This window comes from Actinomadura sp. KC216, from assembly GCF_004348535.1.
Taxonomy (GTDB): Bacteria; Actinomycetota; Actinomycetes; order Streptosporangiales; family Streptosporangiaceae; genus Spirillospora.
Genome location: NZ_SMJX01000038.1, coordinates 1 through 40,931, shown reverse-complemented (window position 1 = coordinate 40,931; position 40,931 = coordinate 1). Strand labels below are relative to the sequence as shown.

Sequence of the window (40,931 nt, the reverse complement as noted above, 5' to 3'; positions counted from 1 at the left end):
CCCGCCCCCATGCCCCGCGACCGCACATCGCCTTACGCAACGGGCTCTTTCGGCCGCTTGGACGGCCCTGAGAGCGCGCGCCGACCGTGACCACCGATTCCGGCCGACTCGGGTTTCCTGCGGGTTCAGACGACGGACAGGGGGAGGAGTTTCTTGCCGGTGGGGCCTATCTGGATCTCGGTGCCCATGGTGGGGCAGACGCCGCAGTCGTAGCAGGGGGTCCAGCGGCAGTCCTCGACCTCGGTCTCGTCCACGGCGTCCTGCCAGTCCTGCCAGAGCCATTCGCGGTCCAGGCCCGCGTCCAGGTGGTCCCAGGGGAGGACCTCTACCTCGTCGCGTTCGCGGACGGTGTACCAGGCCAGGTCCACGGGTTCCTCGGACAGTGCCTTCTCAGCGGCGGACGTCCAGCGGTCGTAGGAGAAGTGCTCGCTCCAGCCGTCGAAGCGGCCGCCGTCCTCCCACACCGCGCGAATGATCTTGCCGACGCGGCGGTCGCCACGGGAGAGGAGGCCCTCGATGATGGACGGCTGGCCGTCGTGGTAGCGCAGGCCGATGGCGCGGCCGTACTCCTTGTCGCCGCGCAGGGCGTCCTTGAGGGCGCGCAGGCGGCGATCGACGGTCTCGTGGTCGCACTGGGCGGCCCACTGGAACGGGGTGTGCGGCTTGGGCACGAAACCGCCGATGGAGACGGTGCAGCGGATGTCCTTGCGGCCGGTGGCCTCGCGTCCGGCCTGAATGACCCGCTTGGCCATGCCGGCGATGGCGAGGACGTCCTCGTCCTCCTCGGTGGGCAGGCCGCACATGAAGTAGAGCTTGACCTGGCGCCAGCCGTTCTCGTAGGCGGTGGTGACGGTGCGGATCAGGTCGTCCTCGGTGACCATCTTGTTGATCACCTTGCGCATGCGTTCGGAGCCGCCCTCCGGCGCGAACGTCAGGCCTGAGCGGCGGCCGCCGCGGGAGAACTCGTTGGCGAGGGTGATGTTGAACGCGTCCACGCGGGTGGACGGGAGGGACAGGGACGTGTTCGTGCCCTCGTAGCGGTCGGCGAGGCCCTTCGCGACGTCGCCGATCTCGCTGTGGTCGGCGCTGGACAGGCTGAGCAGCCCGACCTCCTGGAACCCCGATTCCTTGAGGCCCTGCTCGACCATGTTCCCGATCGTGGTGATCGAGCGTTCCCGGACCGGACGGGTGATCATCCCGGCCTGGCAGAACCGGCAGCCGCGGGTGCAGCCGCGGAAGATCTCCACGCTGAACCGCTCGTGGACGGTCTCGGCCAGAGGGACCAAGGGCTTCTTCGGGTAGGGCCACTGGTCGAGGTCCATGACGGTGTGCTTCTCGACCCGCCACGGCACGCCCGGACGGTTCGGCGCGACCCGCTGGATGCGGCCGTCGGGCAGGTAGGTGACGTCGTAGAAGCGCGGGACGTAGACGCCGCCGGACGCGGCGAGGCGCAGGAGGACCTCGTCCCGGCCGCCGGGCTCGCCTTCGGCCTTCCACTCGCGGATCACCTCGGTGATGGCGAGCGCGACCTCCTCGCCGTCGCCGAGGACGGCCGCGTCGATGAAGTCGGCGATCGGCTCCGGGTTGAACGCGGCGTGCCCGCCCGCGATCACGATGGGGTGGTCGGACGCGCGATCGGCGGCGTCGAGGGGGATTCCGGCGAGGTCCAGGGCGGTGAGGAGGTTCGTGTAGCCGAGTTCGGTGGAGAACGACACGCCGAGGACGTCGAACGCGGCGACGGGGCGGTGCGCGTCGACGGTGAACTGCGGGATGCCGTGCTCCCGCATGACGGCCTCCATGTCGGGCCACACCGAGTACGTCCGCTCCGCGAGGACGCCGTCGCGCTCGTTCAGGATCTCGTAAAGGATCTGGACGCCCTGGTTCGGCAGCCCGACCTCGTAGGCGTCCGGGTACATCAGCGCCCACCGGACCTCGGCCTCGTCCCAGTCCTTGATCTGGGAGTTCAGCTCGCCGCCTACGTACTGGATCGGCTTCTGCACGCCCGGGAGCAGCGGTTCCAGGCGCGGGAAGAGCGACTCGACCGGCATGACGGAATCCTCCGGGCAGGGGACGTGGAATGAACGTCCACTCTACCGGCGCGGGACTAATCGAACGGTCGGCGACGGACGTGCACGGCCTGCAGCAGGCCGAAGGCGATCATGTTGGCGAACGTCGCGGAACCGCCGTAGGACACGAACGGCAGCGGGAGGCCGGTGATCGGCATGATGCCGATCGACATGCCGACGTTCTGGAACGTCTGGAACCCCATCCAGCACACGACGCCGGTGGCGACGAGCGTCCCGAACAGGTCGGCGGCCTGGGTGGCGATGCGCAGGCCCCGCCACAGCACCACGCCGAGCAGCGCGATGATGATCGCGCCGCCGACGAAGCCGAGCTCCTCCCCCACGACCGTGAAGATGAAGTCGGTCTGCTGCTCGGGGACGAAGTGCCCGCCGGTCTGCTCGCCCTGGAACAGGCCCTTGCCGAGCAGGCCGCCCGACCCGACCGCGATCCGCGCCTGCTGCGCGTTGTACCCGGCGCCGCGCGGGTCGGCCTCGGGGTCGAGGAACGCGGTGAACCGGTCGATCTGGTAGTCCTGCAGCAGGCCGAAGAACCACACCGCGGCGGCGGCCGCCGCGCCGCCGCCGACCAGGCCGAACAGCCACCGCTTCTGCGCGCCGGAGATCGCCAGCATGCCGAGCACCACGGCGATGAACACCAGGGTGGTGCCGAGGTCGGGCTGCAGCATGATCAGCGCCGCGGGCACCCCGGCGAGGACGAGCGCGAGCAGCACGTCGCGGCGGCCCGGGCCGATCTCCCCGTCGCGCGGCTCGCCGAGGATCATCGCGAGCAGCACCACCAGGCCGACCTTCGCGAACTCCGACGGCTGCACCTGGAAGCCGCCGCCGAGCACGATCCACGAGTGCGAGCCGTTGATCGTCTCGCCGAGCGGGGTCAGCACGGCCACCAGCCCCACGCACGCCACCCCGTACAGGATCGGCACGTACGCGCGCAGCAGCCGGTAGTCGAGGACGGTGACGAGCCCGCCGAGCGCGAACCCGATGAACAGGTTCAGCACGTGCCGCTTGACGAAGCCCTCCGGATCCTTGCCCTGCTCGGTCAGCAGCGGGAACGTCGCGGAGCGGACGAGCAGCGCGCCGATGACCGACAGCGCCAGCACGGCCAGGAACAGCGGCCAGTCGAGCCGCCGCAGCCCGCCGAGCCGGCTGCGCAGCCCGCGCCGCGCCGCGTACGCCTCGACGCTCCCGGCGCCCGTCCCGGTGATCACGGCGCGGTCCCCTCGCCGCCGGGCAGCGCGGGCAGCTCGGACGGGAGCCTGCCGTCCTTGAGGAGCGGCGGGCGGTCCTTCGTCCCGTACATGGCCTCCCATATCTCCCGGACGGCCGGCGCCGCCGTGGACGCGCCCGTCCCGCCCTGGGAGACCATCGCCACCACCGCGAACCGCGGCTTCTTCATCGGGCCGATCGAGGCGAACCAGGAGGTGTCCTCCTTGCCGTACACCTCGGCGGTGCCGGTCTTGCCGCCCACCTCGACGGTCTTCATGTCGAACCCGCCGAACGCGCCCGCGGCCGTGCCCTGCTTGGGGACGTCGCCGAGCGCCTTCCGGATGTACTTGATCACCTTCTGGTCGACGGGCAGCCGCGGGGCCGGCGGCGCCTGGATCCGCTGGACGACGGTGCCGTCCGGCCGCATCACCGCGACCCCGAGCCGCGGCACGACCAGCCTCCCGCCGTTGGCGATGGCCGCGTACGCGCGGGCGAGCTGCAGCGGCGTCACCAGCACGTCGCCCTGCCCCACGGAGAAGTTCGCGGCGTCACCGGGACGCCACACGAACCCCTCGGTGCAGTTCTCCGTCGCGACCGCCTTCAGGTACGCGGCGCGCGCCGGGTCGGTCTTCGCGACCTGCGGGTAGCCCTCCTTGGCGCCCTTGCAGTTGGCGGCCTTGGTGGCCTCCCAGTACTCCTTCTTCCAGGCCCGGTCGGGGATGCGGCCCTCGCTCTCGCTCGGCAGGTCGATGCCGGTGCGCGAGCCGAACCCGTATTCGCGCGCCATCTTCACCATCGGGTCGGACGGGTTCTTCCTCGGCTTCATCCCGCCGTCGCGCTGCCACTCCTGGTACGCGAACCGGTAGAAAATCGTGTCGCAGGACACCACGAGGGCCCTGTGCAGGTTCATCGGGCCGTGGCCCTGGCCCTCGAAGTTCCGGAACGCGCGGTTGCCGACGTTGTAGGAGCCGGGGCACGGGTAGATGCCGTTGAGGTCGTTGCCGTCCTTCACCGCGGCGGCGACCGAGGAGACCTTGAAGGTGGAACCGGGCGCGAACTGCCCCTGCGTGACGCGGGAGATCAGCGGCTCGCCCTTCTTCTTGCCGAGCAGGGCCTCGTACTGCTCCTGGGAGATGCCGCCCGTCCAGATCGCCGGGTCGTAGGTCGGGTAGCTGGCCATCGCGACCATCCGGCCGGTCTGGACGTCCATCACGACCGCGGCGCCCGCGTCCGCCGGACGGCCCGCCTTGCGCGCGCCGTCGATCGCCTTCTTGAGCGCGTCCTCCGCGGCGCCCTGCACGCCCGCGTCGATACTGGTGACGAGGTGGTTGCCGGGGATGGGCGCCTGCTCCTCGGCGGTGCCGGTGACGCGTCCCTGGCTGTCGACGAGGACCTTGCGGAACCCGGTCTCGCCGCGCAGCACCGCGTCGTACTGCGCCTCCAGCCCGGCGCGCCCGACCAGGTCGACGCCGCTGTAGCCGGTGACCTTGAGGCCGGTGCGCTTGTCCATCTCCTCCTGCGTGATCGGCTGGAGGTAGCCGAGGACCTGCGCGGGCTTCGCGCCCTCCGGCTCCGGGTAGTGGCGGATGGCCTGGACCTGCGCGGTGACGCCGGGGAACTCCTCCTGCCGCTCCATGATCTGGAGCGCGCGTTTCGGATCGACGTGGTCTTCGACGGGGATCGGCTGGTACGGGGAGCCGGGCCAGCAGGGCCGCTTGATGCCTGGCCCGCACAGCCGGATCCGTTTGGTGATCTCGTCGTGGCTGATGCCGAGGACGGCGGCCAGCTTCTTCAGGATGCTCTCGCCGCCGTCCTTCTGCCGCGACAGCGTGGTCCGGTCGACGGACACGACCAGCGCGCTGGTGTTGCGGACGAGCGGACGGCCGCGGTCGTCCAGGATCATGCCGCGGACGGCGGGGACGACGATGTCGCGGGTGCGGTTCTGGGCGGCGATGCCCCTGTAGTGCTCGCCCTCCAGGACCTGCAGCGTCCACAGGCGCCCGACGAGGACGAGCAGCAGCGCGCCGACCAGTACGTACAGAACGACGAGGCGGAAGTGGGTGCGCGGGTTCACAGGCTCCCGCTCCGTCCCGACATGGCGCGGTAGCGCGCGGCGGGCACGGACAGGGTGTCGCTTCGGGGGCGTTCGCCGCGTTCGTAGCGGCGGGTGGCGCGCAGCACGGCCCACACGACGAACGGGCTCGCGATGACGTCGTACAGCACCTGCAGCGGCACCATGCTCGACACGGTCGCCCACTCGGCGCGCGGGTCGCCGAGGATCATGCCGGTGCCCGCGTACAGGACGGTCCCCGCGAGCGCGCCGGCGGCGACGGCGAAGAACGGCACGACCGACTGCCGGTCCATCTCGTCGGACGCGACGCCGCACAGGTAGCCGATGAGGCAGTACACGAGCGCGTACCGGCCGATGGTGTGGTCGGCGGGCGGGATGATGTCGGCGGCGAGGCCCGCGAGGAACCCGGTGACCATGCCCGTCATCGACCCGGCGACCAGCGCCAGCGCCACCACGGCCAGCAGCACCAGGTCGGGTTGGACGCCGCCGGGCAGCGGCAGCCGGTTCGCGACCGACACCTGCAAGATCAGCGTCACGGCGATCACGACGGCGGCCACCACCGAGCGGCCGGCCGGCGACGCCTCGGGCGGGTTCAGCACGTCAGTCCCCCCGGCTCGGATTCGTGGACGGGCTTCCCGAGCGGCTCGGCCGCGCGTCCGGGCGCCCGCTCCCGGACGGGCTCGCGGACGGGTTCGGGCTCGTGCTCGGCGTCGGGGTGGGCGGCGGTTTCGGCTTCGGCGGCAGCACCGCGTCCCGCGGGTCGGTCTTCGGCGGGGCGACCACGACGGCGACGACGTCCAGGCTGGTGAACTTCACGAACGGCCGGACGTAGGCGGTGCGGGTCAGGCCGCCGGAGGAGCGGTCGATCCGCTCGACCACGCCGATGGGGACGCCCGGGACGTAGGGCCGCTGGCCCTGCGAGCCGAGCGTGACGAGGCGCTGCCCGACCTGGACCGGCGCGGCGGAGTCGAGCAGCTGGAGGCGCAGCGGCGTGGTGCCGTGCCCGCCGAGGCCGCGGCGCCCGCGGCCCTGCACGATCCCGATCTCCTTGGAGCCTTCGAGCCGGGACCCGATCGACGAGGTCTGGTCGGTGGCGAGCAGCACGGTCGCCGTCGCGGGCCCGACGCGGGTGACGCGGCCGACGAGCCCGTCCGCGCTCATCACGGTCATGTCCCGCTTGATGCCGCTGCGGCTGCCCGCGTCGATGGTGACGGTGTCCTCGAAGCCCTGCCCGGCGGAGATGACCTGCGCGGCGAGGATCTCGTAGCCGCCCATGCCGGCGGTGCCGAGCAGCCGCTGCAGCTGGGCGGACTTGTCTTGGTCGAGGCGCATGGAGCGCAACTGCTCGCGGAGCTGCTGGTTCTGCCGTTCGAGCCGGTCGGCGCGGCGCCGCTCGCCCGGCGCGTCGGTGATCGCGTCGAGGGTGTTGCTCACCGGCCGGACCACCGACGCCGACACCCGCTCCACCGGCCCGAACACGGTCGCGCCGACACCGCGCAGCCCGCGCAGCGGGGACTCGGACCCGCCGCGGTAGTCAATGGTGATCATCGCGAGCGCCACGACGAGCAGCACGCCGAGCACGACGCGGGTACGCCGGGTGTCCTTCACCCCACCGACCTCCCGTTTCCCTAGTCCGCCGGGGGGTGTTTCAAGTGAATAATTTTCATCCTCGGTCCCCCACAAGTCATGCCACAGCGAACAGGCCGGATGAAAACCATTCAGTGTCGCGGCTCCGGCACCAGCACCTGCCGGAGTTCCTCGAAGTCCTCGACGCACTTGCCGGTGCCGAGCACCACCGAGTCGAGCGGGTTGTCCACCAGGTGGATGGGCATCCCGGTCTCCTCGCGGAGCCGCTCGTCGAGGTTCTTCAGCAGCGCGCCACCGCCGGTGAGCGCGATCCCGCGGTCCATGATGTCGCCGGACAGCTCGGGCGGGCACTTGTCGAGCGTGGTCTTCACCGCGTCCACCACGGCGTTGACCGGCTCCTCGATGGCCCGCCTGACCTCCTCGGCGGAGATCACGACGGTCTTCGGCAGCCCGCTGACGAGGTCGCGGCCGCGGATCTCGGCGTGCGGTTCCTCGTCGCCGCCGGGGTAGGCGGACCCGATCGCCATCTTGATCTCCTCGGCCGTACGTTCCCCGAGCATCAGGGAGTACTCCTTCTTGGAGAACGAGATGACGGCCTGGTCGAGCTCGTCGCCGCCGACACGGACGGACTGGCTGGTGACGATCCCGCCGAGCGAGATGATCGCGACCTCGGTGGTGCCGCCGCCGATGTCGACCACCATGTTCCCGGTCGGCTCGTAGACGGGCAGCCCGGCGCCGATCGCGGCGGCCATCGGCTCCTCGATGATGTACACGCGGCGGGCGCCGGCCTGGTAGCCGGCCTCCTTCACCGCGCGCTGCTCGACGCCGGTGATGCCGCTCGGCACCGCCACCACGATCCGCGGCTTGGCGAAATGCCGGCGTTTGTGCACCTTCTGGATGAAATAGCGCAGCATCCGCTCGGTGACGTCGAAGTCGGCGATGACGCCGTCCTTCAGCGGGCGGACCGCGACGATGTTGCCAGGCGTGCGGCCGATCATCCGCTTCGCCTCGATGCCCACCGCGACGATCTTCCCGGTGTTGGTGTTGATCGCCACCACGGACGGTTCGTTCAGGACGATGCCACGCCCGCGCACGTACACCAGAGTGTTGGCGGTACCAAGATCGACCGCCATGTCACGGCCGAGAAACGACAGCTTGTTACCCATGAAGAAAGGGAGCCCTTCAAGATTGACGGGCGTGTATAGCGGCGCGTCCATCGTAACGTGCACGGACGCCGCCGGGCAGTCACCCGGGCCCCGCAAGTCGATCAAAAACGCCCCTGTGAGCAGCCCTGCATTCACCAAAAGACGCGCGAACGACGAAGATCCGTCCGCGCGTCCCCTCATGCTCCGGGGTTGACCCGGACCCCGGCAGGTCGAACCTCAGCCGGGGTCACCGGGTCGTGCGGCCGTAGGCGCCCCGCGCCGGAGGTCGCACGACCCGACGACGCAGGCGACCGCAGCGACGCACGCACACGCCGCACAGGCACAACAGACCGCTACAGCGTCGTGAGGATCGCCTGCGTCGCGACGGGGGTTCCAGGGGGTCGCCCCCCTGGGCTAGCCGAGCTCGGGGAAGAAGAGCTTGATCTCGCGGTCGGCGGAGTACGTGGAGTCGGAGCCGTGGACGATGTTCTCGCCGATCTCCAGGGCGAAGTCGCCGCGGATGGTGCCGGGGGTGGCGCTGACCGGGTCGGTGGCGCCGGCGAGGGCGCGGAAGGCCTCGATGGCGCGCGGGCCCTCGACGACCATGGCGACGAGCGGGCCGCCGGTGATGAACTCGACGAGCTCGCCGAAGAACGGCTTGCTCGCGTGCTCCTCGTAGTGGGCCTCGGCGGTCTCCCGGGCGAGGGTGCGGAGTTCCAGCGCGACGAGCTTCAGGCCCTTGCGCTCGATCCGGGAGATGACCTCACCGATGACGCCGCGGCGGACGCCGTCGGGCTTGACGAGGACGAGAGTGCGCTCGGACACGGGTGGTTCTCCTTGGGAAACTTCGGAATATGCGGCCCGCGGATCTTACCGGGCTCCGGGGCCTGGGGCGGTCTTCCGGGACGGTCTCGCCGTCGCGGCGGCGAGGAGCACGGCGGCGGCCCCGGCGGCGATGAGCCAGATGTCGTAGCCGTCCTGCAGCGCGCGGATCCGTTCGGCCTCGGTGACCGGGCGCAGCCGTTCCAGCCGCGACGCCTGGAGGGACAGGACGAGGAGCTGCCCGGCCAGCACGGCGGGGAAGCAGAGGGACAGGCCGAACAGCGCGGCGCCGACGCCCGCGTCGCGCAGCGAGGCGGCGAGGGCCAGGCCGGCGCCGGTGCCGAGGAGGGCGAGCGGGACGAGCATCGTCCAGCGGTCGTCGAGGTGGGTGAGCAGGCCGAGCGGCAGCGCCGCGATCATCAGGGCGAGGCCGGCGCGGACCGCGTGCCGCGCGGGGGCGAGGGCGGAGGCGAGCGCCCCGGCCATCGCGGCGACGGCGGCGGCGGCGAACGGGAGCAGCGGCAGGGCGCCGCCCCGGTCGTGGGCGTCGGCGGCGGCGAGGCCGGCGAGCGGGCCCGCGACCGGGTAGCTCAGCAGGCCGGTGGCGATCATCACGGCGGCGCAGCCGAGCGGGCTGCCGGTGACGCCGTCGCGTCCGGCGGCGAGGGCGAGGCCGAGGAGGGCGGGCAGCGCGAAGGCCGCGACGATGAGCCGGGCGCCGGGCGACCAGCCGGCCGCCGCGACGACCGCGAGGAACGCGAAGCCCGCCGCCGGGACGAACGGCAGGAGGAGCTGGCCGCGTTCGGTGTGCCGGGACACGGGCAGCGTCGACGGGCCGCGCCCGCGCAGGAGCAGGTGGGCGAGCGCGGCGACGGCGGCGGCCCCGGCGGCCCACGGGAACGGGACGAGCGCGACACGCCAGTCCGGGACGGCCAGGCCGTCGGCGGGGACCGGGACGGCCATCAGCGCCAAGGGCATCGCAAGGAGAAGCGCGCCGACGAGTGTGCCCGCGAAGGCTGCGACCAAGGTTCGGCTCCGGCGTTCCCACACCAGAATGAGGCAGGCGGGCAGCATCATTCCCGCGCCCGCGCCCTGGACGGCGCGGACCGTTCCGACGAGGGGCACGGTGTGGGCGAACGTGACCGCGCCGAGCCCGGACAGCAGGACGGCGAGGCCCGCGGCGAGGACGGGCCACGCGGAGAACCGGCGCGCGGCCACGGCGGCGAGCGGCACCGCGACGACGAGCGCGGGCAGCGACAGGCCGGTGGCGCGCAGCAGCCCGCCGATCCCGTCGCCGCCGAGGTCGAGGGCGGCCGTGGCGGCGGGGACGACGTTCACGACGGCGTCCGGCACCGTGAGGACGGCGGCGGGGACGGCGGTGAGCGTCAGCAGCAGCGCGCCGGACGCGGCGAGCCGGCGGCGCGCGCGGCCCTCCGGGGGCGCGGCCGGCGGTGCCTGGACGGGGACGCCGGGTGCATGTCCGCGTGCGTGCAGGGACACGGCCTGCTCCTTCGCAGGGTCGTCATCCACCGCACGAGCATTTCCCAAATGAGAAAAATGTCGGATTCAGGGAAAGGGCTGGAATTGCACAGGATCGGCAGATGAATGAATGCGTTCCCTCGCGAATTTAGCGCGGCCGGGCGCGTTCCGCCTTGCGTCCCAGCCAAAAGGCCGTCGCCCAAAGCGCCCCGAACACGACGCCGAGGAAGAACATGGCCGGGACCATGAACCCGGTCGCGATGATCGCCACCTGCAGGACGCTGCCCGCCGCGAACGCCCACGGGAACCTCAGCAGGCCCGCCATCAGCAGGCACGCGACGGCCAGGCCGCCGCACACCGCGCCGGCGGTCGCGCCGTCGACGTCCAGGGTGGTCACCGCCACCGGGATCGCGAGCGCGATCACGATCGCCTCGCAGCCGAGGACGGTCGCGAACAGCCTCCGGGCCGGGTTCGCCGCGGCGCCCGCGCTCATACCGGTCACCGGCCTTCCCCGACGCGCAGCAGGATCCGGGCGTCGCCCGCGGTGACGACCGAGCCGGTGATCAGGACCCCGGCGCCGCGGTACTCGCCGGTTTCCTCGGCGAGGCCGATCGCCCGGTCGATCGCGTCGTCCAGGCGCTCCTCGACGTGGACGCGCTCCGGCCCGAACACGCTCTCGGCGAGCTCGGCGAGCTCCTCGGGCGGCATCGAGCGCGGGGAGGAGTTCCGCGTCACGACCAGCTCGGCCACGACGGGTTCGAGCTGGTCGAGGACGCCGGCGACGTCCTTGTCCGCGGCGATCGCGAGGACCCCGGCGAGCCGGGTGAAGCCGAACGACTCGGTGACCGTGGCGACGGTCGCGGCCATCCCGGGCGGGTTGTGCGCGGCGTCCAGCAGAACGGTCGGGCCGGTCCGCGCGACCTCCAGGCGCCCGGGCGAGGCCGACTTGGCGAAGCCGCTGCGCACGAGCGCCGGGTCGAGCTGCCCCTCGTTCCCGCCGAGGTAGTCCTCGCCGGGCGCGATGCGGGTCACGGCCTCAAGGTTGGGCTCACCCCTGGTCGGCGTGCCGCTGGCGAACGCCTCCACGGCGGCGAGGGCCGTCGCGGCGTTGCTCGCCTGATGGTCGCCGAACATGGGCAGGAAGACCTCGTCGTACACGCCGTGCAGGCCCTGGAGGCGCAGCTGCTGGCCGCCGACGGCGACGTCCCGGCTGAGCACGCCGTACTCGATGCCCTCGCGGGCCGCCGCGGCGCCGGTCTCCGCGACCCGCCGCAGCAGGACCTCGGCCGCCTCGACCGGCTGCTGCGAAAGCACCGCGACCGACCCCGGCTTGATGATCCCCGCCTTCTCGCCGGCGATCTCCTCCACGGTGTCGCCGAGGTAGCGGGTGTGGTCGAGCCCGATCGGGGTGATCACGGCGACGGCGCCGTCGGCCACGTTCGTCGCGTCCCAGATGCCGCCCATGCCGGTCTCGACCACGGCGACGTCGACGGGCGCGTCCGCGAACGCGGCGAACGCCATCGCGGTCAGGACCTCGAAGAACGACAGCCGCGCCTCGTGCTTGCCGTCGACCAGCTGCGCGAACGGGAGGACGTCCTCGTAGGCGGCGACGAACCGCTCCTCGCTGACCGGCTCGCCGTCGATCGCGATCCGCTCCCGCAGCGTGGTCAGCTCCGGGCTGGTGAACAGGCCCGTGCGCAGGCCGCGCTCGCGCAGCAGCGCCTCGATGAGCCGGGCGGTGCTGGTCTTGCCGTTCGTGCCCGCGATGTGGATCACCGGGTAGGAGCGGTGCGGCTCGCCCAGGACGTCGACCAGGTCGCGGACGCGGTCGAGGGTGGGGTCGATCTCCCACTCCACCCCGCGGGCCATGATCGCGCCGACCGCGCGCCGGTAGTCGGACGCCTCGGATACCTGGTTCACGATCTCAGAGCCTACTCCGCGGTCCAGAGGGTTCCGGACAACCCCACACTTGAACCATGGACGCGTTCTACCGGGAATGGGACCGGCGGGCACCCGGCGCGGCCCGCGACCTCGAGCGGGCCCGCGCGCTGGCGTCCGCCCTGGGGGTTCTCAGCCCGGGCGTGCCCGTCCTGACCGTCGTGGGTTCCAAGGGGAAGGGGACGGCGGCGACGTACGCGTCCGCCTTTCTGGCGGCCGCCGGTCTCCGGGTGTGCACGGTCACGAGCCCCGCTCTGCGCAGCGACCGCGAACGGATCAGGCTCGACGGGCGTGCGGTCTCTGAAGAGGAACTGGCTTATCTAGGGAGCGTTCTGGACGAGGCCAGCGCCGCTCTACCGGCGCCTTCGGGCGGCTATCTGTCGCCTTCTGGGTTGTTCACCATCGCGGGTGTCGTGCATGCGCGGCGGTCCGGGGCGGACGCGATCGTCCTGGAGGCGGGCATGGGCGGGCGGTCGGACGAGGTCTCCCTCTTCCCGCCCGCCGTCGTGGCGATCACACCGATCTTCCGGGAGCACGCGGGGGTGCTCGGGGACACCCCGGCGGAGATCGCGGAGGAGAAGCTCGGCGTGGCGGGGGCCGCGACGACCGTGCTGTCCGTCCCGCAGTCGGCCGAGGTCACCCGGGTGCTCGGAGGCGTGGAGCGGGTGGAGATCGGTGGCAGCGGGCTCGCGGCGGAGCTGCTGCCCGGCGGGCTGGTGCGCGGCAGCGCCGAGCTCGGCGCCGTCGCGGCCCGCCGGATGCCGGGCGTCGCCGAGCCGCCGGGCGGGCGGCTGCGCGACGTGCTGGCGTCGGTCGTCCTGCCCGGGCGGCTTTCCTGGCACGACGTACCGTCCTCCAGCCCCCACCCACCGCCATTCAACGGACGAGCTCCGCTCGACGGACCGAGGTCGGCGACGCGGCTGCTCGTCGACTCCGCCGTCGACGGCACGGGGATCGCCGCCGCCCTCGCCGCCGCGCGACGCGCCTGGGGCTCGATCGACCATGTCGCCGTCTGCCTCCCCGACCACAAGGACCTGGACGGCGCCGTCGCCGCGCTGGACGGGCTGCCGGTGACGTTCGTCCGGCTGCCGCACCCGCACCTGCGGTTCACCCGCCCGCTGCCGCCCGCCTGGGACATCACGGGCGCCGACGCCGTCACGCCCGCGTTCCTCGCCGCGCTCGGGCGCCGCGTGGTCGCCCTCGGGACCGTCTACTTCACCGGGCTCGTCCTGGACGCGGTCGGCGCAGAGACCGAACGGCTCTTCGTCACCGCGGCCTCTCGACGTCCTTCCTGATCCGCCGCATGATGTCGGCCATCAGCGCGAACCGCGGGTTGAACGAGGGACGGTTGGACGCGACGACGCCGTAGGAATCGGCCGTCGCCCACGCGCAGTACGTGTGGGTGTCGGCGAGGACGGCGAACGTCCCGCACACGGCCTTCCCGCCCTTCGCGCCGGGGTCGGCGCCCTGCCCGATGATGAACGTCGTCGGCCGCGCCTTCTGCAGGAAGTCGGCGGGGTCGCCGACCTGGCCCGTCCCGCCGACGAACAGGACGTTGACCGGCCGGGTGGGCTCCTCGCTGTACACGGCCGTGCCGCGCTCGGCGACCGGGACCCCGGCCGCCTCGACCGCGGCGGCGACGAACGGGTACGCCGCGCTCGCCTGCGGGGAGGTCAGGCCGTCCATGCGCAGGCCGCCGGCGGTCGCGCCCGCGCTGATCACCGTCGTGGGCGCGGGGCCGCCGGCGGCGCGGGCGTCCGCCCCGGCGGTGGGCTTCGTCCCGCCGCCGGTGCCGCCGATACCGCCGGTGTCCGTCCGGAACGCGAGCATGCCCGCCATGACGACGACGGCCCCCACCGCGGCGACGCCCCAGACGAGCAGGACCTTCGGAAACCGCTTCGCCCCGCCCGCGGACTGCCGCGCACCGGGCGACGGCGGCCTGGGCAGCGGCGGCGGGCCGGGCACCGGCGGGCCCGGCGGAAGGGGCGCCGCGGGAGGGCCGGGAACAGCCGGCAGCGGGCCCGTCCCGTCCGGGACGACCGGATGCCCGCCCGAGGCGTCCCGGATCACGATCTGCGGACCCGTCCCGGCGCCGGGGTCGGACGACCACCACGGGCGCGCGTCGCCCCAGGGCCCGCCCGTGTCCTCCGCGGGATCGCCCTCCCCGGCGGGCCGGGGCGCGTTCGGGTCATCGCCGGACGAGGAGTCCGGCGTGTCGGACCGAGGGGGTGATTCGGCCATAGCACTCCCGATGGTTCGGCTGCCGTGTCAGCCCGCAGGCAGCGCGGTCAGCTGCGACTCCAGCCGCCTGATGTCCGCCTCGGCCTGCGCGAGCCGGTCCCGGTTCTTGGCGACGACCGCCTCGGGCGCCTTCGCCATGAACGCCTCGTTGCCGAGCTTGCGGCCGACCTGCTCGACCTCCTTGCGGGCGGCGGCGAGGTCCTTCTCCAGCCGCTTGCGCTCGGCGGCGACGTCGATGGCGCCCGCCGTGTCGAGCCGGACGGTGACGTCCTCGACCGGCAGGGACGCGGTCGCCGCGAAGCCGTCGCCCGGCTCGGTGAGGCGCAGCAGCGCGCGGACGCCCTCCTCGTGCGCCGCGAGCGGCGAGCCGCCCCACTCCAGCACCGCCGCGACCTTCTGGCCGGGCTTGAGGCCCTGGTCGGCGCGGAACCGGCGGACCTCCGTCACGAGCCGCTGCAGCGACTCCACGAGCGCCTCGGCGTCGCGGTCGGCCCGTTCGGGCTCGGCGGACGGCCACGGCGCGGTGACGATCGTGTCGCCGCCGGTCAGGGACGTCCACAGCTCCTCGGTGACGAACGGGATCACCGGGTGCAGCAGCCGCAGCAGCTTGTCGAGCACCTCGCCCAGCACGCGGCGCGTCGCCTCGGCCCGGTCGTCGGCCAGCTGGACCTTCGCCAGCTCGACGTACCAGTCGCAGACCTCGTCCCACGCGAAGTGGTAGAGCGCCTCGCACGCCTTCGCGAAGTCGTAGGACTCCAGGTGCGCGTCCACCTCGGCGATCACGGTCTGGAGGCGCGACAGGACCCACGCGTCGACGGTCGTCAGCTTCTCGGGCATCTCGCCGCGGACGTGCGCGCCGTTGATCAGCGCGAACCGCGTCGCGTTCCACAGCTTGTTGCAGAAGTTGCGCGACCCCTGCGCCCACTGCTCCGCCACCGGGACGTCGCCGCCGGGGTTCGCGCCGCGCAGCAGCGTGAACCGGGTCGCGTCCGCGCCGTACTCGTCGATCCAGTCGAGCGGGTCGATGACGTTCCCGAACGACTTCGACATCTTCTTGCCGTACTGGTCGCGGACCATTCCGTGCAGGGCGATCGTGTCGAACGGCTGGACGCCGTCCATCGCGTACAGCCCGAACATCATCATGCGGGCGACCCAGAAGAACAGGATGTCGTACCCGGTGACCAGCACGGACGTCGGGTAGAACCGCTTCAGGTCGTCGGTCTCGTCGGGCCAGCCGAGCGTGGAGAACGGCCACAGCGCGGAGGAGAACCAGGTGTCGAGGACGTCGGTGTCCTGCGTCCAGCCGGCGGGCGGCTCCTCGCCGGGGGCGGGGCAGACGAACTCGCCGTCCGGCCCGTACCAGACGGGGATGCGGTGCCCCCACCACAGCTGCCGGCTGATGCACCAGTCGTGCATGTTGTCGACCCACTCGAAGTAGCGGGCCGCCATCTCCGGCGGGTGGATCTTCACGCGCCCGTCGCGGACGGCGTCGCCCGCCTCCCGCGCCAGCGACCCGACCTTCACGAACCACTGCAGCGACACGCGCGGCTCGACGACCGTCGCGCACCGCTGGCAGTGCCCGACCGAATGCTTGTAGGGGCGGACCTCCTTGACGATCCGGCCCTGCTCGCGCAGCGCGGCCACGACCGCAGGGCGCGCCTCGAACCGGTCGAGGCCCTCGAACGGCCCGGACGCGGTGACGACGCCGCGCTCGTCCATCACCGACAGGGACGGCAGCGAATGCCGGCGCCCGATCTCGAAGTCGTTCGGGTCGTGCGCCGGGGTCACCTTCACCGCGCCCGTGCCGAACCCGGGGTCGACGTGCTCGTCGGCGACGACGGGGATACGGCGGCCGGTCAGCGGAAGCTCGATCTCCCGCCCGACCAGGTGCGCGTACCGGGCGTCCTCGGGATGGACGGCGACGGCGGTGTCGCCGAGCATCGTCTCCGCCCGCGTGGTCGCGACGACGATCTCGTCCTCGCCCGACCCGTACCGGATGGAGACCAGCTCGCCGTCGACGTCCTCGTGCTCGACCTCGATGTCGGACAGGGCCGTCAGGCAGCGCGGGCACCAGTTGATGATGCGCTCGGCGCGGTAGATGAGCCCGTCCTCGAACAGCCGCTTGAAGATCGTCCGGACGGCGCGGGCGCGGTCGTCGTCCATGGTGAACGCCTCGCGCGTCCAGTCGACGCTGTCGCCGAGGCGCCGCATCTGGCCGAGGATCCGGCCGCCGGACTCCGCCTTCCACTGCCAGACCCGCTCCACGAACGCCTCGCGGCCGAGGTCGTGCCGCGACACGCCCTCCTTGGCCAGCTCGCGCTCCACCACGTTCTGGGTGGCGATGCCCGCGTGGTCCATGCCCGGCACCCACACCGTCGCGTGGCCCTGCATGCGGCGCCGCCGGACGAGCGTGTCCTGGATGGAGTGGTCGAGCGCGTGGCCCATGTGCAGCGAGCCGGTGACGTTCGGCGGCGGGATCACGATCGAGAACGGCGGCCCGTCCTGGCCGGCGGTGAACAGCCCCGCCGATACCCACCGCTCGTAGAGGCGGCCTTCCACGTCCGCCGGACGGTACTGGGTGGGCAGGTCGACGTCTGCGGCGGCCCCCTGGCCGCGCTGAGTGCTGGGCTGTGTCACGGCTGACGATTCTACGGGGACCGCGGAGGCGCCCGGCCCCGCCGGCCGGGCGTTTCCCGCCGCGGTCGGGACACAGGTCACCTGACACCGGGTCGCCCCACCGGAAAGGGTTGCGGGGATACCCGAAACGGCGAGGCGGAGGGGAGGGACGGGATGCGAGCGGTACTGGCACGTGCAGCGGTGCTGGCCGGCGCGTTCACCGCGGGGGCCGTGGCGGCGCGTGCCGCGACCATCCCTCACCTCCGCCGCCTCACCGCCGACCTGCAGCGATCGCGGGAACGGATCCTCGCCAGCCGCGAGGAGGAGCGCCGCCGGCTGCGGCACGACCTGCACGACGGGCTCGGGCCGACGCTCGCCAGCCTCGCCATGTCGCTGGACGCCGCGCGCATCACGCTCGCCTGCGAACCGGAACGTGCCGATCCGCTGCTCGCCGACGTCAGGGACCGGCTGGCCTCGGCGGTCGGCGAGATCCGCGACCTGGCGCACGGCCTGCGCCCGCCCGCCCTCGACGACCTAGGGCTCGTCGCGGCCATCGAGTCGTTCGCCGAAGGCTGCTGCGAGCGGGTCGACGTGCGCTTCGACGGCGCGCACCTGGAGCTGCCCGCCGCCGTCGAGGTCGCGGCGTACCGCATCGCGCAGGAGGCGCTGACGAACGTCCGGCTGCACGCGCCCGGCAGCACGGCGATGGTCCGGCTGACGCGCGACGCCGAGCTCCACCTGATGGTGGCCGACACCGGCCCCGGCCTGCCCGACGCGTCCCGCAACGGCGGCCTGCCCATGCGGCGCGGGATGGCGGCGATGAAGGAGTGGGCCGCCGAGGTCGGCGGCAACTGCGCGATCACCTCCCGCAACGGCGGCGGGACCGTCGTCACCGCCCACCTCCCGCTCGCCGCCGCGGCGGCGGCCGCCGGGTACCATCGTCCTTCCACGGGAAGAGGCGGGGCGTAGATGGCGGAGACGATCCGGGTCCTCATCACCGACGACCATCCGGTGTTCAGGCAGGGCCTCAAGGGCCTGCTGCAGGCGCTGGGCGTGGACGTCGTCGGCGAGGCGGAGAACGGTCCGGACGCGGTCCGGCTGGCCGCCGAGCTCCAGCCCGACGTCGTCGTGATGGACCTGCACATGCCGGGCGGCAACGGCATCGAGGCCACCCGCACCATCACCCGGACCAGCCCCCGCATCGGCGTGCTGGTGCTGACGATGTTCCGCGACGACGACTCCGTCTTCGCGGCGATGCGCGCCGGCGCCCGCGGCTACTTGCTGAAGGAGTCCGGCGCCGAGGAGATCGCCCGCGCGGTCCGGGCCGTCGCGGCCGGCGAGGCCATCTACGGCCCCGAGATCGCCCGCCGCGTCCTCACCTACTTCACCGACATGCCCGACCCGCGCCGCGCCGCGTTCCCCGAGCTCACCGACCGGGAACGGGAGGTGCTGGGGCTGATCGCGCAGGGCCGCAGCAACGCCGACATCGCCGGGACGCTGTTCCTCAGCCAGAAGACCGTCCGCAACCACGTCTCGAACATCTTCATGAAGCTCCACGTCGCCGACCGCGCCCAGGCGATCGTCGTGGCGCGCGAGGCCGGTCTCGGCGAATCGTCCACCACCCGCCACTGAAACGCCGAACGCCCCCGACCGCGAGGTCGAGGGCGTTCCCGCGTCTGCCTCGGGGGTTCCAGGGGGTCGTCCCCCTGGGCCGGTATGTGATCGGGGCAGCGGTCCGCGCTCTCCAGCGGACACACCGCCCCCATCACACCCCGATCACGCCGACTTCTCGCGCGGCTCGCGCTTGGGGCGGTCGCGCGGGACGAGGGTCGGGTTGACGTGCTCCAGCACGGCCTCGCGGGTGATGACGACGCGGGCGACGTCCTGGCGGCTCGGCACCTCGTACATCACCGACAGCAGGACCTCCTCCATGATCGCGCGGAGGCCGCGGGCTCCGGTGCCGCGCAGGATCGCCTGGTCGGCGATGGCCTCCAGCGCGTCGTCGGTGAACTCCAGATCGACGCCGTCGAGCTCGAAGAGCCGGTGGTACTGGCGGACCAGCGCGTTCTTCGGCTCGGTGAGGATGTTGATCAGGGCCTCGCGGTCGAGGTTGTGCACCGAGGTCATGATCGGCAGCCGGCCGATGAACTCGGGGATCATGCCGAACTTCAGCAGGTCTTCCGGCATGACGTCGCCGAGCACGGCGGACGACTCGTCGAAGTCGGACTTGGAGCGGATCTGGGCGCCGAAGCCCATGCCCTGCTTCCCGACCCGCGACTCGACGATCTTCTCCAGGCCGGCGAACGCGCCACCGCAGATGAACAGCACGTTGGTCGTGTCGATCTGGATGAACTCCTGGTGCGGGTGCTTGCGCCCGCCCTGCGGCGGGACGCTCGCGGTGGTGCCCTCCAGGATCTTCAGCAGCGCCTGCTGGACGCCCTCGCCCGACACGTCCCGGGTGATCGACGGGTTCTCGCTCTTGCGGGCGACCTTGTCGACCTCGTCGATGTAGATGATCCCGGTCTCGGCCTTCTTGACGTCGTAGTCGGCCGCCTGGATGAGCTTGAGGAGGATGTTCTCGACGTCCTCCCCCACGTATCCGGCCTCCGTCAGCGCCGTCGCGTCCGCGATCGCGAACGGCACGTTGAGGAGTTTGGCGAGCGTCTGCGCGAGGAGCGTCTTACCGGATCCGGTGGGGCCGAGCAGCAGAATGTTCGACTTGCCGATCTCGACCGGGTCGTCCCGGCCGTTGTCGCCCGACTGGATCCGCTTGTAGTGGTTGTAGACGGCGACGGACAGCGCCTTCTTCGCCGTCTCCTGCCCGATCACGTAGGAGTCGAGGAACTCGTAGATCTCCCGCGGTTTGGGCAGGTTGTCCCACTTGAGGTCGGAGGTCTCGGAGAGCTCCTCCTCGATGATCTCGTTGCAGAGATCGATGCACTCGTCGCAGATGTACACGCCCGGACCCGCGATGAGCTTCTTGACCTGCTTCTGGCTCTTTCCGCAGAACGAGCACTTCAGCAGGTCACCGCCGTCGCCGATGCGTGCCACCCAACTGTCTCCTTTTCGTGGGGCCGCCCGCCATGGAGGTTGCGGCGCAGCTCGGTTGCGTCCCGAAGGCTCTCGACGTTGGTTTCGACGTTACCGCCTCCAACGGACTTGGGAAGCCCCTCGCCCGGAAGTGTGACGCCCGGGCTCGGGGGTCTCCCTCGTCCAGGTGCCGTCTCAGGACGACACTACCTCGGCCTTGCGCTTCCTGCTGGCGAAGACGTCGTCGATAAGACCGTATTCCTTCGCCTCGTCCGCCGTGAGGATCTTGTCGCGCTCGATGTCGCGGCGGACGTCGTCGATGCTCTTGCCACTGTGCTCGGCCAGGATCGTCTCCAGCAGCTCCCGGATCCGCATGATCTCGCGCGCCTGGATCTCGATGTCGCTGGACTGGCCGTAGGTGCCCTCGGTCGCGGGCTGGTGGATCAGCATCCGCGCGTTGGGCAGCGCGGCGCGCTTGCCCGGCGTCCCGGCGGCGAGCAGCACCGCCGCGGCGGACGCGGCCTGGCCGATGCAGACCGTCTGGATGTCCGGCTTCACGAACTGCATCGTGTCGTAGATCGCCGTCATGGCGGTGAAGGACCCGCCGGGCGAGTTGATGTAGATGCTGATGTCGCGGTCGGGGTCGATCGACTCCAGCGTGATCAGCTGGGCCATCACGTCGTTGGCGGACGCGTCGTCGATCTGCACGCCGAGGAAGATGATCCGCTCCTCGAACAGCTTGTTGTACGGGTTCATCTCCTTGACCCCGTACGTGGTGCGCTCGACGAACGACGGAATGATGTACCGGCTCTCGGCCGGGGCCGGGCCGCCGCCCGCCTGGACGCCGGGCCGGCCCGGATCGGTGAAGCCCGGTCGGATGAGGTCGCTCACTGTCTGCCTCCGAAATTCTGGTCAGGTCGTCAGGAGACCGTGCCCTCGGAGGGCACCTGGGTGGCGCTGAGCACCACGTGGTCGACGAATCCGTAGTCCTTGGCCTCTTCGGCGGTGAACCAGCGGTCGCGGTCGGAGTCGCGCTCGATCTGCTCGAGCGGCTGGCCGGTGTGCTCGGCGATCTTCTCGGCGAGCGTCCGCTTGACGTACAGCATCTGCTCCGCCTGGATCTTGATGTCGGAGGCGGTGCCGCCGATGCCGCCGGACGGCTGGTGCATCATGATCCGCGCGTGCGGCAGGGCGTAGCGCTTGCCGCGCGTCCCCGCGCACAGCAGGAACTGGCCCATCGACGCGGCGAGGCCCATGCCGACCGTGACGACGTCGTTCGGGACGTACTGCATGATGTCGTAGATCGCCATGCCGGCGGTGACGGAGCCACCTGGCGAGTTGATGTAGAGCGTGATGTCGCGTCGGCCGTCCTCGGCCGACAGGAGCAGCAGCTCCGCGCTGATGCGGTTGGCGATGTCGTCGTCGACCTGCTGGCCGAGGAAGACGATCCGCTCGCGCAGCAGCCGCTGGAAAAGCTGGTCGCCCAGAGGCAACATGGGCGCCTCGGCGACCCGCGCCTGGATCCGCGACGACTCGTCGAAAGTCGGAGGCATGCTCACCGGTGTTCCTCCGGTCCTTTTATCGGTTCGGATGATTGGACATTAACGCGCTCGCGGGCCCGCTTAAGCCCGTGGGGGCGGCTTTTCGCCAGGGGCGTACCCGCTGGCGACCGGGCGTGTCATCCGAATACGTGACACGCCCCGCACCCGGTGTACGGATGCGGGGCGTGCCCGATGCTGTGCAGAACGTCCAGGGGGCGCTAGGAGGACTTGCCTTGGGCCTCGTCCGGCTCCCCGGCCGGGGACTCCTCTGCGGCGGTCTCAGCCGCGTCTTCGGGGGCCTCGGCGGTCTCGGCACCGGCCTGGTCCGTGGCCGCGGTGTCCTCGGTGTCCTCGGCCTCCTCGGTCGACTCGGCCTCGGCGGTCTCGCCGCTCAGCTCGCGCTGGACGGCCTCGACGTCGATGACGTTGCCCGACTCGTCCTTGACGGTGACGTGCTCGACGACGAGGTTCAGCGCCTTGCTGCGCAGCACCTCCGAGACGATCGCCGGGAGCTGGTTGTTCTCGGTGAGGTACTGGGCGAGCTGCTGCGGCTGGACGCCCATCTGCATGGCCTGCGTGACGACGTACTCGCTGAGCTCCTCGTTCTCCACGTTCAGCTCCTCCTGGACGGCGAGCTGGTCGAGGACGAAGCCGCCCTTCACCGCGAGGCGGGCGGCGTCGGCGACCTCGGTGTCGAACTCCTCCGCGGACTTCTCCTCGTCCTTGAGGTAGTCCTCCTTGGTCATGCCGGCCATCTGGAGCTGCTGCTCCAGCTGCTGGTTGCGGCGGCCGATCTCCTCGTCCACGACCTTGTCGGGGAGCGGGATGTCGATCTTCTCCAGCAGCGCCTCGAGGGCCTTGTCGCGCGCGTCGGACAGCTGCTGGGCCTTCACCTGCCGGCCGAGCCGGGTCCGGACGTCGTCGCGGAGCTCCTCGATCGTGTCGAACTCGCTGGCCAGCTGGGCGAACTCGTCGTCCAGGTCGGGCAGGTTCTTGATCTTGACGCTCTGCACGGTGGCCGTGATCTCGGCCTCCTCGCCGGCGTGCTCGCCGCCGGTCAGCGTGCCGGTGAAGGTGGCCTCCTCGCCCGCGGCGAGGCCGATGAGCGCGTCGTCCAGGCCCTCGACGGAGGTCTTGCTGCCGACCTCGTAGGAGTAGCCGGAGGTGGAGGCGTCCGCGACCTCCTCGCCGTCGATCCGCGCGACCAGGTCGACGGTGGCGAAGTCGCCCTCCTCGACGGCCCGCTCGGCGGTGGTCAGCGAGGCGAACCGCTCGCGCAGGTTGCCGAGGGTCTCCTCGACCTGCTCGTCGGTCACCTCGGCGTCGTCGACGACGACCTCCAGGCCGTCGTAGTCGGGCACCTCGAACTTCGGCCGGATGTCGACCTCGGCGGTGAACGCGAACTGGGTGCCGTCCTCCAGCTCGGTCACCTCGACGTCGGGCTGCCCGAGCACGAAGAGCTCGGACTCCTCGACGGCGCGGCCGTACAGCCCGGGAAGCGCGTCGTTGACCGCCTCCTGCAGCACCGCGCCCCGGCCGACGTACTTGTCGATCAGCGGGGCGGGGACCTTGCCGGGCCGGAAGCCCTTGATCCGCACCTGCTGCGAGATCTCCTTGTACGCCTTGTCGAGGTTCGGCTTGAGCTCGTCGAACGGAACCTCGACGGTGAGCTTGACCCGCGTGGGGGTCAGCTCCTCGACATCGGTCTTCACTGGGGTCGGTCTCCTTGATCGGGCGCTTTCTCGCCGCGGCGTTCGACGCGTGCGTCTGGGTGCTGCCTGCGAGGCCCTCGGCCCGCGCGGACGGCCTTCATGGGGTGGCCCGTCCGTGCCGTCCATCGGCCGGTCGGTCTCTCGGCGGCGCGGGCACGCCGAACACGGCTCCGCGCCTTCGCGCGGCCAAGTCTATGGGGTAGCGGCGCCGGCTGCGGACATCGGACGCCCTCCGGACCGCCGAATCAGCGTCAGCAATTCGGCACAGGCAGTGACATCCAGCACCAGAACCCCCATACTCGTCCGGGATGAACGGGATAGCTGCGGCCTTCAGTGCGACCGGTCTCTACTACCTCGGGTTCGCCTTCTTCAAAGTGGCGGCGGACCGGATGGCCCCGCTGCGGGGCAACCGGATCCTGCACATGACCTGGACGATCATCACCAACTGGATCTTCCTGATCGCGCTCGGGTTCGTGCTCGGCGGGCTCGGCCTGCAGATCCTGGCGCTGAGCAGGCTGCCGCTGTCCACGGCGGTGCCGATCTTCATGTCGGGGATCGTGCCGCTGCTGCTGATCGCGCTGGTGTTCTTCGGCGAGCGGCTCACCGCGCGCGAGTGGCTGAGCCTGCTGCTGATCGGCGGCGCGATCCTGCTGCTCACCGCCTCGCTCCGCGGGGACGAGCCGATCGGCTCGGCGGGCGCGCCGCTGTGGAAGATCGCGGTGGTGGTGGGCCCGGCGGTCGCGGTGCCGGTGCTGATCCTCGTCCTCGGCGACCACCGGCCGGACGGGCGGCACGCCCGGCCGGTCACCGGCATCGCCTACGGGCTGAGCTCGGGCTTCCCGGTCGGCACCGCGGAACTGGCGATCAAGGGGTGGAGCGACCACGCGGACGCCGCCCGGCCGGAGATCGCCCTGACCCCGTGGCCGTACCTGACGGTGTTCTCGGCGGCGATCGGGTTCGGGATCATGGTCATGGCGTTCCAGCGCTGCCGGGTCTCGATCGTGGCGACCGTGATGACGGTGACGGCGAAGACGTACCTGCTGACGATGGGAACGTTCCTCTACGCGGAGCGGTGGCCGCAGGACCTGGCGCATTCCGGGATGCGGCTGGGCGCGCTGGCACTCGGCGTGGTCGCCGTCCTGCAGTTCCCGCGGCACCGCCCCATCGACGACGAGCCGCGGGAACCGGCCGCCGGGGACGCGTCGTCCACGCAGGATCCGCTCGAGAACCCGCTGCTCGGGGACCCCGTGCCGTATGCCGCGCCAGTGCCGCCGCAGCGCTCACCGCACGCGCAGGACCTGCTCGGCCAGGGGCCGTACCAGCGTCCGGAACCAACGCCGCCGCGGCGGCCCGTCCGCCCGCGGAATCCCGCTCCCACGGAGACGGGGTCGGACGGGCGCTGGCGCGGCTTCACCGACTAGCGCTTCCTGCGGTCCTTCCGGTCGCCGGCGGGGAGGCCCTTGTCCAGGCCGGCGCGGCGGAGCGCGTCGGCCATGGCACCTCCGGCCCCCTGCCCGCTCTGACCGGATTGACCGCCTCGGGCACCACCGCCGCCCTGGCCGCGCCCGCCCTGGCCGCGCCCGCCCTGGGCGCGGCCGTCGCCGCGCGGCTTCTGGCCGCCGCGGTTCTGGCGTCCGCCGCCGTCGCGCCGCTCCCCGCCGCCCTGGCGGCCCCGCTGCCGTCCGCCGCCGCCCTGCTGGTCGCGGCCCGGCTCGTCGTCCAGGCGGAGCGTCAGCGAGATGCGCTTGCGCTGCAGGTCGACCTCCAGGACCTTCACGCGGACGATGTCGCCGGACTTGGCGACCTCGCGCGGGTCGGAGACGAACTTGTCGGACATCGCGGAGATGTGGACGAGCCCGTCCTGGTGGACGCCGACGTCCACGAAGGCGCCGAACGCGGCGACGTTGGTGACGACGCCCTCCAGGATCATGCCGGGCTGGAGGTCGGCGAGCTTGTCGACGCCCTCCTTGAACGTCGCGGTCTTGAACGCCGGGCGCGGGTCGCGGCCCGGCTTCTCCAGCTCGGCGAGGATGTCGGTGACGGTCGGCAGCCCGAAGGTGTCGTCGACGAACTCGGCGGGCTTGAGCGAGCGCAGCACGGCGGTGTTCCCGATGAGGCCCTTGATGTCGTTGCCGGCCGCGTCCAGGATCCGCCGGACGACCGGATACGCCTCCGGGTGCACGCTGGACGCGTCGAGCGGGTCGTCGCCGCCGGGGATGCGCAGGAACCCGGCGCACTGCTCGAACGCCTTCGGGCCGAGCCGCGGGACGTCCTTCAGCCCGCCCCGGCTGCGGAACGGGCCGTTGGCGTCGCGGTGCGCGACGATGTTCTCCGCGAGCCCCTCGCCGATGCCGGACACGCGGGTGAGCAGCGGCGCGGACGCGGTGTTCACGTCGACGCCGACGGCGTTCACGCAGTCCTCGACGACGGCGTCGAGCGAGCGGGACAGCTTCACCTCGGACACGTCGTGCTGGTACTGGCCGACGCCGATCGACTTCGGGTCGATCTTGACGAGCTCGGCGAGCGGGTCCTGGAGGCGGCGGGCGATGGAGACGGCGCCGCGCAGCGACACGTCCAGGCCGGGCAGCTCGCGTCCCGCGTACTCCGACGCCGAGTACACCGACGCGCCCGCCTCCGACACCATGATCTTGGTGAGCCCGAGGTCGGGGTGCCGGGCGATCAGGTCGGCGGCGAGCTTGTCGGTCTCCCGGGACGCGGTCCCGTTCCCGATGGAGACGAGGTCGACCTTGTGCTCGCGGGCGAGCGTCGCGAGGGTCTCGATCGACTCGTCCCACTTCCGGCGGGGTTCGTGGGGGTAGATCGTGTCGGTGGCGACGACCTTGCCGGTGGCGTCCACGACGGCGACCTTGACGCCGGTGCGCAGGCCCGGGTCGAGGCCCATGGTCGCGCGGGTCCCGGCGGGGGCGGCGAGGAGAAGGTCGCGCAGGTTCGCGGCGAACACGCGGACGGCCTCGTCCTCGGCCTCCTGGCGGAGCCGCGTCCGCATGTCGATGCCGAGGTGCACGAGGATCCGGGTGCGCCACGCCCAGCGGACCGCGTCGCCGAGCCACTTGTCGGCCGGACGGCCCTGGTCGGTGATCTGGAACCGCCGCGCGATCTCCACCTCGTAGGAGCTGCGCTGCCCCGGCTCCGGCTCGTCCTCGGGCTCCAGGTCGAGGTCGAGGACCTCTTCCTTCTCGCCGCGGAACAGCGCGAGGACGCGGTGCGAGGGCAGCTTCGCGAACGGCTCGGCGAACGCGAAGTAGTCGGAGAACTTCGCGCCCGACTCCTCCTTGCCCTCCCGGACGCGCGAGACCATCCGGCCCCGGCTCCACATGCGCTCGCGCAGGGCGCCGATGAGGTCGGCGTCCTCGGCGAAGCGCTCGACGAGGATGGCGCGGGCGCCCTCCAGGGCGGCGGCCGTGTCGGCGACGCCCTTGTCGGCGTCCACGTACTCGGCGGCTGCCGCCTGCGGGTCGTTCGACGGGTCGTTCAGCAGCAGGTCGGCGAGGGGTTCGAGGCCCGCCTCGCGGGCGATCTGCGCCTTGGTGCGCCGCTTCGGCTTGTACGGCAGGTAGATGTCCTCCAGCCGCGCCTTGGACTCGGCCGCCATGATCTGGGCCCGCAGCTCGTCGGTGAGCTTGCCCTGCGCCTCGATCGACTCCAGGATCGCGGCGCGGCGCTCGTCCAGCTCGCGCAGGTAGCGCAGCCGCTCCTCCAGGGCGCGCAGCTGCGCGTCGTCGAGCGTCCCGGTCGCCTCCTTGCGGTAGCGGGCGATGAACGGGACGGTCGCGCCGCCGTCGAGGAGTTCCACCGCGACCCGGACCTGCCCCTCCCCGACGCCGATCTCCTCGGCGATGCGCTGGGTGATGGGCGGCGGTCCGTCATGCCCGGCGGACGTCTGGCTCTTCGTCGCTGTCACAGAAGGAAGGGTAGGTCTAAGCCCACCTTCGCCGCCGGTGAGAGGGGGCCTAACACCACCGAGCCCTGGACGGCGGTCGACCACAATGGAGACGGGGCCGGGATCTACCGGACATTGGGGCCGGGATCTACCGGGCAGAGAAGTCGTGGAGGTACAGGTGAGTGACCGCGAGCTGGTCATCGGGCCGCGTCTCGGCGCGTACGGGCGGCGTGCCTTCACCAACCTCGTCCGCGCCGTGGTGCAGATCGTCGTGGCGTACGTGGCGAACCTGCCGCTGTTCATCCTCGCGGTGGTGTCGATCGCGCTCATCCCGCTGGGGGTCGGGGTCGTGCTCACGCCGGTGGTCGTGCAGGCGATCCGCGGGATCGCCAACCAGCAGCGGGTGTGGGCGGCGGAATGGTCGGGCGTGGAGATCGCCGTCCCGTACCGGCCGGAGCCGCCGGCCGGGATCGGGCCGTTCCGGCGGCTGACGTGGCTGTTCTCCGACCCGGCGACGTGGCGTGACCTGGTGTGGTCGCTGCTGAACGTGCCGATCGCGCTCGTCCTCGGGATTCTCGGCGGGCTGCTGAGCCTCTACGGGCTGGAGGGCATCGTCCTCGCGCCGTGGCTCGGGCAGGTCACCGGGTACGGGTGGGGGCCGTTCTGGCCGCTGGACGACTACGGGATCTTCGGAATCGTCGGGTCCGTCGTGCTGGGTGCGGTGCTGATGGTGGTGTCCGTCCCGGTGGGGCCGTTCTTCCTGAAGGCGCACGCGCTGTTCTGCCAGTCGCTGCTCGCGCCGACGCGGGCCGCGCTGACCGAGCGCGTCCAGCGGCTGACGGAGACGCGCTCGGAGACGGTCGACGCGTCCGCCGCCGAGCTGCGCCGCATCGAGCGAGACCTGCACGACGGCGCCCAGGCCCGGCTCGTCGCGCTGAGCATGAACATCGGGCTCGCCGAGGAGATGATGAAGCACGACCCGGAGACCGCGCAGCAGCTCCTCGCCGAGGCCCGCGCCGCCAGCGGGACGGCGCTCACCGAGCTCCGCGACCTGGTGCGGGGGATCCACCCGCCGGTGCTGGCCGAGCGGGGACTGGACGGGGCCGTCCGGGCGCTGGCGCTGGGCCTGCCGCTGCCCGTCGACGTCCAGACGGACCTGCCCGGACGCGCCGAGGCGCCGGTCGAGTCGGCGGCGTACTTCGCGGTCGCGGAGATGCTCGCGAACGTCGTCAAGCACTCGGCCGCCCGCCGCGCCTGGGTCCAGATCGAGCACTCCGGCGGCCGGCTGCTGATGATCGTCGGAGACGACGGGACGGGCGGCGCCGACCCCGCGTCCGGGTCCGGGATGCGGGGGATCGAGCGCAGGCTGGCCGCCTTCGATGGGACCATGGCCGTCACGAGCCCGCCCGGCGGGCCGACCGTCGTGACCATGGAGCTGCCGTGCGCGTTGTCATCGCCGAAGACCTCGCCCTCCTCAGGGACGGACTGATCCGCCTGCTGGGCGCGTTCGGCTTCGAGGTCGTCGAGGCCGTCGACAACGGGCCCTCGCTGCTGCGGGCGCTGACCGCGCACCGCCCTGACGTGGCGGTCGTGGACGTGCGGCTCCCGCCGACGTTCACCGACGAGGGGCTGCGGGCCGCGCTGGAGGCGCGCCGCGAGATCCCGGGGCTGCCGGTGCTGGTGCTGTCGCAGCACGTCGAGCAGCTGTACGCGCGGGAGCTGCTGTCCGACAGCACGGGCGGCATCGGCTACCTGCTGAAGGACCGGGTGTCGGACGTCAAGGTGTTCGTGGAGGCGGTGCGCCGGGTCGCCGACGGCGGCACCGCCCTCGACCCGGACGTGGTCGCGCAGCTGCTGACCCGGCACGCCCGCGAGGAGCCGCTGCAGCAGCTCACCCCCCGCGAGCGCGAGGTGCTCGGGCTGATGGCGGAGGGCCGGTCGAACGCGGCGATCGCGGGGAAGCTGTTCGTCACTGAGAAGGCGATCAGCAAGCACACCAACAACATCTTCGCCAAGCTCGGGCTGCCGCAGTCGGAGGACGACAACCGGCGCGTCCTCGCGGTCCTCGCCTACCTGGGCGCTTGACCGGGCTATCGCGCCCAGGGCGGGACGAGCCGCTCGTCGCCCTGGGGGGCGATGTCGCATTTCGATTCGTCCACCACCGCGTCCGGGTCGTAGGCGAGGCATCCGGCGTGGGCGGCGACGACGGCGGTGAACCCGGCGTCCGGGCGCGAGGTCATCTGGCGCGGGACGCCGGCGGGCAGGACGACGGTGTCGCCGGGGCCCGCCTCCAGCGTGCGCCCGTCCAGGTCGATGGTGGCGGTGCCGTCCAGGAACGTCCATATCTGCTCGGTGTCGAAGGCGTGCAGCGGCCCGGTCCTGCCGGGCGCCATGTCGACGCGCCAGAGCGCGATGCCCTCCGTGCCGCCCTGGGTGGGCGTCGCGAAGGTGGTCATGGTGCCGTTCGGCGTGCCGGTGCGGCGGCTTTCGGCGGCGCGGATGAGCGTCATGAGCCCCGATCCCCTAAGTTAGACAACGTGGTTGTCCTAATAGTCAATGAGGTTGTCTTTCATGTCAATTGACGAGCCCGCCGGCGGGGCGGCCGACGCGCCCGACGACGCGCCCGACGACGCGCCCGACGACGCGCCCGACGACGCCCCCGGGTACGAGCTGCCGCTGCGGCTGTTCCTCGCCTTCCGCGTGATCGTCGACGAGGTGCACGCCGAGCTCGCCGAGCAGGGGCATCCCGGGCTCCGCCCGATGCACGGCTTCGTCTTCCAGGCCATCGGGACCGGCGGCACGACCGCGGTCGAGCTCGGCCGGCGGCTCGGGGTGTCCAAGCAGGCCGCGGGCAAGATGATCGAGTCGCTGGAGCGCGCCGGGTACGTCGAGCGCGCCGCCGACCCGTCCGACGCCCGGCGCAAGCTCGTCCGGCTGACCGCGCACGGGGTCGACTCGCTGGCCCGCTCCGCGCGGATCTTCGACCGCGTCCGTGACGGCTGGGTCGAGCGGCTCGGCGCGGACCGCGTCCGGGCCCTGGAGGACGATCTCCGCAGGGTCACGCCCGGCGATCCGTGGCGGCTCGACGTCCCCGGCTGGTTCGGCTCGGCCTGAAAATTCTTGGACGGTTTGTACCCGTACGTGCCCAGGCAGTTGCTTAGACCACCTGCACTGATGCGTCCTGCCTGCCCGAAGGCTCTTGAACGCACCGTTCCACCCGGTTACGATCCACCCAATTCTTAGGAAAGTTTCCTAAGAATTGAGCGGGGATTCCTGTTTGCTCGGGGGCCGAACGAACGGAGAATCATGTCAAGACCGGGCGGACGGCGGGCCACCGTGCTCGCCGGCGCAGCAACCCTGGCGGTCGCGGCCGCCCTGCTGGTGGCGCCCCCGGCGTCGTCGGCCGGGACGGTCACCGCCGAGTGTAAGAAGACGCAGGACTGGGGCACCGGCTTTGGCGGCTCGTGCACGATCACGAACGGGACGAACGCCCCCCTGAACGGCTGGAAGCTGGAGGGCGACCTGCCCTCAGGCACCAGCGTGACGTCGGTGTGGAACGCCAACAAGGCCGTTTCGGGCAACCACTACACGTTCACCAACCCGACGTGGAGCAACACCCTCTCGGCGAACAGCACGGTCAGTTTCGGGTTCAACGGAACCGGCCCCGGCTTCTTCACCGGGTGCAAGATCAACGGCGCGTCGTGCGACGGCGGCGGCAACGGCGAGGAGGACCTCGAGGCTCCCACCACCCCCATGGGCCTCCGCCTCGTCAACAAGTCCGCCACGACCGTCGGGCTCGCCTGGGACGCGTCCACCGACGACGTGGGCGTGACCGGCTACGACGTCTTCCAGGGCGCGACCAAGGTCGCCTCGGGCAGCGAGACCGGCGCCAACATCACGGGTCTCACGCCGAAGACCGCCTACACGTTCACGGTCAAGGCGAACGACGCCTCCGGAAAGAGCTCCCCCGCTTCCGCTCCCCTCCAGGTCACCACCGACGAAGGTGGCAGCGGCACGGCCGGCAAGGTCATCGGCTACTTCGTCAACTGGGGCGTCTACCAGCGGAACTACCACGTCAAGAACATTGACACGAGTGGCTCCGCGCGCAAGCTGACCCACATCAACTACGCGTTCGGCAACGTCCAGGGCGGCCGGTGCACCATCGGCGACGGGTATGCCGACTACGAGAAGGCGTACGGCGCGGACCAGAGCGTCGACGGCGTCGCCGACACGTGGGACCAGCCCCTGCGCGGCAACTTCAACCAGCTGCGCAAGCTGAAGAAGAAGTACCCGAACCTCAAGGTGCTGTGGTCGTTCGGCGGCTGGACCTGGTCCGGCGGCTTCGGCCAGGCCGCGCAGAACCCGGCGGCCTTCGCCGAGTCCTGCTACAACCTGGTCGAGGACTCGCGCTGGGCGGACGTGTTCGACGGCATCGACATCGACTGGGAATACCCGAACGCCTGCGGTCTGACCTGCGACACGAGCGGCCCGGCCGCGTTCACGAACCTGATGAGCGCGCTGCGGACCAAGTTCGGCTCGAACAACCTCGTGACCGCCGCGATCACCGCGGACGCCAGCTCCGGCGGCAAGCTGGACAAGGCCGACTACAAGGGCGCGTCGCAGTACGTCGACTGGTACCTGCCCATGACCTACGACTACTTCGGGGCATGGGACGCGCAGGGACCGACGGCGCCGCACTCGCCGCTCACGTCCTACCCGGGCATCCCGCAGCAGGGCTTCAACACGGCGGACACCATCGCCAAGCTGAAGTCCATGGGCATCCCCGGCAGCAAGCTCCTGATGGGGCTCGGCTTCTACGGCCGCGGCTGGACGGGCGTCACCCAGAAGGAGCCCGGCGGCACGGCCACCGGACCCGCACCCGGCAAGTACGAGCAGGGCATCGAGGACTACAAGGACCTCAAGGGACGATGCCCCTCGAACGGCACCATCGCCGGGACCGCCTACGCCCACTGCGGTAACCAGTGGTGGAGCTACGACACGCCTGCCACGATCGGCAGCAAGTCGGCCTGGGCCGGCTCGGAAGGACTCGGTGGCGCGTTCTTCTGGGAGCTCAGCGGCGACACCGCCAATGGCGAGCTCATCAACGCCATCCGATAGCCGTCTCGGCTGAGCTGTTCGCAGAGGGGGTCCTCCCAGCCCCTTAGACAGCCGAGACATCGGGCCCCTGACCAACCGGACGCCGGTCAGGGGCCCGCCCTTGGCCGCACTCCGGCCAGGGCCCCCGGCCCTTTCCCGGCGCCCCCCGCCGCCGGGAAAGGGCCCTTATCGTTCTCCGGATCAGCTCCCGGATCAGTTCCGGATCAGCTCCCGGATCAGTTCTCGGCGCGGGTCTCGGTACGGGCCAGGACGGCGCGGGCGCGGGCGACACCGGACGCGTTGCCGAGGCTGCGGTACAGGTCGAGGGCCTCGCGGGCGGGGACGGCGGCCGGTTCGCGTTGGCCCGCGTCCAGGAGCACCACGGCGAGAGCGCGGCGGCTCCGGGCCTGCATCCAGCGGTCGCCCAGCTCGTCGAACGCCTCGACGGCCCGCCGCAGCGCCTCGGCCGCCTCGTCGTGGCGTCCCAGCCGGCCGAGGGCACGGCCCTCCGAGATGCGCGTCCGGGCGAGGCCCCAGGTGTCGCCGAGCGTCTCCAGCGTCCGCGCGGACTCGCGCACGAACCTCAGCTCCCGCAGCCCGTTGCGCGGGTCGCCGGTCTCCCCGGCGGCGCGCAGGCACCGGGCCGCCTCCCACTGCTCGCCGCGCAGCCGGAACGCCTCGATCGCCCGCTCCAGCGTCGGCGCCGCCAGGCTGTGCTTCACGTCGGCGGCGGCGGTGTCGCCGGACGCGCGGAGCGCCCGCGCCTCGGCGGCCAGGACCTCCCCGAGCGCGCGGAGCGTCTGCGCCTCCGAGTACCGGTTGCCGTTGCGCTGGAAGACACCCAGGGCCTGTTCGAGCAGGCCGCGGGCCTCCTCGTAGCGGCGCTGGGCGAGCCGCAGCTCCGCGAGGTTGCGCTGCGTCCTGGCCCGCCACCAGGCGTCGCCCTCCTCGGCGAACGCGTCGATCGCCTCGATCAGGTAGCCCTGGCCCTCGTCGAGGTTGCCGGCGTCGCGCAGGCACATGCCGGCGGCGCGGAGCGCTCGGGCGCGCCACCACATCTCCCTGCCGCCGGTGAAGATGCGGAGGGCTTCCGAGGCGTCGTTGTACGCGCTCTCCATGAAGCCCTGGTTTCCCTGGACGGACGACCGTTCGAGCAAGGCGATCCCCACGGCCTGGTCGTCGTCCATGTGGGTGGCGACCGTGTACGTCAGTTCCGCTGCCGCGCGCCACTCCGGCCAGAACACGCGCAACGAATGGAACAGCGAACACGTGGCGCGGCCAAGGCGCCACACCAGACTCCACATCTCGTGTTCCGCGCCTTGCGCGAGCAGCGCGAGAAGGGCGGGACGTTCGCTGGTCAGCCAGTCGAGCGCCGAGTACTCGGAGACGGGCGCCTCGCCCGCCCGGCGGTGCCAGTCCTGCGGCCAGCGGCTCGCGGCCACGCGTTCCGCGCGCTCGCGGTAGCCGTCGAGGACGCGCTCCAGGGCGGCGTCGCGTTCGTGCTCGGCGTCCTCGACCTCCGTCCGCTCCAGCGCGTAGAGGCGGACGAGGTCGTGCAGGCGGTACCGCATCCGTCCGGTCGCGTCCGTCCCGGAGCACTCGACGAGCTGGGCGTCCACCAGGGCCTCCAGCTGGTCGTCGCCCTCCAGGTCGGACACGCCGAGCAGCGCGCCCGCCGCCCACGCCTGCACGTCGGGCGCGTCGAGCATGGCCAGGGTGCGCAGGAGGCGGCGCTGCGTCCGGCTGCAGTCGTCGTAGCTGAGCGCCAGGCTCGCCCGGACGCTGGTGTCGATGTCGCGGGCGGTCTCCAGCTCGTCGAGGCGGCGGCGCCGCTCGTCCTGGAGCCGGTCGGCCATGGCGCGCGGCGTCCACGACTCGCGGGCGGCGAGGCGGCCGCCGCAGATGCCGATCGCGAGCGGCAGGTACCCGCACAGCTCGGCGATCTCGTCCGCCGCCACCGGGTCGAGGGCGATCCGCTCCCGCCCGGCGAGCCGGCCGAGCAGCTCCACCGCGCTCTCGCCGGTGAACTCCCGCAGCCGCCGGTCGACCGTGTTGCGCAGGTGCAGCGGCTGCCGCGACGTCACGATCACCGCGCAGCCCCCGACCGGCGGCAGCAGCGCCCGCACCTGGTCGGCGTCGCGGGCGTTGTCGAGCAGGACGAGGATGCGGCGGCCCTTCGTCCACGTCCACCACAGCTTCTGCAGCTCCGGCAGGCCGCCGGGGTCGGTGGACAGCCGGACGCCCAGCGCCTGCAGGAACCCGATCAGCACCTCCTCCGGCGCGACCCGCGCGTCGCCCGTGCCGCGCAAGTCGAAGTACAGCGCTCCGTCGGGGTAGTCGGCGGCGATCTCGTGCGCGAACCGGGCCGCCAGCGACGACTTGCCGACCCCGGCGGGGCCGTGCAGCGACACGACCAGCGGCGACGCCGGGGAGCCGGTCCCGTCGGCGGCGGCGCGGCGCAGCAGGGCGAGCGATCCGTCCCGCCCGGTGAAGTGCGCGATCACGGGCGGGAGCTGCGCGGGCGTGACGCTCTGCTCGATCTCGTCCCGGCCGCCGGGACCGTCGCCGGGCCCGCCCTGCTGCGTGCCCCAGGCGGCGACCCCCGCCAGGAGGGCGACGCCGCCGGTGACGACGACCTGGACGGGGGCGGCGAGGTCCAGCGCGTCCAGGGACGTCGTCACCGCCGTGATGACCGCGGTGAGCCCGCCCACGATCCACGGCGCCGCCAGCCGCGCGCGCCTGGGGACCTGCCCCTCCGGCGAGGGGCGCGCCGCGCCGGTGGACGTCTCGTCCGGCACCCGGTCCACCGCCCTCCGGTCCTTTTCCATCCCTTGACGAATGATCACTCATCCCGGGGAACGGAAGATGAACGGACCCCTCGCCGGCCGGGGGCGCGGCGCACCCAGGCGGTCGGGCGCGGGCACTCAGGCGGTCTGCAGCACCGCCTCGATCTCCAGGACGATCTGGACCTTCTCCCCCAGCCCCAGCGCGCCGCCCGGGACGGTGGCGCGATCGCCGATGCCGAACTCCAGCCGGTTGATCTCGCCGGTCGCGGTGAACCCGGCGCGGGCGCCCTTGAACGGGTCGTCCTGCCGGAACGGGTCGGGACCGAAGCCTTCGACCTCCAGGGCGAGCGGCACCGGCCTGGTCGTCCCGTGCAGGGTCAGCTCGCCGTCGAGGACGAAGCCGCCGCCGTCGCGGCGGACGCCGGTGGAGCGGTAGGTCATGGCCGGGTAGGTGGCGACGTCCAGGAAGTCCGCGGACCTGACGTGCTCGTCGCGCTGCGCGTTCCCGGTGTCGATCGAGGCCAGGTCGACGGACGCGGTCACCGTGGAGTCGAGGGGGTCGGCGCCGGTGACGACGGTCCCCTCGAACGTCCCGAAACGGCCGCGGACCTTGCTGACCATCAGATGCCTGATCGTGAAGCCGACGCCGGAGTGGACGGGGTCGACGGTCCAGGTGCCCGCGATGTAGCCGGGGACCTCGACAAGCTCGGTCGTCATCGTGTCTCCTAGGGTTATGAAAGGTAAGGCGGTTCCGATCGGGAACCGTCTCCATGGTGCGGACACCCTCGGAGTCGGCACAAGAAGGCACTTTTTTCTGCCTCGGTCACCTGGAGAGAACCATGGGATTGCAGCCGCACTCGGCGGGTTGCCGGGCCCGCGAGATCCTCGACCGGGTCGGCGACAAATGGTCGCTGCAGGTCATCGCGCTGCTCGGCGAGCGCACCAAGCGGTTCACCGAGCTCAAGCGCGAGATCGACGGCATCAGCCAGCGCATGCTCACCGTGACGCTGCGGGGCCTGGAACGCGACGGAATCGTCACCCGGACCGTGTATCCGGTGATGCCGCCGCGCGTCGACTATTCGCTCACCCCGCTGGGTGCGACGCTGATGGACGCCGCCAACGCCCTCGTCTCCTGGGCCGAATCCCACCTCGACCAGATCGACGCCGCCCGCGCCGACTACGACGCTCGGCTCGCCGAAACCGACGCGCTGAAAAGGACGTCCTGAGCCTGTTCACGGCCTACTAGGGCACGAGGTCCGCGTCGCAGAAGTAAGCCGTCCTGACGGGCACGGGACGCACCCGATCGAGCAACTCGGCAGGCCTCACATAGGCGTACATGCGATTCACGGCAGGACGCCGGTGTTCACGAGCGCGAAAGAAATCCGTGTGCCCGCGCTCGTTGCGCGAGGTAGCGTGGTGGGCGATGGACCTTCACGAGGTGGGACGGCGAGCTAGCCGCGCCGAGCTGGGGAACGAGCAGTCGTGCCCGGCCCGGCTCGGCGGTGTGCGCCGTCATCCCATCGACCTCGTGAGGCCGTTCCATGCGCTCGACTGACATCCGTTCGACCTTTCTGGGCTTCTTCCAGGAGCGCGACCATCGCGTTGTGCCGTCCAGCCCGCTCATCCCGGCAGATCCCACGCTGCTGCTGACGAACGCGGGCATGAACCAGTTCAAGCCGTACTTCCTCGGCGAGACGACGCCTGACCATTCCCGGCTGATGTCCGTGCAGAAGTGCGCGCGGACGTCCGACATCGAGAACGTGGGCCGCACCACGCGGCACTCGACGTTCTTCGAAATGCTCGGCAACTTCTCCTTCGGCGACTACTTCAAGGCGGAGGCGATCTCCTGGGCATGGGAGCTGTTCACCCGCCACTACGACCTCGACCCGGAACGAATCTGGGTCACCGTCTACCTGGACGACGACGAGGCCGAACGGCTCTGGCGGCGCGTCGGCGTCTCCTCGGAACGGATCCAGCGGCTCGGCATGGAGGACAACCACTGGTCGATGGGCGTGCCCGGCCCATGCGGACCATCCTCCGAACTTCACTACGACCGGGGACCGTCCTTCGGTCGTGAAGGCGGACCGGCCATCGACGGCGAGCGCTACCAGGAACTGTGGAATCTCGTCTTCATGCAGAACCTCCGCGGCGAGGGAACCGGGAAGGGCGACTATCCCATCATCGGCGAGCTGCCCGCGAAGAACATCGACACCGGCCTCGGCCTGGACCGTCTCGCCGCGATTCTGCAGGACGTCGATACGGTATGCGAGACGGACCTGCTTGCGCCGACCTTCCGGCTCGTCCAGGAAATGGCGGGCCGCCAATACCCGGGACGCGACGGGAGCGACGATTCCACGTCCATCCGCATCGTCGCGGAACACTCGCGCTCGATCGCGTTCCTCATCGCCGACGGCGTGCTGCCCGCGCGCGACGGCCGGGGCTACGTGCTGCGCCGCCTGATGCGCCGCGCCATCCGCCACGCGCGCAAGCTCGGCATGGACGACCTGACCCTGCCCGCCCTGACGGCCAGCGTCATCGACAATTTGGGCGGGACATGGCCGGAACTGAGGAGGCAATCCGGCCTGATCCACCAGGTCGTCACGGCCGAGGAAGAGGGTTTTGAACGAACGCTCCGCCAGGGCTCGCAGATCCTCGAATCGGCGATCGGCCGCGCGACGACCACCATTCCCGGGCGCACCGCGTTCGAGCTGCACGACACCTACGGCTTCCCGATCGACCTGACCCTCGACGCGGCGCGCTCGGCGGGCCTCACGGTCGACGAGAACGAGTTCGCGGAGCTCCTCGAAGCCCAGCGCCGCCAGGCGCACGAGGCGGGCCAGAACAGGAAGGGCGACACCGTCGCACGCCAGGACGTCTACCGCCGGATCACCGCGGAACACGGCCCCGGCACCTTCGTCGGATACTCCACGACAACAACGGGAACAAAAGTCCTCGCCCTTCTCGGCCCCAACGGACCATTGCAGAACGCGGGACCAGGCTCCGACATCGAACTGATCCTGACGCGCACCCCGTTCTACGCGGAGTCGGGCGGCCAGGTGGGCGACACGGGCACCCTGCACACCTCCAGCGCGACGCTCCAGGTCCTCGACACCCAGCCGGGCCTGGACGGACTGCACGTCCACACCGTCCGCGTACTGGACGGCGAGGTGCGTCCCGGCGACGAGGCCGAGGCGACCGTCGACGCGGACCGCCGGGCGGCGACGGCACGGTCGCACAGCGCGACACACGTCCTCCACGCGATGCTGCGCCGGCTCCTCGGCGACCACGCGGCCCAGCGCGGCTCACGCGTCGAGCCGGGACGCCTGCGCTTCGATTTCGCGCACTTCTCCCCTACCGACATCGCACGCGTCCAGACCCTCGTGAACGACTACCTCCTGGACGACCCCGACGTCCGGGTCTGGCAGGCGTCCCGCGCCGAGGCGGAAGCGGCAGGCGCGTTCGCGCTGTTCGGCGAGAAGTACGGCGACGAGGTCCGCATCGTGGACATCGGCGACGCGTCCCGCGAGCTGTGCGGCGGAACCCACGTCGGCCACGGCTCCCAGGCGGGCCCGGTCCACATCGTCGGCGAGTCGTCCATCGGCACCGGCCTGCGCCGCATCGAAGCGCTCACCGGCGCGGACGCCCTTCGCCACTACGACCACCAGCGCGACCTCCTGCACGAACTCGCAGGAATCCTCCACGTGTCTCCCGACCAGGCACCCGCCCGCCTGCGGCAGCGCCTGGAAACACTCGCGGAGACCCAGCGGCACCTGGAAACCCTGCACCGCGCGGAACTGGACGCGCACGCGGAACGCCTGGCGTCCCAGGCCGAAAGGCTCCCGGGCGGCTGGCTGGTGGCGCAGATCGTCCCCGGCCTGACCAGCGCGGACCTCCGCACCGTCGCCACGGCGATCCTGAACCGCCGCGGCCCAAGGGGCATCGTCGTCCTGGGCACGAGTTCCTCGGGCAAGGCGGCCCTGGTCGCAGCGACGCCGCCCGGCATCCAGGCCCGCGACCTCCTGACCACCGCCGCGCGCGAGGTCGGCGGCGGCGCGGGCGGCAAGGGCCCCATCGCGAACGCGGGCGGCCGAAACCCCGAAAACCTGCCGGACGCGATCCGCACCGCGGCCACCGAGGCCCGCGCCCTCCTCGGCTGACATGGTCCCGCCGGCCCGGCCGATCCGGTCGGGCTGGCGGGATTTGAACCCACGACCCCTGGCACCCAAAGCCAGTGCGCTACCAAACTGCGCTACAGCCCGCACGCCACCGCCGTAGGCGATGACGCGAGAAGTCTAGTCCCGATCAGCCCCGCTCCGCGCAACCCGGCATGACGCGTCCACCCCCCGGGACCCTGTACGCTACGGGATGGCGATCGAGGCCCTACAGGCCTGATCCGCTCGCGGGCGTAGCTCAATGGTAGAGCCCCAGTCTTCCAAACTGGCTACGCGGGTTCGATTCCCGTCGCCCGCTCCCACTCCAGAGCCCGAAGTCACGGGCATGATCTCGTTCTTATGTCCCTGCTTGCGACGCGTGTGCGCTCCGCGCGGGTTGGACCGGGCCGTGCCTTCCCCGGAGGGGGGCAGGGCCCGGTCTGGTCGGATCAGGCGCCGGCGTGGTGGACGGGGGTTACTGGCAGCGCTTCCAGGAGTAGTGGTAGGTCGTCTTGATGCTGCCGTCGGTGGAGTCCATGCCGATGAAGCTGACCTTGGACTCGTCCGTCGTCTCGATTCGCAGGTCGGTGTTGACGTTGAAGTTCCGCTGCTCGCCGCACGGCGACCACACGAGCTGGGACACGTCCACGACGTCGGTGTTCTGCCAGCTGTTGTTGTAGGGGCCGTTCACGGGATAGGTGTACCGCCGGGTGCGCGGGTCGCCCTGGAAGTAGTAGCTGGCGGTCTGGGAGGCCTTCGCGCCGGGCTTCAGGTTGGCGTAGCCGCGGTAGTCGGTCGCCGAGACAGCGTAGGTGAAGCCCTGCGGGACGTGCACCCTCATGTTGATCTGGCAGTTCTTGCGGGAGTCGGTGGGCTTGGACGTGCCGCCCACCTGGGCGATGTACTCGCTGTAGGTGACCGTGAACGCGTCGTTGGTCTCGTTCAGGGCGATCGCGGCGGTGCCGAGCGGACAGCCTGAGCCGTTGATGGTCGCGACCTCGATGGTCACGCCGTCGGGGCCGCGTCCGAGAAAGTCCCCGTACGGCCCGGACGCGGCGGCGGGGGTGACGGACGCCGCGGTCATGGCGAGCGCGGCGGCGACAGAAAAGGCGATCCCTTTACGCATGCGATTCCTCTGCTCGAAAGTAGGCGCTGCTGCTCCTTCGGCGGTCGAAGATGCGGCGCCTGATGTCTGAGTGAACGAACGCCATCAATGGCAATAGACCCGGAATCTAAGGGAAGGCTAACCTCTGCCGTTAAGCACTGTCAATCAATGATTTTCAACTTTTCGATCCACTGGTATTGCCAAGCAGAACGCAGTTTGGACTCCATGATCATCGATCTTCGATCGTCAATAGCGACTCTTTGACAAGCATCGTTCCAAAAAGCGTCCCCCGCGTTGTGCAAGGCCGTGATCAGGCATGATGTGCGGCCTGGAATGGCCGGAAACGGCCTTCACGCCTCTCCTGGTTCGCGTGTGTGTGCGCCTCATTCCTCGTCGTGTGTTTTGGGGGGCGGGGGCCGGGT

Annotated in this window: 31 protein-coding genes and 2 tRNA genes; 11 read left to right on the top strand and 22 right to left on the bottom strand. The window is 71.4% G+C overall.

Annotated features, from left to right (window positions below; genetic code table 11):
• Positions 1-125: 125 nt before the first annotated feature.
• From E1264_RS09440 to E1264_RS09395, 10 genes are all read right to left on the bottom strand, one after another.
• The gene (locus E1264_RS09440) at positions 126-2,048 is read right to left on the bottom strand and encodes a TIGR03960 family B12-binding radical SAM protein (protein ID WP_132171704.1); all 1,923 of its coding nucleotides are present in this window, start codon (positions 2,046-2,048) and stop codon (positions 126-128) included.
• 56 nt (positions 2,049-2,104) lie between these two features.
• Positions 2,105-3,289 carry a rod shape-determining protein RodA gene (gene rodA, locus E1264_RS09435; protein WP_243710833.1) on the bottom strand — a complete coding sequence of 395 codons (1,185 nt, stop codon included), beginning with the start codon at positions 3,287-3,289 and terminating at the stop codon, positions 2,105-2,107.
• Entirely contained in the window at positions 3,286-5,361 is a 2,076-nt protein-coding gene (mrdA, locus tag E1264_RS09430; RefSeq protein WP_132171700.1) for a penicillin-binding protein 2, read from the bottom strand. The genes rodA and mrdA overlap by 4 nt, the downstream gene beginning before the upstream one ends.
• Positions 5,358-5,957, bottom strand: a complete 600-nt coding sequence (gene mreD, locus E1264_RS09425) for a rod shape-determining protein MreD (RefSeq protein ID WP_132171698.1) — start codon at positions 5,955-5,957, stop codon at positions 5,358-5,360. Before mreD ends, mrdA begins: the two co-directional genes overlap by 4 nt.
• A gap of 1 nt (position 5,958) precedes the next feature.
• On the bottom strand, positions 5,959-6,966 hold the full coding sequence (mreC, locus tag E1264_RS09420) for a rod shape-determining protein MreC (RefSeq protein WP_132171696.1): 1,008 nt from the start codon (positions 6,964-6,966) through the stop codon (positions 5,959-5,961).
• Positions 6,967-7,076: 110 nt separating this feature from the next.
• Complete coding sequence (locus E1264_RS09415; RefSeq protein ID WP_325050842.1) at positions 7,077-8,099, bottom strand: rod shape-determining protein; 1,023 nt, start codon at positions 8,097-8,099, stop codon at positions 7,077-7,079.
• Positions 8,100-8,504: 405 nt separating this feature from the next.
• Positions 8,505-8,915, bottom strand: coding sequence for a nucleoside-diphosphate kinase (gene ndk, locus E1264_RS09410; RefSeq protein WP_132171694.1), 411 nt, complete (start codon positions 8,913-8,915; stop codon positions 8,505-8,507).
• Between the two features lie 45 nt (positions 8,916-8,960).
• Positions 8,961-10,412 (bottom strand): hypothetical protein, encoded by a 1,452-nt coding sequence (locus E1264_RS09405; protein ID WP_132171692.1) that lies wholly within the window; start codon positions 10,410-10,412, stop codon positions 8,961-8,963.
• Between the two features lie 127 nt (positions 10,413-10,539).
• Positions 10,540-10,884, bottom strand: a complete 345-nt coding sequence (locus E1264_RS09400; RefSeq protein WP_132171712.1) for a DUF4233 domain-containing protein — start codon at positions 10,882-10,884, stop codon at positions 10,540-10,542.
• Positions 10,885-10,889: 5 nt separating this feature from the next.
• A complete protein-coding gene (locus E1264_RS09395) occupies positions 10,890-12,260 on the bottom strand; it encodes a folylpolyglutamate synthase/dihydrofolate synthase family protein (RefSeq protein WP_132171710.1) in 1,371 nt (456 codons plus the stop codon).
• Positions 12,261-12,367: 107 nt separating this feature from the next.
• Between E1264_RS09395 and E1264_RS09390 the strand changes: the two genes are divergently transcribed.
• Entirely contained in the window at positions 12,368-13,624 is a 1,257-nt protein-coding gene (locus E1264_RS09390) for a hypothetical protein (protein WP_132171690.1), read from the top strand.
• Here E1264_RS09390 and E1264_RS09385 read toward each other — a convergent pair.
• Both E1264_RS09385 and E1264_RS09380 read right to left on the bottom strand, forming a co-directional pair.
• The gene (locus E1264_RS09385) at positions 13,596-14,570 is read right to left on the bottom strand and encodes a hypothetical protein (protein WP_132171688.1); all 975 of its coding nucleotides are present in this window, start codon (positions 14,568-14,570) and stop codon (positions 13,596-13,598) included. The genes E1264_RS09390 and E1264_RS09385 overlap by 29 nt on opposite strands.
• A gap of 27 nt (positions 14,571-14,597) precedes the next feature.
• Positions 14,598-17,207: a valine--tRNA ligase gene (locus E1264_RS09380; protein ID WP_132171686.1), complete on the bottom strand. Its 2,610-nt coding sequence runs from the start codon at positions 17,205-17,207 to the stop codon at positions 14,598-14,600.
• Between the two features lie 153 nt (positions 17,208-17,360).
• Between E1264_RS09380 and E1264_RS09375 the strand changes: the two genes are divergently transcribed.
• Both E1264_RS09375 and E1264_RS09370 read left to right on the top strand, forming a co-directional pair.
• A complete protein-coding gene (locus E1264_RS09375; protein ID WP_132171684.1) occupies positions 17,361-18,155 on the top strand; it encodes a sensor histidine kinase in 795 nt (264 codons plus the stop codon).
• Positions 18,156-18,818 carry a response regulator transcription factor gene (locus E1264_RS09370; RefSeq protein WP_132171682.1) on the top strand — a complete coding sequence of 221 codons (663 nt, stop codon included), beginning with the start codon at positions 18,156-18,158 and terminating at the stop codon, positions 18,816-18,818.
• Between the two features lie 144 nt (positions 18,819-18,962).
• Here the strand turns inward: E1264_RS09370 and clpX are convergent, their stop codons facing one another.
• The 4 genes from clpX to tig all read right to left on the bottom strand — a co-directional run bounded on the left by clpX (position 18,963) and on the right by tig (position 23,469).
• On the bottom strand, positions 18,963-20,237 hold the full coding sequence (gene clpX / locus E1264_RS09365) for an ATP-dependent Clp protease ATP-binding subunit ClpX (protein WP_132171681.1): 1,275 nt from the start codon (positions 20,235-20,237) through the stop codon (positions 18,963-18,965).
• Between the two features lie 174 nt (positions 20,238-20,411).
• Complete coding sequence (locus E1264_RS09360; protein ID WP_279490214.1) at positions 20,412-21,107, bottom strand: ATP-dependent Clp protease proteolytic subunit; 696 nt, start codon at positions 21,105-21,107, stop codon at positions 20,412-20,414.
• A gap of 29 nt (positions 21,108-21,136) precedes the next feature.
• Entirely contained in the window at positions 21,137-21,769 is a 633-nt protein-coding gene (locus tag E1264_RS09355; RefSeq protein WP_132171706.1) for an ATP-dependent Clp protease proteolytic subunit, read from the bottom strand.
• Between the two features lie 206 nt (positions 21,770-21,975).
• The gene (gene tig / locus E1264_RS09350) at positions 21,976-23,469 is read right to left on the bottom strand and encodes a trigger factor (protein ID WP_132171679.1); all 1,494 of its coding nucleotides are present in this window, start codon (positions 23,467-23,469) and stop codon (positions 21,976-21,978) included.
• A 308-nt stretch (positions 23,470-23,777) separates the two neighbouring features.
• Here tig and E1264_RS09345 point away from each other — a divergent pair, with 308 nt between their 5' ends.
• Complete coding sequence (locus E1264_RS09345) at positions 23,778-24,890, top strand: hypothetical protein (protein ID WP_132171677.1); 1,113 nt, start codon at positions 23,778-23,780, stop codon at positions 24,888-24,890.
• On the opposite strand, the gene E1264_RS09340 is transcribed toward E1264_RS09345, so the two are convergent.
• Positions 24,887-27,391: a Tex family protein gene (locus E1264_RS09340; protein WP_132171675.1), complete on the bottom strand. Its 2,505-nt coding sequence runs from the start codon at positions 27,389-27,391 to the stop codon at positions 24,887-24,889. The genes E1264_RS09345 and E1264_RS09340 overlap by 4 nt on opposite strands.
• Before the next feature lie 157 nt (positions 27,392-27,548).
• Here E1264_RS09340 and E1264_RS09335 point away from each other — a divergent pair, with 157 nt between their 5' ends.
• The gene (locus tag E1264_RS09335; RefSeq protein ID WP_243710832.1) at positions 27,549-28,859 is read left to right on the top strand and encodes a sensor histidine kinase; all 1,311 of its coding nucleotides are present in this window, start codon (positions 27,549-27,551) and stop codon (positions 28,857-28,859) included.
• The gene (locus E1264_RS09330; RefSeq protein ID WP_132171671.1) at positions 28,811-29,455 is read left to right on the top strand and encodes a response regulator transcription factor; all 645 of its coding nucleotides are present in this window, start codon (positions 28,811-28,813) and stop codon (positions 29,453-29,455) included. The genes E1264_RS09335 and E1264_RS09330 overlap by 49 nt, the downstream gene beginning before the upstream one ends.
• 5 nt (positions 29,456-29,460) lie before the next feature.
• On the opposite strand, the gene E1264_RS09325 is transcribed toward E1264_RS09330, so the two are convergent.
• A complete protein-coding gene (locus E1264_RS09325; RefSeq protein WP_132171669.1) occupies positions 29,461-29,880 on the bottom strand; it encodes a cupin domain-containing protein in 420 nt (139 codons plus the stop codon).
• Between the two features lie 61 nt (positions 29,881-29,941).
• Between E1264_RS09325 and E1264_RS09320 the strand changes: the two genes are divergently transcribed.
• Both E1264_RS09320 and E1264_RS09315 read left to right on the top strand, forming a co-directional pair.
• Positions 29,942-30,484, top strand: a complete 543-nt coding sequence (locus tag E1264_RS09320; protein WP_132171667.1) for a MarR family winged helix-turn-helix transcriptional regulator — start codon at positions 29,942-29,944, stop codon at positions 30,482-30,484.
• A 192-nt stretch (positions 30,485-30,676) separates the two neighbouring features.
• Positions 30,677-32,488: a glycosyl hydrolase family 18 protein gene (locus E1264_RS09315; protein WP_132171665.1), complete on the top strand. Its 1,812-nt coding sequence runs from the start codon at positions 30,677-30,679 to the stop codon at positions 32,486-32,488.
• Positions 32,489-32,703: 215 nt separating this feature from the next.
• On the opposite strand, the gene E1264_RS09310 is transcribed toward E1264_RS09315, so the two are convergent.
• Together E1264_RS09310 and E1264_RS09305 are read right to left on the bottom strand one after the other, a co-directional pair.
• Positions 32,704-35,295 carry a tetratricopeptide repeat protein gene (locus tag E1264_RS09310; RefSeq protein ID WP_132171663.1) on the bottom strand — a complete coding sequence of 864 codons (2,592 nt, stop codon included), beginning with the start codon at positions 35,293-35,295 and terminating at the stop codon, positions 32,704-32,706.
• 96 nt (positions 35,296-35,391) lie between these two features.
• Positions 35,392-35,970, bottom strand: a complete 579-nt coding sequence (locus tag E1264_RS09305; RefSeq protein ID WP_132171661.1) for a YceI family protein — start codon at positions 35,968-35,970, stop codon at positions 35,392-35,394.
• A gap of 122 nt (positions 35,971-36,092) precedes the next feature.
• On the opposite strand from E1264_RS09305, the gene E1264_RS09300 reads away from it, so the two are divergent.
• Positions 36,093-36,479 (top strand): helix-turn-helix domain-containing protein, encoded by a 387-nt coding sequence (locus E1264_RS09300; protein ID WP_132171659.1) that lies wholly within the window; start codon positions 36,093-36,095, stop codon positions 36,477-36,479.
• A gap of 315 nt (positions 36,480-36,794) precedes the next feature.
• Positions 36,795-39,410 carry an alanine--tRNA ligase gene (gene alaS / locus E1264_RS09295; RefSeq protein ID WP_132171657.1) on the top strand — a complete coding sequence of 872 codons (2,616 nt, stop codon included), beginning with the start codon at positions 36,795-36,797 and terminating at the stop codon, positions 39,408-39,410.
• Positions 39,411-39,438: 28 nt separating this feature from the next.
• Here the strand turns inward: alaS and E1264_RS09290 are convergent.
• Positions 39,439-39,512: transfer RNA gene (locus E1264_RS09290), tRNA-Pro, on the bottom strand.
• Positions 39,513-39,652: 140 nt separating this feature from the next.
• Between E1264_RS09290 and E1264_RS09285 the strand changes: the two genes are divergently transcribed.
• Positions 39,653-39,723: transfer RNA gene (locus E1264_RS09285), tRNA-Gly, on the top strand.
• Positions 39,724-39,879: 156 nt separating this feature from the next.
• Here the strand turns inward: E1264_RS09285 and E1264_RS09280 are convergent.
• Positions 39,880-40,530 carry a DUF4360 domain-containing protein gene (locus E1264_RS09280; RefSeq protein ID WP_132171655.1) on the bottom strand — a complete coding sequence of 217 codons (651 nt, stop codon included), beginning with the start codon at positions 40,528-40,530 and terminating at the stop codon, positions 39,880-39,882.
• Positions 40,531-40,931: the final 401 nt, after the last annotated feature.

Bases quoted from the DNA above. Each gene is read 5' to 3' on its own strand.
- E1264_RS09310 (WP_132171663.1), bottom strand. From the start codon at position 35,295: ATGGAAAAGGACCGGAGGGCGGTGGACCGGGTGCCGGACGAGACGTCC.
- E1264_RS09315 (WP_132171665.1), top strand. From the start codon at position 30,677: ATGTCAAGACCGGGCGGACGGCGGGCCACCGTGCTCGCCGGCGCAGCA.
- E1264_RS09400 (WP_132171712.1), bottom strand. From the start codon at position 10,884: ATGAGCGCGGGCGCCGCGGCGAACCCGGCCCGGAGGCTGTTCGCGACC.
- E1264_RS09370 (WP_132171682.1), top strand. From the start codon at position 18,156: ATGGCGGAGACGATCCGGGTCCTCATCACCGACGACCATCCGGTGTTC.
- E1264_RS09355 (WP_132171706.1), bottom strand. From the start codon at position 21,769: ATGCCTCCGACTTTCGACGAGTCGTCGCGGATCCAGGCGCGGGTCGCC.
- alaS (WP_132171657.1), top strand. From the start codon at position 36,795: ATGCGCTCGACTGACATCCGTTCGACCTTTCTGGGCTTCTTCCAGGAG.
- E1264_RS09390 (WP_132171690.1), top strand. From the start codon at position 12,368: ATGGACGCGTTCTACCGGGAATGGGACCGGCGGGCACCCGGCGCGGCC.
- E1264_RS09440 (WP_132171704.1), bottom strand. From the start codon at position 2,048: ATGCCGGTCGAGTCGCTCTTCCCGCGCCTGGAACCGCTGCTCCCGGGC.
- E1264_RS09345 (WP_132171677.1), top strand. From the start codon at position 23,778: ATGAACGGGATAGCTGCGGCCTTCAGTGCGACCGGTCTCTACTACCTC.
- E1264_RS09305 (WP_132171661.1), bottom strand. From the start codon at position 35,970: ATGACGACCGAGCTTGTCGAGGTCCCCGGCTACATCGCGGGCACCTGG.
- E1264_RS09325 (WP_132171669.1), bottom strand. From the start codon at position 29,880: ATGACGCTCATCCGCGCCGCCGAAAGCCGCCGCACCGGCACGCCGAAC.
- E1264_RS09375 (WP_132171684.1), top strand. From the start codon at position 17,361: ATGCGAGCGGTACTGGCACGTGCAGCGGTGCTGGCCGGCGCGTTCACC.
- E1264_RS09320 (WP_132171667.1), top strand. From the start codon at position 29,942: ATGTCAATTGACGAGCCCGCCGGCGGGGCGGCCGACGCGCCCGACGAC.
- E1264_RS09395 (WP_132171710.1), bottom strand. From the start codon at position 12,260: ATGGCCCGCGGGGTGGAGTGGGAGATCGACCCCACCCTCGACCGCGTC.
- E1264_RS09280 (WP_132171655.1), bottom strand. From the start codon at position 40,530: ATGCGTAAAGGGATCGCCTTTTCTGTCGCCGCCGCGCTCGCCATGACC.
- E1264_RS09385 (WP_132171688.1), bottom strand. From the start codon at position 14,570: ATGGCCGAATCACCCCCTCGGTCCGACACGCCGGACTCCTCGTCCGGC.
- E1264_RS09300 (WP_132171659.1), top strand. From the start codon at position 36,093: ATGGGATTGCAGCCGCACTCGGCGGGTTGCCGGGCCCGCGAGATCCTC.